At 46.2% G+C, this 57,671-nt stretch carries 51 protein-coding genes (2 of these 51 only partly in view); 36 read left to right on the plus strand and 15 right to left on the minus strand.

Translation table 11 applies throughout. The annotated features are described in order from the left end of the window. From FG11_RS12360 to FG11_RS12390, 7 genes are all read left to right on the plus strand, one after another. Positions 1 to 188, plus strand: partial view of a type II and III secretion system protein family protein gene (locus FG11_RS12360; protein WP_052185042.1) — the end only. The gene continues 1,342 nt to the left of window position 1, outside the view; the window shows 188 of its 1,530 coding nt (coding positions 1,343-1,530); its start codon lies beyond the left edge, outside the window; it ends in the stop codon at positions 186 to 188. A 10-nt stretch (positions 189 to 198) separates the two neighbouring features. Then, on the plus strand, positions 199 to 1,965 hold the full coding sequence (locus tag FG11_RS12365; RefSeq protein WP_052185043.1) for an ATPase, T2SS/T4P/T4SS family: 1,767 nt from the start codon (positions 199 to 201) through the stop codon (positions 1,963 to 1,965). Beyond that, positions 1,962 to 2,804 carry a type II secretion system F family protein gene (locus tag FG11_RS12370; RefSeq protein ID WP_025223485.1) on the plus strand — a complete coding sequence of 281 codons (843 nt, stop codon included), beginning with the start codon at positions 1,962 to 1,964 and terminating at the stop codon, positions 2,802 to 2,804. Before FG11_RS12365 ends, FG11_RS12370 begins: the two co-directional genes overlap by 4 nt. Before the next feature lie 46 nt (positions 2,805 to 2,850). Continuing rightward, entirely contained in the window at positions 2,851 to 3,348 is a 498-nt protein-coding gene (locus FG11_RS12375) for a YccF domain-containing protein (protein WP_235276386.1), read from the plus strand. Positions 3,349 to 3,376: 28 nt separating this feature from the next. Continuing rightward, a complete protein-coding gene (locus FG11_RS12380) occupies positions 3,377 to 3,670 on the plus strand; it encodes a hypothetical protein (RefSeq protein ID WP_025223487.1) in 294 nt (97 codons plus the stop codon). A 71-nt stretch (positions 3,671 to 3,741) separates the two neighbouring features. After that, a complete protein-coding gene (locus FG11_RS12385) occupies positions 3,742 to 4,623 on the plus strand; it encodes a type II secretion system F family protein (protein WP_047535403.1) in 882 nt (293 codons plus the stop codon). A 5-nt stretch (positions 4,624 to 4,628) separates the two neighbouring features. Next, positions 4,629 to 4,970: a DUF192 domain-containing protein gene (locus FG11_RS12390; protein ID WP_025223489.1), complete on the plus strand. Its 342-nt coding sequence runs from the start codon at positions 4,629 to 4,631 to the stop codon at positions 4,968 to 4,970. Positions 4,971 to 5,020: 50 nt separating this feature from the next. Here the strand turns inward: FG11_RS12390 and FG11_RS12395 are convergent, their stop codons facing one another. Both FG11_RS12395 and FG11_RS12400 read right to left on the minus strand, forming a co-directional pair. Continuing rightward, positions 5,021 to 6,280, minus strand: a complete 1,260-nt coding sequence (locus tag FG11_RS12395; protein WP_047535406.1) for a type II toxin-antitoxin system HipA family toxin — start codon at positions 6,278 to 6,280, stop codon at positions 5,021 to 5,023. Further along, a complete protein-coding gene (locus tag FG11_RS12400) occupies positions 6,280 to 6,531 on the minus strand; it encodes a helix-turn-helix transcriptional regulator (protein ID WP_235276387.1) in 252 nt (83 codons plus the stop codon). The genes FG11_RS12395 and FG11_RS12400 overlap by 1 nt, the downstream gene beginning before the upstream one ends. 294 nt (positions 6,532 to 6,825) lie before the next feature. Between FG11_RS12400 and FG11_RS13330 the strand changes: the two genes are divergently transcribed. The 17 genes from FG11_RS13330 (at position 6,826) to FG11_RS12485 (ending at position 32,246) form a co-directional block, all read left to right on the plus strand. Continuing rightward, complete coding sequence (locus FG11_RS13330; RefSeq protein ID WP_052185044.1) at positions 6,826 to 8,160, plus strand: OmpA family protein; 1,335 nt, start codon at positions 6,826 to 6,828, stop codon at positions 8,158 to 8,160. Positions 8,161 to 8,209: 49 nt separating this feature from the next. Continuing rightward, on the plus strand, positions 8,210 to 13,828 hold the full coding sequence (locus tag FG11_RS12410) for a DUF6765 family protein (RefSeq protein ID WP_047535409.1): 5,619 nt from the start codon (positions 8,210 to 8,212) through the stop codon (positions 13,826 to 13,828). A gap of 10 nt (positions 13,829 to 13,838) precedes the next feature. Then, the gene (locus tag FG11_RS12415) at positions 13,839 to 14,816 is read left to right on the plus strand and encodes a right-handed parallel beta-helix repeat-containing protein (RefSeq protein ID WP_081978218.1); all 978 of its coding nucleotides are present in this window, start codon (positions 13,839 to 13,841) and stop codon (positions 14,814 to 14,816) included. 701 nt (positions 14,817 to 15,517) lie between these two features. Further along, positions 15,518 to 16,291, plus strand: coding sequence for a TetR/AcrR family transcriptional regulator (locus FG11_RS12420; protein ID WP_047535414.1), 774 nt, complete (start codon positions 15,518 to 15,520; stop codon positions 16,289 to 16,291). Positions 16,292 to 16,538: 247 nt separating this feature from the next. After that, on the plus strand, positions 16,539 to 17,552 hold the full coding sequence (locus tag FG11_RS12425) for a GGDEF domain-containing protein (protein WP_051436879.1): 1,014 nt from the start codon (positions 16,539 to 16,541) through the stop codon (positions 17,550 to 17,552). 198 nt (positions 17,553 to 17,750) lie between these two features. After that, on the plus strand, positions 17,751 to 19,178 hold the full coding sequence (locus FG11_RS12430) for a sigma-54-dependent transcriptional regulator (RefSeq protein WP_020183430.1): 1,428 nt from the start codon (positions 17,751 to 17,753) through the stop codon (positions 19,176 to 19,178). An 18-nt stretch (positions 19,179 to 19,196) separates the two neighbouring features. Further along, the gene (locus tag FG11_RS12435) at positions 19,197 to 20,651 is read left to right on the plus strand and encodes an AAA family ATPase (RefSeq protein ID WP_047535417.1); all 1,455 of its coding nucleotides are present in this window, start codon (positions 19,197 to 19,199) and stop codon (positions 20,649 to 20,651) included. 169 nt (positions 20,652 to 20,820) lie between these two features. Beyond that, positions 20,821 to 22,710, plus strand: a complete 1,890-nt coding sequence (mshL, locus tag FG11_RS12440; RefSeq protein WP_047535422.1) for a pilus (MSHA type) biogenesis protein MshL — start codon at positions 20,821 to 20,823, stop codon at positions 22,708 to 22,710. Positions 22,711 to 22,732: 22 nt separating this feature from the next. Beyond that, positions 22,733 to 24,067, plus strand: a complete 1,335-nt coding sequence (locus tag FG11_RS13335) for a tetratricopeptide repeat protein (protein ID WP_052185045.1) — start codon at positions 22,733 to 22,735, stop codon at positions 24,065 to 24,067. Positions 24,068 to 24,073: 6 nt separating this feature from the next. Next, positions 24,074 to 25,780 (plus strand): GspE/PulE family protein, encoded by a 1,707-nt coding sequence (locus tag FG11_RS12450; protein ID WP_020183434.1) that lies wholly within the window; start codon positions 24,074 to 24,076, stop codon positions 25,778 to 25,780. Positions 25,781 to 25,793: 13 nt separating this feature from the next. Then, positions 25,794 to 26,999 carry a type II secretion system F family protein gene (locus tag FG11_RS12455; protein ID WP_047535425.1) on the plus strand — a complete coding sequence of 402 codons (1,206 nt, stop codon included), beginning with the start codon at positions 25,794 to 25,796 and terminating at the stop codon, positions 26,997 to 26,999. After that, positions 27,000 to 28,580, plus strand: coding sequence for a hypothetical protein (locus FG11_RS12460; protein WP_020183436.1), 1,581 nt, complete (start codon positions 27,000 to 27,002; stop codon positions 28,578 to 28,580). Then, positions 28,577 to 29,194 carry a hypothetical protein gene (locus tag FG11_RS12465; RefSeq protein WP_020183437.1) on the plus strand — a complete coding sequence of 206 codons (618 nt, stop codon included), beginning with the start codon at positions 28,577 to 28,579 and terminating at the stop codon, positions 29,192 to 29,194. The genes FG11_RS12460 and FG11_RS12465 overlap by 4 nt, the downstream gene beginning before the upstream one ends. Beyond that, positions 29,191 to 29,664: a hypothetical protein gene (locus FG11_RS12470; protein ID WP_047535427.1), complete on the plus strand. Its 474-nt coding sequence runs from the start codon at positions 29,191 to 29,193 to the stop codon at positions 29,662 to 29,664. Before FG11_RS12465 ends, FG11_RS12470 begins: the two co-directional genes overlap by 4 nt. A 16-nt stretch (positions 29,665 to 29,680) precedes the next feature. Further along, positions 29,681 to 30,838 (plus strand): hypothetical protein, encoded by a 1,158-nt coding sequence (locus FG11_RS12475; protein WP_152604071.1) that lies wholly within the window; start codon positions 29,681 to 29,683, stop codon positions 30,836 to 30,838. Further along, positions 30,835 to 31,500, plus strand: a complete 666-nt coding sequence (locus tag FG11_RS12480; protein WP_047535432.1) for a prepilin-type N-terminal cleavage/methylation domain-containing protein — start codon at positions 30,835 to 30,837, stop codon at positions 31,498 to 31,500. The genes FG11_RS12475 and FG11_RS12480 overlap by 4 nt, the downstream gene beginning before the upstream one ends. A 2-nt stretch (positions 31,501 to 31,502) precedes the next feature. Next, positions 31,503 to 32,246, plus strand: a complete 744-nt coding sequence (locus FG11_RS12485; protein WP_047535434.1) for a HesA/MoeB/ThiF family protein — start codon at positions 31,503 to 31,505, stop codon at positions 32,244 to 32,246. Between the two features lie 32 nt (positions 32,247 to 32,278). Here FG11_RS12485 and FG11_RS12490 read toward each other — a convergent pair whose 3' ends face one another. Next, complete coding sequence (locus FG11_RS12490; protein WP_020183442.1) at positions 32,279 to 33,124, minus strand: SPFH domain-containing protein; 846 nt, start codon at positions 33,122 to 33,124, stop codon at positions 32,279 to 32,281. Positions 33,125 to 33,157: 33 nt separating this feature from the next. Next, the gene (locus FG11_RS12495) at positions 33,158 to 33,601 is read right to left on the minus strand and encodes an NfeD family protein (protein ID WP_020183443.1); all 444 of its coding nucleotides are present in this window, start codon (positions 33,599 to 33,601) and stop codon (positions 33,158 to 33,160) included. A 178-nt stretch (positions 33,602 to 33,779) separates the two neighbouring features. Between FG11_RS12495 and FG11_RS12500 the strand changes: the two genes are divergently transcribed. Genes FG11_RS12500 through FG11_RS12525 form a run of 6 tightly spaced genes read left to right on the plus strand, consistent with a single transcriptional unit; the run spans position 33,780 to position 40,096 of the window. Further along, complete coding sequence (locus tag FG11_RS12500) at positions 33,780 to 35,009, plus strand: FAD-binding domain-containing protein (RefSeq protein WP_047535436.1); 1,230 nt, start codon at positions 33,780 to 33,782, stop codon at positions 35,007 to 35,009. Positions 35,010 to 35,033: 24 nt separating this feature from the next. Beyond that, positions 35,034 to 35,600 (plus strand): LemA family protein, encoded by a 567-nt coding sequence (locus FG11_RS12505; RefSeq protein ID WP_047535438.1) that lies wholly within the window; start codon positions 35,034 to 35,036, stop codon positions 35,598 to 35,600. A 19-nt stretch (positions 35,601 to 35,619) separates the two neighbouring features. Continuing rightward, entirely contained in the window at positions 35,620 to 36,522 is a 903-nt protein-coding gene (locus FG11_RS12510; RefSeq protein WP_047535440.1) for a hypothetical protein, read from the plus strand. Between the two features lie 25 nt (positions 36,523 to 36,547). Then, the gene (locus tag FG11_RS12515) at positions 36,548 to 39,442 is read left to right on the plus strand and encodes a valine--tRNA ligase (RefSeq protein WP_047535442.1); all 2,895 of its coding nucleotides are present in this window, start codon (positions 36,548 to 36,550) and stop codon (positions 39,440 to 39,442) included. Between the two features lie 39 nt (positions 39,443 to 39,481). After that, entirely contained in the window at positions 39,482 to 39,892 is a 411-nt protein-coding gene (locus tag FG11_RS12520) for a DUF1398 family protein (protein WP_020183448.1), read from the plus strand. Positions 39,893 to 39,895: 3 nt separating this feature from the next. Further along, positions 39,896 to 40,096 carry a (2Fe-2S)-binding protein gene (locus tag FG11_RS12525; protein WP_047535445.1) on the plus strand — a complete coding sequence of 67 codons (201 nt, stop codon included), beginning with the start codon at positions 39,896 to 39,898 and terminating at the stop codon, positions 40,094 to 40,096. Between the two features lie 65 nt (positions 40,097 to 40,161). Here FG11_RS12525 and FG11_RS12530 read toward each other — a convergent pair whose 3' ends face one another. From FG11_RS12530 to FG11_RS12545, 4 genes are read right to left on the minus strand one after another with little or no spacing between them, the layout of a single operon-like run. Next, entirely contained in the window at positions 40,162 to 41,214 is a 1,053-nt protein-coding gene (locus tag FG11_RS12530) for a serine endopeptidase (RefSeq protein ID WP_047535448.1), read from the minus strand. A 9-nt stretch (positions 41,215 to 41,223) separates the two neighbouring features. Then, the gene (gene dsrE2 / locus FG11_RS12535; RefSeq protein WP_020183451.1) at positions 41,224 to 41,691 is read right to left on the minus strand and encodes a sulfur carrier protein DsrE2; all 468 of its coding nucleotides are present in this window, start codon (positions 41,689 to 41,691) and stop codon (positions 41,224 to 41,226) included. Positions 41,692 to 41,694: 3 nt separating this feature from the next. Next, positions 41,695 to 41,934, minus strand: a complete 240-nt coding sequence (locus FG11_RS12540) for a sulfurtransferase TusA family protein (RefSeq protein WP_020183452.1) — start codon at positions 41,932 to 41,934, stop codon at positions 41,695 to 41,697. A gap of 17 nt (positions 41,935 to 41,951) precedes the next feature. Continuing rightward, complete coding sequence (locus tag FG11_RS12545) at positions 41,952 to 42,272, minus strand: rhodanese-like domain-containing protein (protein ID WP_047536204.1); 321 nt, start codon at positions 42,270 to 42,272, stop codon at positions 41,952 to 41,954. Positions 42,273 to 42,615: 343 nt separating this feature from the next. Here FG11_RS12545 and FG11_RS12550 point away from each other — a divergent pair, with 343 nt between their 5' ends. The 3 genes from FG11_RS12550 to FG11_RS12560 all read left to right on the plus strand — a co-directional run bounded on the left by FG11_RS12550 (position 42,616) and on the right by FG11_RS12560 (position 47,230). Beyond that, positions 42,616 to 45,405, plus strand: a complete 2,790-nt coding sequence (locus FG11_RS12550; RefSeq protein WP_047535451.1) for a diguanylate cyclase domain-containing protein — start codon at positions 42,616 to 42,618, stop codon at positions 45,403 to 45,405. A 167-nt stretch (positions 45,406 to 45,572) separates the two neighbouring features. Continuing rightward, positions 45,573 to 46,709: a cyclopropane fatty acyl phospholipid synthase gene (cfa, locus tag FG11_RS12555; RefSeq protein WP_052185100.1), complete on the plus strand. Its 1,137-nt coding sequence runs from the start codon at positions 45,573 to 45,575 to the stop codon at positions 46,707 to 46,709. 14 nt (positions 46,710 to 46,723) lie between these two features. After that, positions 46,724 to 47,230 carry a DNA-deoxyinosine glycosylase gene (locus tag FG11_RS12560; protein WP_200884583.1) on the plus strand — a complete coding sequence of 169 codons (507 nt, stop codon included), beginning with the start codon at positions 46,724 to 46,726 and terminating at the stop codon, positions 47,228 to 47,230. Here the strand turns inward: FG11_RS12560 and FG11_RS12565 are convergent. Next, complete coding sequence (locus FG11_RS12565; RefSeq protein ID WP_047535454.1) at positions 47,220 to 47,582, minus strand: hypothetical protein; 363 nt, start codon at positions 47,580 to 47,582, stop codon at positions 47,220 to 47,222. The two genes, FG11_RS12560 and FG11_RS12565, sit on opposite strands and share 11 nt — an antisense overlap. 3 nt (positions 47,583 to 47,585) lie before the next feature. Next, positions 47,586 to 47,957 (minus strand): nucleoside diphosphate kinase regulator, encoded by a 372-nt coding sequence (gene rnk, locus FG11_RS12570; RefSeq protein ID WP_020183458.1) that lies wholly within the window; start codon positions 47,955 to 47,957, stop codon positions 47,586 to 47,588. Between the two features lie 133 nt (positions 47,958 to 48,090). On the opposite strand from rnk, the gene FG11_RS12575 reads away from it, so the two are divergent. Both FG11_RS12575 and FG11_RS12580 read left to right on the plus strand, forming a co-directional pair. Next, the gene (locus tag FG11_RS12575; RefSeq protein WP_025223523.1) at positions 48,091 to 48,996 is read left to right on the plus strand and encodes a LysR family transcriptional regulator; all 906 of its coding nucleotides are present in this window, start codon (positions 48,091 to 48,093) and stop codon (positions 48,994 to 48,996) included. 113 nt (positions 48,997 to 49,109) lie between these two features. Continuing rightward, on the plus strand, positions 49,110 to 49,430 hold the full coding sequence (locus FG11_RS12580) for a PepSY domain-containing protein (protein WP_047535464.1): 321 nt from the start codon (positions 49,110 to 49,112) through the stop codon (positions 49,428 to 49,430). Positions 49,431 to 49,446: 16 nt separating this feature from the next. On the opposite strand, the gene FG11_RS12585 is transcribed toward FG11_RS12580, so the two are convergent. From FG11_RS12585 to FG11_RS12595, 3 genes are read right to left on the minus strand one after another with little or no spacing between them, the layout of a single operon-like run. Beyond that, positions 49,447 to 50,778: an ATP-binding protein gene (locus tag FG11_RS12585; protein ID WP_047535466.1), complete on the minus strand. Its 1,332-nt coding sequence runs from the start codon at positions 50,776 to 50,778 to the stop codon at positions 49,447 to 49,449. Further along, positions 50,775 to 51,443 carry a response regulator transcription factor gene (locus FG11_RS12590; protein WP_020183462.1) on the minus strand — a complete coding sequence of 223 codons (669 nt, stop codon included), beginning with the start codon at positions 51,441 to 51,443 and terminating at the stop codon, positions 50,775 to 50,777. The genes FG11_RS12585 and FG11_RS12590 overlap by 4 nt, the downstream gene beginning before the upstream one ends. A gap of 2 nt (positions 51,444 to 51,445) precedes the next feature. Further along, positions 51,446 to 51,814 carry a PepSY domain-containing protein gene (locus tag FG11_RS12595; RefSeq protein ID WP_047535468.1) on the minus strand — a complete coding sequence of 123 codons (369 nt, stop codon included), beginning with the start codon at positions 51,812 to 51,814 and terminating at the stop codon, positions 51,446 to 51,448. A gap of 219 nt (positions 51,815 to 52,033) precedes the next feature. Here FG11_RS12595 and FG11_RS12600 point away from each other — a divergent pair, with 219 nt between their 5' ends. Next, a complete protein-coding gene (locus tag FG11_RS12600; RefSeq protein WP_020183464.1) occupies positions 52,034 to 52,636 on the plus strand; it encodes an alternative oxidase in 603 nt (200 codons plus the stop codon). A gap of 10 nt (positions 52,637 to 52,646) precedes the next feature. On the opposite strand, the gene FG11_RS12605 is transcribed toward FG11_RS12600, so the two are convergent. Beyond that, a complete protein-coding gene (locus tag FG11_RS12605) occupies positions 52,647 to 55,358 on the minus strand; it encodes an EAL domain-containing protein (protein WP_235276388.1) in 2,712 nt (903 codons plus the stop codon). Positions 55,359 to 55,561: 203 nt separating this feature from the next. Continuing rightward, positions 55,562 to 57,671: the 3' portion of a putative bifunctional diguanylate cyclase/phosphodiesterase gene (locus FG11_RS12610; RefSeq protein ID WP_047535474.1), read on the minus strand. 77 nt of this gene lie beyond the right edge of the window; only the last 2,110 of its 2,187 coding nucleotides appear in the window; its start codon lies off the right edge, out of view; the stop codon is at positions 55,562 to 55,564.

The raw sequence follows: 57,671 nt of genomic DNA on the forward strand, positions 1-57,671 counted from the left end.
GTGAGAAACACACACACAACCAACAAGAAGAAATGGATAAAGCAACACAGCGTTTGCAAGCGGATAGCATCGCATTAGGAAATCAATCACAAAAACAAATCAAGAAACAAGCCAATCAACCCACTTCAACAAATGGGCCAGACGCTAGCCCAGCGACGAGCTTATTGGCAAGTCCTCATCCCTATTAAGAGTTAACGCATGCTAAAAATAACGGTAGTGGATTCGAATAAAAGTACGCAGATAGTCAATGTGCTTGAGCGGGCAATGGTGATTGGTAAAGATAGACAGTGCCAATTAAAGCTGGATGGCTGGCGCGTCAATAAAGAGCACGCGCGCGTTTTTACAACGGATAGCGGTTTGTTCATACAGGACTTGGGTCAGTTTCATGCCACCTATGTCAACGGAAGCCGTATACAGCAGCATGGCCCTCTAATGAGTACCGATGAAATTGGCATAGGGGCTTATACCATTAAAGTAGAGCAAGTACATGCATCGCAAACCGCTCAACTGCCAGAGGTGCAAGTGCCAAGCTTGCATGTACAGCCCACATCAATGCCAACGACTAACGCGATGATAGCTACCGCGCTCCCTGCATTAACGGTGTTTCATGGTTGGCGTAGACGTATCCATGAACAACTGCTTGAGACAATTGATTTGCGTCGCCGCGATATATTAAGCATGGAGGATGCCGAGCTACGTGTAGAGACTGAAAAACTTATTCGAGAAATTATAGAAAAAGACAAAGCCAAGTCTCAACAGGATAAGCCATCTAGCGTAAACAAAGAACGACGTAAGCATGTACGCGTCATTAATCAGCGCGATTATGAAAAATTAGTGAATGATGTGCTGAGCGAAGCGGTTGGGTTGGGGCCTTTAGAGGCGTTATTAAAAGATGACACCATCACGGAAATAATGGTGAATCGCTTCGATGAGATTTTTTTAGAGCGTAAGGGACGATTAGAACAACACGAAACGACGTTTACCAGTGACAGAGCTGTGTTAGGAGTAATTGAGCGCATTGTTGCACCGCTAGGGCGCCGTATTGATGAGTCATCTCCGATGGTAGACGCACGTTTAAAAGATGGTTCTCGTGTGAATGCGGTGATTCCACCTTTGGCCATTAAAGGGCCAACTTTGACCATACGTAAGTTTTCACAAAAAACACTCACGACTCAAAACTTAATAGCATATGGCTCTATCTCGGAAGCGATGGGGACGTTCATGCAAATATGTGTCTTGCACCGCAAAAATGTGATTATTTCCGGCGGTACGGGTTCAGGTAAAACCACATTGCTTAACGTACTTTCAAATTTTATTCCGGACAACGAGCGCATTATTACCATCGAAGATGCGGCGGAATTAAAGCTCACGCATCCTAATTTGGTGAGCCTAGAAGCAAGGCCCGCCAATGCCGAGGGGCGTGGACAAATTGCGATTCGTGACTTAGTTAAGAATGCTTTGCGTATGCGCCCTGACCGCATTGTGGTCGGGGAATGCCGTGGTGGCGAGGCCTTGGATATGCTGCAAGCCATGAACACTGGGCATGAAGGCTCGCTCACCACGTTACATGCCAATAATGCACGCGATGCGCTGGCTCGATTAGAAACACTGGTATTGATGGCTGGCATGGACTTGCCGCTGACAGCGATTCGCGAGCAAATCGCATCGGCTGTGGATATTATCATTCAACAAGCACGCCTAACGGATGGACAGCGTGTAGTGACCAGTATTTCTGAGATTACCGGCATGGAGTCTGGCAAAATCCAACTGCAAGAATTGCTCCGCTTTGAGCCGCTGAAACGTAACGAACAAGGACGTATTCAAGGTCGATTTACTGGCTGTGATGTTATCCCGCATTTTTATGAGGCTTTGCGTGAAGCAGGGCTGCCACAAGATCACGCTATATTTCATAAGTCAGCGCATGAGTCGCAAAGCAACATGGCTGACATCAAAGGTGCTGCATGACTTTATTGCTCATCTTAAGTGTCAGCACTGCCATGCTACTGGTATGGGCGGGATTTACTTTAGGTAGTCAGCTGTTAGTCGATTACCGTCAGCGCTTTACTGCCGATACCACATTTAACTTGCGCGAATTATATATGGTGGCAGACCCGGTAAAGCTCTACGCGCTGAATTTGGTATTGTTATTACTAGCCACGATGATGGTATGGTTAATGACTGGCAGTGCTATTTTGGGGGTGGTCTCTGCAGTAGCGTTAGGCTTTTTACCTTGGTTTGCATTTAATCTGCTAAAAAAACGGCGCATGGAGTTGATTGAGCAGCAGCTACCAGACACACTTCAATTATTCGCAGGCGCAGTACGGGCGGGTTTGTCGCTGGTAGGAGCGATTCGGCAAATTACTTCGGAGCTACCCCTTCCTATCTCACAAGAGTTTCAGCTAATGTTGCGTGAGCAACGGCTAGGGGTGAGCTTGGACGATTCATTAGAAAATCTGACGCACCGCGTGCCTATACAAGCAATCAATCTAATGGCGTCAGCCATGCGCATTGCCAACGAAACCGGCGGTAGTCTAGCTGAATCTTTAGAGCGTGCCGCGCATACACTGCGCAGCCAACATGCAATGGAACGTAAAATTCGTGCATTGACAGCGCAAGGCAAAATGCAGGCATGGGTAGTGGGTCTACTGCCGCTTGGTTTGCTTGTGATATTAAGCAAAATGGAGCCACAGGCAATGGGGATGCTCTGGACCACCCGTATAGGCTGGGGTGCGATTGCACTAGTACTCATGCTAGAGTTTTTTGGTATTTGGTTTATACGAAAAATTGTAGCGATAGATGTCTAAATATGTATGTGTAAACTGTGCTGCGGATGGATACTGTTAAACGCAGTTGGCAGTTGGCAGTTGGCAGTTGGCAGTTGGCAGTTGGCAGTTGGCAGTTGTGGCTTGGCGTTATATTTTAATTGCCGTAAATAAGGAGACGTATATGCGCGTAATAGGTAACATTTTCTGGTTTATTTTAGGCGGCTTTCTGATGGGTGTGGGCTGGTGGTTAGTTGGAACAATCGCCTTTATCACCATCGTTGGTATCCCATGGGGCAGGGCTTGTTTCGTGATAGGTAAGTTTGCATTTTTTCCTTTTGGAAAAGAGGCTGTGAGTAGAAAAGAGATCACTCAACATGATGATATTGGTACAAGCAGCCTAGGCACAGTGGGTAACGTTATTTGGTTTATTTTTGCAGGTCTTTGGCTAGCTATTGGTCATATGATTTCGGCAATACTTTGCTTTATCACTATATTGGGCATTCCATTTGGCATTCAACACTATAAGTTAGCACTTATCTCGTTAGCACCCATTGGAAAAACTATTGTGCCTATTGATCGTTAAGGCTTCTATCAACAATAAGGAAAAAATAATGCTTTTGCTCACCACACCCACTCTGCCACAAGGTTTAATTGTAAAAGAAGCTTTCTCATTAGTGCTCATCAATCAGGCGATTGAAGTCTCCAACAAAGGCATCATCAGGGGGCTTCTACAGAGAAAACGCAACGAATATCAAGAGGCCTTAGATTTTTTAGAAGCCCAAGCCCCTAAAGAGGCTAATGCAATTATTGGCATCCAAATTTCCACATCCACACAACAATTTTCTAATGGTACATTTTTGTACCTCACGGCGGTTGGTACGCCAGTTATTTACAGTGAAGCCTAACTCAGCTGCTCAGTTTACTTACTCGGCATATTACAAACTGGCTACTTAATATAGCTCTTTAACTCAAGCGAATGATGGAAAACTTTATTATTTTTTTAATTGCCGCCAGCGTAGCGCTGAGTGTGTGGCTTTTGTTTTGGCTGAGCTCTCGTTTGGTAAGCGCAGTGCCAGAGCAAGACCGCACTTGGAGCGACCCGCCGCCATTGGGGTTTAAAATAGTATGGTGGCCAATACAGTGGTTAGCCCATTACCTTGCGCCGTTTATCACACAAAAGCGATACGATGCTAGGCTCGCGCAATTGCGTCAAGCCGGGTTGGACTATGCCATCAACCCTAGCCAGTTTTTAAGTGGACGCATTGTCTGGGGTCTGCTGTTCTCAGCCATTATCTATTGGATTGCTGCTAGCTTTAAATTTTATAGCCTACTACTCATCTTAGGGGGCTTCATCCTTGGCTATTATTACCCGGCTATTTGGTTGACTGATTTAATCAAATTACGCCGGATACAAATGCTAAAAGCGCTGCCATTTTACTTAGACATCATTACCTTGTGTGTAGAGTCTGGATTGAACATTAATGGGGCGCTTCAACAAGCAGTAGCAAAAGGGCCTAAGGGTGTATTGCAAGCAGAGTTTCAGCGCGTGCTACGAGATGTGCGCGCTGGCAGTAGCCGTAGCGATGCGCTAAGAAGTATGGCGCAGCGCTTAAACCACACCGCTGTCACCAACTTTACCAGCACGCTCATTCAAGCTGAAGCAACCGGTATGAGCTTAGGCCCTATTTTGCGTGCGCAGTCCGAACAAAGAAGAAATGAGCGTTTTACGCGTGCCGAAAAAATTGCGATGGAAGCGCCTGTTAAGTTGTTGTTTCCGCTGATTGTATTTATTTTTCCTTGTGTATTTATTATCTTGCTCTTCCCTATTGCCATGAAAATAATGGCACAAGGCTTTTAGGCGCCATGACAACCACAAAAACAATACATTTCAACAGCGTGATACTAGAAGTCACAATTGCGAACCAATTTTTTACGCGGTTACGTGGCTTATTGTTCAAGACTCCACTCAAGCAGCAGGAGGCGCTGTTAATCAGCCCATGTAAAAGCGTGCATACAATAGGGATGTATTACGCGATTGATGTGGTATTTTTAAGTGCTGATTATCGGGTACTAAAAATAGTAGAGCGTTGCGTACCCAGACGCATGGCAAGCTGTAAACAAGCAAAGCATACGTTAGAGCTACTTGCTGGTGAGGCACATCGGCTAGGGGTTGTAGAGGGCATGCAACTTCCATTTATCATTTAGGCATGATCGGTTAAAATGAAAATTTGTCCGTCACCCATCACTATGGGGGCTTAGCTTGTAAACAAGCGTTTTTGAAAGCTCTTTGTGTTGCTGGAGATGTGTTGGATTAATCGATCAACCATTGTTTGTTCAGTACCTACGGATGCCATCACATTAACCTCCTCTGAAGTCGCATGTAGTTTAGCCAGCAAATCGTTAGAAATTTCTTCTGCAATAGTGAGTACATACTTGGGTTTAAAGCCAAGTAACGCAGACATTGCAATCACTTGGTCTCTATGGATGTTTGATGGTTTGTTTTCCCCGCCAATCTTGAAAGCAAATTTGCGTGACAAACCTGAATACAACGATGTGGAGAGCAGGTCATAAAATGGTGTTAACCTTACGCCGTGCTTAGGCAAAAAATAGATGGAAAGATTTTTTGCATGGCTATCATGATTGCCAACGTAAAGATTAAAAAATACCCATTGAATAAAACGCTTAGTATCGGCTGCCACCACGCCGTTTTGGCTAAGCAGCTCTCGACATCTTAACAACGTTGGTCCGCCATCGGATTCATATTTAATAGTGGATGGCTTGCCGTCTATCTGACATAAATCGAGTTGATGCAGCTTTTGAATCTGTCCATTAGTATCTAGTAGCCTGTCATATCGTTTAATCACGCATGCTTTGGCAATGGAATGGTAACTGACATCCGCTACATCCAGCCCTAGCATGGCTGCCAGCCTCATGGTAAAGGTTTCATTGATTGAAGAAGCCCAAACACCTTCAATGCCTTTAATATCAGGTTTGACGATATGCGTGGATGGAGAACTTCCCAGAGGTATTAGCGGATTTCCATTGCTGTCGATGCAAATGCTGAGTTTTCTCTGCGCGCCTGCTAAGGATATTCTTAACCCACCTTCTTCTTGAATATCGCGGATAATCCCTTGTGGCTGTGTAAACGCATCGGCGATATCTTGCCAAGTAATGGCTTGATATTGTGGCGGTTGCGGAACTTCGCCTTCCGGTAGAATGGTGAGATCGCTAGCAGTGTCGCCACCAATGATACTCAGCAATCCAAATATGGAAGTGACTTGATGCTTGCGTGTTAATAAGTCACGAATCGTTGCTTCTGGCAGAAGATTTTCAAAGTAAGATTCGACGGCTTGCCCTGAATGCTCAGCCTGAGATATTGGCATGTTTGGTGATACAGGCGCTTGATGCTTTTGTCGCCAACTTGTTTCATATACAAACCGGATGGGTGTTTCATCCAATAACATACCTACAAGTTCCGCACCTCTAAATACTGCTAATCTTTTTACGGCGCGCATTAGAAGTTAGCCTTTTTTTGGATCACTATCTCTAGGCCAAGTGTGTCTAATACATCCAGTACTTTTTGAAACTGCACAGTTGGTTTGCCATTCTCTAGCTCTACAATAAAACGATTACCAGTATTGGCCATGCCCAAAATATCGGCTTGTGTCATTTTTTGTGCGACTCTAAACTCCCGCACAAAACTCCCCAATTCTTTGGTGGATTTTATTTTCACATATTGGTTTGGCTTGTTTTGTTCATTCATCATGACGCATCCTATATATTACCTATCGGTAATATGGTACATGATTTATTTGATTTGGCAACAAAAAATTACCGGAAGGTAATTTTTAATGTTCACATGGGGGTAAATGGGCAGTTTATTACCGTAGGGTAATAAATATATTGATGTATCTACTGCTAAGCGCTCATTGCTGCTTAACTTCTATCTGACTATATGCAGAATATTTTATGCATAAGTTTACTTTGACTAGACATTATTATACACATGTATAATAATGTACTACTGTATAGAGTGTATCTCTAGAAGTGAGACTTTTGCATGCTGTCTATTAAGCTTAGTAATAATTCCCAACATCACCTGCATCAAAAAGGCGCCTCGCTGGTCGAGTTCGTTGTCGTTGCACCCACTTTGCTGTTCATGATGCTTGGCATTGTGCAAGCGGGTATGGTGTTTCATGCCAAAAGCAACCTCAATTATGCCACCTTTGAAGCCGCACGTGCAGGCAGTGTGGGGCATGGCAATGTCAACACCATCCGTGCAACCTTTACACGGGCAATGGTCGGTTATTACGGCGGTGGTCGTAATGCAGAAGAGATCGCTGAAGCCACTGCCCGCGCCACAGCTGATATCACCCCCACAAGTCTACAGATCGAATTACTCTCGCCTACCAAAGAAAGCTTTGACGACTACGCAAGCCCTAAACTCGCTGCCAAATACAGCACCAAGGCACGTGTGATTCCCAATAACAACTTGAGTGCCATCACTTGCCCGGTAGACAAAACTAGTTGTAACAATAACCCCAAGACTAACGCTTCCGGACAAACCCTCAGTGATGCGAATTTGTTGCGCATTAAGATGACTTACGGCATCCCAGCCGCTAAACAAGTGCCCTTGGTCGGGCGCTTCTACGTCATGGTATTACAAGGCCTTACCAATCTTGGTGTTACAGCCGAAACCGATCCTTTTAAAGTTGCACTCCTCGCACAAGGCCGTATTCCTATGGTTGTGCACACCACCATGCGTATGCAAAGTGACCCGATAGAAAATGGCAACGTCAGTAATCCCGGACCGGGGAACAATGGTGTGCCGACAGACCCTCCGCCTGTTGACCCTGGCACAGATCCCGGAGACCCGGGAGATGGTAGTGACAATGGCGACGGAACGGATGATATTGATGACACCCCTTGTGACCCCACAGTAGATATTGAGTGTGCGCCAACACCAGACCCTTGTGGTACAGGCGTGGTATCAGAAGATTTAGCTTCAGATGTGTTGTTTGATTTTGACTCGGCCACATTAACGGCAGCAGGTAAGGTCGCGCTAGATAAAATGATTAGCACACTCAATGCGGAAAAAGCCAACACGTATCGTACCGATGAAATTTTTATCACAGGATATGCGGACAAAATTGGTGATGATGCCTATAACTTAAATTTATCCCAAGCGCGTGCAGAAGCGGTGCAAGAGTATCTACAACAACATCTTGACGATGATGTAGAGGTAGCGATTAAAGCTGAAGGGAAAGGCGAGCTAGACCCAAAAACATCAGATGGTGTGTGTACAGAAGAAAAGACAGAAAGTAACAAAGCTAACTGCGCCCCAGATAGACGCGTCAACATTACCCGTAAGCTAGCAACTTTTGAGGCACCATAGCCAGCCAAAAACCTAGTGAATTAAACAATTAATTGCGACTAAAAATACCATGCAAAATATTCCCCGTATCAGCAACGTCTTGCCACTCAACGTTGGTTTAGGTACTCAATCATTCTTCACCACACTCTTACGTTGTACTTGCCTATGCGTCAGCCTGCTGGTATTGGTTGTAGCGTGGCCAGTCAATGCTGACACAGCCACCAATGCCAGCACAGACCCTACCCAGCCAAACTTAGGTGAAGTGTTGGGGACCACCACCGGACAAGGCACGACACCAGGCAGTCAGGCGGGTTGCAGTGACCCCGCCGGTCCGGCATGTGATGCCGGTGCAGGCAACCCCATTAATGTCATGACCGGCAATAAATACCAGCGGGAAGAAGACTTGCCGGCATTGCCCGGCAATATGGGCATTGAAATCGTGCGTCACTACAACAGCTTGCACATGGGGCTAGGCCAAATCGGTTATGGTTGGCGCTTGGGTTACGAGATAGATTTATATCCCAGTAAGCACAGCATTCGTATTATCCAAGCCGATGGTAGTCAAACCATTTTTAATCGTAGTGTGTTCAACCCCAGTGATTGCGCCTGCCAAGACCCGGCACAGGGCCATGTGATGATCTATCACACAGCGCAAGGGGATGAATACACTTGGTTTATGAACAATGGCAAACAGCTGCACTTTAATCACTTGGGCAAGCTAGAGCGCATCACCGCCGCCACCGGCGAGAGCACACATCTGCTGCGCGGCCCAAAAGGCGAACTGTTAAAAGTCACTGATCCGCAAGGGCGCAGCCTTGTGATGCACTATGCAGATAAACAAAAGCCAGGCTTTAAAGGGATTGTGGCCATTGATACCCCAGTAGGTCGATTTGAATACCTGCACAATAACGATCTGCAAAGTGCCGGCATCAGCAACCTTATTCAGGTGACCTATCCACAAGACAACGCATCTCAGACCACAAGTACACAAGACGACAGTGCACACCACACAGTACGCTCTAAAATCTATCATTATGGTGAAGTTGCCTACGTAGATGCGCACATGGCGCCCGCCAACGCACAACGTCCGCAGATTCCGCATGCTGCGCATCTACTCACGGGCATTAGCTTGTCTTGGATAGATAGCAACAGCCAAGCACAACACCATACCAACCAACGCAGCACAGAACGTCAACGTACTTGGGTCTATGATCAATATGGTCGTGGTATTTTAAGTGTACACGGCACACCCAATAGCAAAAACGCTACACAATCGGTCAAAGTGAGCTATCACGTTGTGCCTTTAAAGCCTGTTACAACACAAAGCAAACAACGTAAACCAAGCAATGCCACACAGCCTTACCCGCGTATTACCCATAACGGCCAAATTGGCCAAACGACGATTACTAATAGCACTGGCCTGACCACCATCTACAACTACACGTTAATTGCAGGTGAATACCGTTTGCTACAAATACTGGGGGCCGGCTGCAGCGAGTGTGCAGCGCCTAATGTGGTGTATGGGTATGACAAGCTCGGCCGACAGACCGATGTGACCAAAGTGCGCCTCGTCAAAGTCAGCCATAGCGATAAAACAAATCAACCAAGCAAACCACATCAACCAAGCAAACCACATCAAAAAGCCAAGCCGGTTTACCAAGCCATCAGCACTATACACACCGACTATGACCTAAGCGGACGTGTAGTAAAAATAAGTAATATTGCCTACCGCAACGGCCAAGCCCAAGCACCACAAATGCAGGTGCGCTACGCTTATGCCAATACCCCCGTGTTTCCACAACTCACACAAGCCAACCGTGCCGCACAAGAATCGGTGCAAGTATTTAACCAACCCAGCATAATCGCTAAGCCCAGCGTCATTGCCGGTAAGGAACACCAATGGCAGATTCGCTATAACCAATATGGCCAACCCACACAAATGACAGAAACTGGCTACCGCCCGGTGTTAGCCACTGACAGTAGCAAAACGCCCTCTGAGATTACCCGTACTACTACTTACACCTATGCCAACGTCAATGGTAGAAGCTTGCTCAGCCAAACCGATGGGCCTTTGCCTAATGGTAAGACCAACACGCCTAAAGACAGTGACATTACGCAATACCAATATGACAAACTGGGGCAATATCTTACCCAAATCACTGCACCTAACAACTTCACTACACAGATTACGTATGACACCTCAGGTGCAGCAATAGCGGGGAGTGCTGCAATGGGGGGTACAGGTAGGGTGATGCAGACAGTAGCAAGTAATGGTGTAGTCACGCAATTTACCTACAATGCCGTGGGTAAAATACTCAGTACTCAGCGATATCCGGCAACATTAAGCTTAGGCTCCGCCAAAACCGCTGGTTTATTACAAGCTACTGCCATGCAATATGATGTGTTTGGCAATACCACCTTGATGCAACGTGCTGACCGTCAAACGGTACATTTGCAATATGGCACTGATGGCAGACTTACGCAGCTACGTGATGGTTTAGGTAATCGCGCGGAATTGAATGTCTGGGGCAAAGACAACATACAAGATGCTAGCCACACGGTGAGTACTCAGCAATGGTTTACTGCCGATGCTCCGGATACCGTGGCGCGTGCTTGGTACTTCTGGCATGACAATCAGCAGCGCCTGACACAAAGACTAAGCCCTGATGGAAGTGTCGATACTTGGCGCTATAGTGATGCACAAGGTAGTGCTGCCCACGAACCTCAAGCGGATGAGTCAGGTTCAACTGCCACATTGCCAATGTCAACACAGTGGGTACAGCACATAGACCCACTCAACCGCATGACGCTAAGTGCTGTGAACGGCCAAGGCACAGCACAAATCCGCATGACATCTGCTGGCTATGTGGATGTCAGTATCCAATCTAGTAGTGCAAACAATACAAATGCACAGGGCAATGCTAAGCAAACAATGGGCACCTCGTCATCGCAACCTAGTCAGATCAAAGATGACTTTGGCCGCATCATTCAATTTAGCAGCCCGCAACATGGGACCAGTACGGCCACTTATAATTCTGCTAATCGCATCACACACATGACCCAAGCTGATGGCACGCAGATTGACTACCTCTATGACGTAAGCGGGCGCCTACTCAACAAAACCGCCAAGCCTATTAGTTTAGTCAAAGTCACATTAAATCAAGCACAACACTTAAACAAATCTGCCAACGGTAGTCAAACCGCCGACACCATCCACTACGCTTACAACGCCTTTGGCCTACAGCAAATACAAAACGCACACCAAACCATCCGCTACACCCAAGATTTATTAGGCCGTGAAATAGACAAAGCCACCACGCTGACAATACAAAACGAGCCAGCAACAGACAATAGCCAAACCAACAAAACCAACACGCCCATCTCTAAGACTTACCATATCCGCACTCGCTACGATCCTCTGGGCCACGTCAAAGCCAAACAACTCATCGACGGCAACTGGCTAGTCTTCACGCAGGATAGCAAAACCGGTCTTACCGAAACCATGCACCTGCACAAAACACTATGGCCTAGCCTCACTAACAAACTAGCGGATTGGCTTAACCTGCCCGATTTGCCATTACAGATTGCGACTAGACAAAGCATCGTCACCGGCATTACAGCGCACCCATTTAACGGCATTACCCATCTAACTCACGGTAACGGTATGAACGATGATTACACTTTTGACTTGGCAGGGCGCTTAACTAGAGTAAGCCATGGCATAGGCAATGGTACGCAACTGCATCCATCTAATAAGACTGGTAATCTCCACATTCAAGCCAGCTATACCTATGATGCTGGCAGACGCCTGACCTCAGAAACTTGGACTGATGCTATCAAACGTCGCCAAGTCAACCAATACGCCTACCAAGGCTGGAACCAGTTGGACACCAAGCCACAGGCAGGATTAACTAAGACAGTAGCTACTACTACCACTGCTAGCATTACAGTGACTAGTGAAGGGAGCCATTACAAATCTGTAGAATCTCAAAATGCAACATTAGACCGAGCTGGCCGTACAGTCGCCAATCCTGACTATCGCTACAGTTACAATGCTTGGGGTAAACTAAGCGCTGTCCAAACCAATACCAACAATAAAACTATTGCTACTTACCAACACAACGCCTTGGGTGAACGCATCATGGCCAGCTACCCAGAGTCAGGCAATAGCAAAGCCCCACAAACGCATTATTACCTCTACGACCATCAACAACGCATTGCCGAATTGGATGAAAAAGGTAACGTATTACAACAATATCTCTACATTAACCAAATGCCTGTAGCGGTAATTAATACGCCACTCGCAGGTCAAGAAGAGATCATTGCTATCCATACAGATAGACGCCATGCGCCGATTGCCGCCACCGATGAGCAAGGCAAAGTGATATGGCAAGTAGCATATGATGCTTGGGGTAAAGCAAACTCAATGAAAAAGGTAAGTTATACCTCAGAACATGCCGTTCGTGCTGAGCTAGTCGAAGCACAACAACAAGACAATAACTTCAATTTAAGCCTACGCCTACCTGGCCAATGGCAAGACCAAGTCACAGGTTTGCACTACAACTACCAACGCGATTACAACCCGGATACTGGTCGATACTTAACCCCAGACCCACTTGGTTTCCCTGATGGTGCAGACCCGTATGCGTATGTCAATAACGATCCGCTGAACAAGATAGACCCATTGGGCTTGTATCAAAGTGATATTCACTACTATATGACCTTTTTCTTGGCGGTAGTAGCTGGCGTGCCTGCGGAGGATGCGAGGATTATTGCACTGGCTACGCAATATGTGGATGATAATTCACTAACACAGCCGTTGCCTGAATCTATGACTCAAGCCGCAATCAATATTGCATTGCAAAATGATGCTGTTATGAACAGACTGTTAAGCTATCACTTTACTGCAACACCATCAGATATTAATTCTGATGGGTTTGCAACTCCACATTTAGTTTACGTACAAGATGGGACAGGCGGACATTATGTACGCGACAAGGCTTCTACTGATTCGGCTTACGTCAATATCCAAGAAAACCCTCAGTTAATAAGGTTATATGATGCTGTGAGCACAGCAAAGTGCAATGCCTTGGGTAGAAATACTCAGTTGCAGTTTTTTGGGGAATATTTACATGCATTCGAAGATACGTTTGGGCATCGGGACTCTAATAATGTACCGATAGACGCCAATGATGGGATTGGCCATGCCACGTATGGACATAACCCTGATTTTACCTATGACCATCTTGCGGCAAATCCAATACCCGGACACTTCAATTGGAACAACAATGAGGTACGCACGCTACAAATGGAGCAAGAGGTATTTGCCAAGATGTTCCAATTTGCGACAGGACAAGATGTGATTAGTTCTGGCAAGGTCACTGCTACAGAGTTTCAGCAATTATTAAAAGAGTTTAATGCACTTAATGAAAATGAGGAGAATGGATATGTGAAGGGTGATGTGACTGATCCTAATAAACCTACACCCTCAGGTAAAAAGATTGATTTACTACAAAAAGCTCTTAACGAGTGGTTTGGAACAGATGTGATTAACTTGAAAGATTTTAATAACGCTGCTTACAACGAAACTGAAGCGGCTAACAATCGTAACAATTTCTTGTGCGTAAATGGTAAGCCATTAAACCAAAAAGACTACCCTGGCACCATCTTACCAACAAGCTGCGACTAGAGGGCAAAACATGCAGATAATCACAGTTTTTTGGATATTAGTTTTGCTAGCAAAAGTTTCACCTATATACGCTGACGAATGTATTCAACTTGGTGTAAAAGATCAGGATAAAAAATATCAAGGCATTGGTATTCGCTCATCTGGAAATTATTGCATTATAGAAATCATTAAAGTTAATGAAGTTAGAACATTCGATGGACATTCGTGGACTTATCGATATCAACCATCTACCGCAATTGGAATACATGCATCAAATGTAAGTATCGATTTTAGGCAAAATCCTGCTATTAGTGCCTCATCTTCAGTAAATAATCAGCATGGGGTTGTGATTAGTGAGCAACATAATACATATCTTAAAAATGGCACTCTGCGTGTGATTGGTAAACAGGCGGTGGGGGTGATTCATAGGGCATTAAGTTCGAAGTATATTTATTTACCAAGTAAAGTTAAATATTTGAAAAGAGATAGTTGCGACGCGCGTGATTGGCAATGTGAAGATCTTTCATATCTGGATGGGCTAGAAAAAGCTCCGTTGCAATACCAAGACGCCAACATCACCATAGACAACATGAACATCTTCGCCACTTACCGTGGTGTACAACTAGCAGACAACCACAACACAATACGCAACAGCACAATCGAAGTGGATGACAACACTGCCATTTATCTGATGGGTCAATACCCTGTGATAGAAAACAACACCATTATCATTCACAGTAATAAAAACAACGACACCGAAACGCAAAAGAAATACAACATTCAAATTAAAGACGGTGCAATTAAACTACGTGATGCTAAAGGCGGTATCATTCGCAACAACCGCATTATTTACAAAGGCGGCCTGTTTAGTGGCAAAGCCCCAGTAGCTATTAACCTGCTCGATTCTAAAGGTGTGCTCATCGAGGGCAACACAGTTGAAGGCTTTGAAAAGTTACTACGAGAAAATGGCGATACCAGTTTTACGGAAAACAACAACACCATTAAATGAAGGGTTTGGCTATGACGCGTTAGGCCACGTGAAAGCTGAGCAATTAATAGATGGCAACTGGTTAGTCTTCACTCTGGATGGCAAAACAGGACTCACCTACCCCACCCCGAAGAGACACTTAGAGAAGACGTATTGCCTGCACTGGGTTTGAGTGTAACTGAAGTTGCTGAACAGCTAGGTGTTGCTCGCCCATCGTTATCAAGAGTGTTTTAGGGTTGTTTACTGAATGTGCTATTGGACTGCTCAAATCTTCCTATAATTTTCATTTGTTGGTTTAACGCCGAGTGATGGATGACTAAGTATGTATAAGTCCTAAGACTTGATGAAACTACGACTTGGTCGGTTGAGAATAATTGCTCACATTATAGATTCTCAAATTAGCAACACGCCATAAGCGATAAACATTATTGCCAGCGTACTTCTCACGCCAATACGGCGCCGCCAGATGTGCACACTCAAATTGTATTACCTACTCTAAGCCTCCCTAAGAGCGCTACGAATATTTCACAAGACATCCATCAATGTGCTCAAACATGTCCCTTGTGGTGGGATTCCAAACTTCTTATTTCTTAACACAAGCTAAAATGTTACTATAGACCGTACTGTATACTTATGCAGTTTCGTTGGTACCAATAATAATAATATTGCTAAAACTCCCTTGAGTAAGATTGTTCAATTGTTATTATTTAAGTTGGAATACCGTGAAAGAAAAAAGATCAAGAGCGCGTTTATCTGATGATAAACGTATCAAAGAAGTTACCCTAATTGCTGAGCTTATTATTGTTAAGCGTGGTTTTAAGGAGCTAACACTGCAAGAGATAATTGCGCAGAGCAGCATATCTAGAGGTACGTTTTTTAAGCTGATTCCCAATAAAGAGACACTGATTACGCATTTGGGTATTAAGGGTATTAACTATTGGTTGGAGCTTATCAATAAGGCCAGTGATTTTGAGGGCTTGGCGAGAGAGAAGATGCTGGTGCTGCATGCATCACAAGTGATTGCTAATAAGCTCAATCGTATTATTTACCAGAGCATATTTATGGCGAATGCTGCGCTTAATAGATTAGCCGTTACGCCAGAGTTAAACTTGATATTGGATGACCGCATTAATGAGCTGATTCAGTTTTACAATAGCTGTATACAACTTGGTCTGAAAGAGGGTAGCTTTTCTGCAAAAAATTACGCCATGAACACGGAGGAGTTGGCTTATTTTATGTGGGCTAATCGATATGGCGCCACAGTGAGCAGTATTAATTATATGCCTTACAACAATATCAGTGATTTGACGGAGAAGTATAAAAAGTTTGTGGATGTTCATTTGGATTGTATGGGATGGAGGCCGTTGTCTAGTGAGCTAAACTACAGCCGTGTGCTGCTGGATATTTATACAAAGTACTATAAAAAAGAAATTGCACAGATTAAGAAAAGTGATTGGCGCGATGATCAGCCGTCGATTACTGAGCAAGAATTTTAGGGTAAATCTTATAGTATTATCACTATTAGTTACCTCGTTTCTCCCACGCTTTTTTCTGTAATTGATACGCGGTGCAAGCTGCGCCGTTGCGTTGTGTCCATTAGAATTAGCGCCATTTCTCCACGTTGTTTCTCACATCAAAAGTGATGCATTCCCGTTATGATTGATCTTAAATAGGGTTTAAGGCTTTGTTGGTTTAAGTCTTGAATAATCATCATGTGATATCGGTTCGGTGTGTGCCAATACTTTGCCAAATGCCTTAGTCAATCCGTTTTTGGAGTCTCTCATTGCGCTTACTAAAGAGCGCGATGCGTTTACGCTTGAGCAGATGCTGAAGCAAGCCATTGTGAATTTGATTGATATGTTTGTGCAGCAAAAAACGCAGTCTATTCATGTTTATCGCTTAAAAGATATTTCCAAGCTATTTCTCTCTGCAATTTCGTTAGAGCACATTGCTGGTGGTGATGATATTCCAGAGGTGTTGTGTCAAAAGCTGCTGGATTGCTACAACGGCGGTGAGCGAGACGTACTCACTTTGGATGATGGCCGCATCTTTCATTTTTTTCCGTTAAAGCAAGCGGTGGCTTATCGCAACTCGGTCATTGTGATTGAGGCGCAATATACCAATGCTGACCTTACGCAAGCCATTATTAATTTGCTGGATATTTATCAAAACTATAACGGTTTACTCAATGACAATGAGCGTGACACGTTGACGGGATTGCTGAACCGTAAAACATTTGATCAGAAAATTAATAAAGTATTGTCTACCGTGCACTCTAAAGCCATGCGCCAGGATGACCATGGGCATCTGCATTATTTTATTGCGATTTTTGATATTGATCACTTTAAGCGAGTCAATGATGAGTTTGGGCATTTGATTGGTGATGAGGTGTTGTTGTTAATGTCTCAGTTGATGGGAAAATCGTTTAGAGAGTCAGACCCGCTGTTCCGCTTTGGTGGTGAAGAGTTTGTGGGTATTTTTGGCTGTGCACAAGAAGAGGATATTCAGCTGGTGCTCCATCGTTTTGCAGAAAAATTACACGCGTATCAATTTCCGCAAGTAGGTAAAGTCACGGTGAGCGTGGGCTATGCCAAATTAACCATAGACAGTACACCGACACAGTTGGTGGACCGTGCTGACCTTGCTTTATATTACGCAAAAAACCATGGGCGCAATCAAATATGTAGCTACGAGCTTTTGAAAGCGGCAGGCTTGTTGACCGAAGACATCAAAGAAGGCGAAATCGAATTGTTCTAAAAAGCTGCGCGCAATACATCCATGACATTTAGCACATAAAACCGATATATTTCAGCTATTTATTTTCTTTTACAGATTCCCTGTAGCTCTCTGCGCCAACCTGAGTTTTTTCCGTTAAACATTGATGGCTAAGCCATGTCAGGCTATAGTATCTTTAATCAATTAACATTAAGAATAAAATCGATTAAGGGTGCAAGTATGGCTGAAACACGTCCAATATTAATGATCATCGACGATGATCCTTTGATCACCGATACACTCCATTTTGTATTGAGCAAGCATTTTGAAGTGTGCGTGGCCGACTCACGTGCGCAAGCCAAAAGTTTGTTGAGACAATTGGATGAGCCTCCGGCACTGGCCTTGGTTGACTTAGGGTTGCCGCCATCCCAGCATAAACCGGATGAGGGTTTTAAAATGATTGGCGAGCTGCTTGCGCATTCACCGACCATGAAAATCCATGTGCTTTCCGGGCAAAGTGATGATGTGAATGTGAAGCATGCGCTAGCTTTAGGCGCGCTAGATTTTATTCCCAAGCCATGTGATGTAGAGCGCCTAAAAGACCTGCTGATTAGCTCATTAAAAGTACAAAGTGTTGAGTTAACCGAGCAATCTGAAGATAAAAATGGCGGTATGCTGGGGCAAAGCTTGCCTATGCAGACACTCATTATGCAAATTCGTCAATTTGCCGATTCGCCTTTCCCTGTGCTGATTGAGGGCGAGTCTGGTGCTGGTAAAGAACGTGTGGCCAGCAATTTCCATCGCTTTAGTAAACGTAGTAAGCAAGAGTATCTGTCGGTCAACTGTGCTGCTATTTCGCCTATGTTGGCAGAATCTATTTTGTTTGGGCATGCCAAGGGCGCATTTACTGGTGCAGCGGGGTCGCACACCGGCTATTTTGAAGATGTGGGCGATGGCACTTTATTTCTGGATGAAATTGGTGAGCTGCCATTGGAAATGCAAGCCAAATTACTGCGTGTGTTAGAGAATGGCGAATACGCGCGCGTGGGTGAGACGCAGATTCGCAAGAGTAAGGCGCGTATCGTTGCCGCTACCAATCGAGATTTACGTGCAGAAGTGCGAGCTGGTCATTTCCGTTCTGATCTATACCATCGTTTAAGCGTGTTTGCTGTCAAAGTGCCGCCATTGCGCGAGCTAGGCGAAGATAGCATTGTGCTGCTAGAACACTTTAATCAGTTCTACGCGCGTGAGACCGAGCAACAACCCTTTAAGCTGGATGACCGCGCAAAAACACGCTGGCTCAGCTATCACTTTCCGGGCAACGTCCGCGAGTTGCGTAATATCATCATCCGCCTGATTGCAAAATATGCAGGCCAAACCGTGACTGAGCAACAATTGTCTGCCGAGTTAGATCTATCGCGTCAAAATGAGCTGAGCGAAGGTCCAGTGGTTTCCAATAATGGCGATTTGTCTGGCTATGCCATGCAACATCTACAAACAGAGGCCAATGTGAGTTTGGACCAAGTGCTGAAATCGTGGGAGAAAGCGTATATTGATGCCGCCATGAAAATCACACATGGCAATTTGAGCCAAGCGGCCAAGTTGCTAGGCGTCAATCGCACCACCTTGTATAGCCGTATTCAACTACAAGAGCAGGGCAGCGCATAATGATGTGGGTGCTTTAACATGTATTACGCACACTTTGGGCTAAAAGAGCCCCCGTTTAAAATCACCCCCAATACCGAGTACTTTTACAACGGCAGCAATCGTGGTGCCGTATTGGATGCTTTGCTATATGCCATTACCAGTGGCGAGGGCATTGTAAAAGTGGTGGGCGAGGTGGGTAGTGGTAAAACCATGTTGTGCCGCATGCTGCAGAACATGCTGCCGGAACAGGTAGAATGTATCTATTTGGCTAACCCAAGCGTGGCGCCAGAAGATATCTTGCACGCCATTGCGTTTGAGTTGGGCGTCAAGCTCCCCAAAAATGCCGATAAATTAAAGGTGATGCAGGCACTGCAATCCTATTTGCTGTCGCGGCACGAGGCCGGTAAGCAAGTGGTGATTTTTGTAGAAGAAGCACAAGGCATGCCGCTGGCCACGCTGGAAGAAATCAGGTTGCTTTCTAACTTGGAAACCAAGCATCACAAATTGCTGCAAATGGTATTGTTTGGTCAGCCAGAATTAGATGTGAATTTAAATCAAACGCACATTCGCCAGCTTAGAGAGCGCATTACCCACAGTTTTAACCTCACGCCGTTACGGCCAAAAGAAGTAGGTGAGTACCTGATTTTTCGCTTACGCGCGGCGGGCTATTTTGGCCCGCATTTGTTCAGTGATAAATCCATTGCAAAAATCTCTGCTGCGGCAGAGGGCTTGATTCGGCGCGTGAATATTCTGGCGGATAAAGCGTTATTGGCCGCTTTTGCCGATAACGTATACTTGGTGACGCCTAAGCATGTAAAAGCCGCCATTGCCGATAGTGAATTTGGTGCAGAAAAAGCCAAAAAAGCCAACCGCAGATTTTTGCTGCTGGGCTTGCTGGGTGTGTTGCTCTTGGGCTTGGCGTTGGGCTATTTAGCACACAGGCTGTATCAGGCACAATTTGCCCGGTCATCCAGCCATGCCGCGGCACTGGCGGTTACTCCGCCAGTTGCACAGCCGAAAGTGCCAGTCGCCCCAACTGCTGAGTCTGTGCCGCCAGCTGCAATTATTGCAACTGCACCGCAAGCTGTGAATACACAGGCCGCTACAGATACGCAGGCGATTACGGCCGAAGTGGCTGCTGTGCCTGCATCTGATGTCACCACTGACCTTTTACAAGCACGGTTGCAAGCCACGCAGCAGTGGATGCGCATGCAGTCCAAGGATACGGTCACCATTCAAATACTGGGGGCATCAGATGAGTCGCAATTAAAAAATCAATTGACGCTATTGGCCCAAACCATTGAGCGGGATAAGATTTATGTGTACCAAACCAAAGTGAATCAGCAAACGTTTTATACGGTGTTGTATGGTGGCTTTGTGGACAGGTTTTCAGCGAACGAGGCGCTGAAACAATTGCCTGTGAGTTTGCAAAAAAACCGGCCACAGTTACGCACGATTGGTGGGATATTGGAAGAAACCAACAAAAGTGCTTAGTAAATTAATTGCAAAGCAATTTAGTAAAGATAACAAAGTAGCTGGCAAAAGGGATGCATAAGGAAAATTAACAGAACTTTCAATAAGTTAGTATTGCAATTTAACCCCCATTGTGCGATAAACTCCAAGAGAAATTATTAGTTAAATTAAGTGATGGGGTTAGTCAAACGTGTTTAATAATAATCACCCGTTTAAATATTTTATTTGCTTGCTGGTGACCATGCTATCGGCATGTGCGCATCAGACCAAAGTTACGCCGTCTACCGGGCATATTGAATCTTCCAACGCGCCAAAATCCACGTCAGAAGTTGCACAGGCGCCTATTCCCAAGCCGGTAAGAAGCCAAACACAGCTGCCACCGCCTAAAGCCATTCTCAAATCACAAACCTACAGCGTGGTGGTGAATGAGGTGCCGGTGAAAGAGATTTTGTTTGCGCTGGCGCGCGAAAGCAAAATCAATATTGATATTCATCCTGCAATACAAGGCCGCGCAACACTCAATGCGGTCGATCAAACGTTGCCTTCCATATTGGAGCGCTTAGCCAAGCAAGTCGATTTGACGTATCGCATGGATGGTAATGTGCTTTACATTGCACCGGATCAGCCAGTGCTTAGAACCTACAAGGTGGATTACGTGAACATGAACCGTGATACCAAAGGTTTTATTGGCGCGGCGGCAGAGATTTCTAGCACGGGCCAAAGTGCGAGCACCGGTGCAAATGGCAGCACGACCACCACCAATACCAGCGGTAACGGTAGCAAAAACAGCTCAAGTACAGCAGTAGACAGTACTTCAAAAAATCATTTGTGGGAGTCGCTGATTCAAAACCTGAAAGAGCTGTTGGCAGAAACAGACAAAGAGGTCATTGTGACGCGCTATGGTAGCGTTGGCGATAAAGAGACAGACACTTCCAAATTGAAGACAGAAGATATCAAATCACAAGCAGATAGCAGTAAAGCGGAATCCGATCAGCGCAAAGAACAGCGTTCTGAATATAAAACCTTGTTTGCCGCCAATGTGATTGCCAATGCGGAAACAGGTGTGATTAGTGTGCGTGCCACCAATAAACAGCATGAAAAAGTGCAGGAATTCATTGATAGGGTAATGGGTAGCGCAAGGCGTCAAGTGCTGATTGAGGCCACGATTGTGGAGGTGCGCTTGAGTGATAGCTTTCAGGCCGGCATAGATTGGAGTCGTCTGAATAACGGTGCAAATAATAGCGGGTTTATCTTTGGTCAAACACTAGGATCCAAAGGTGTGATCTTTAACCCGAACGTCAACTTTAACCCGAATACGGGTACAGGAGTGAATGCACAGTTCTCAGCTGGAGGTACGAATCAACTGAATGTACGTAATACGGCAGGGTTTGTCGCTGGGTATCTAAACCCGACCAGTGCAATCGGCAATATTGCGGCATCGATTACCTTACTTAAACAGTTTGGCGATACTAAAGTACTGTCTAGCCCAAAACTCATGGTGCTCAATAATCAGACAGCTGTACTCAAGGTGGTAGATAACTTGGTGTACTTTACGGTGCAAGCGCAACAGTCTACTGTAGGCGGTAGTGTTGGTGGTACATTAAATAGTATCACCACGACACCCAACACCGTACCTGTGGGGGTGGTCATGAGCGTCACTCCGCAAATTAATGATACGGACAATGTGAATATCAATGTGCGCCCCACTATATCTAGAGTATTGAGCTTTGTGCAAGACCCTAATCCTGTACTCACGGTACAGAGTTTAATCCCGCAGATTCAGGTACGGGAAATGGAATCATTATTGCAAATTGGCAGTGGTAACACGGCGGTGCTAGGTGGGTTAATGCAAGATGAAATTTACAGAAATACCGATAAAGTCCCCGGTTTATCTGATGTGCCTGGCGTGGGTGCTGTATTTAAGGGTAAAAACGATGCCACGCGCAAAACCGAGTTGGTGATTTTCTTGCGTCCAACCGTCATTCCATTTGCCAGTCTAGAGTCAGATGAATTGCAAACATTTAAACAGTATTTACCTGCCCAACAATTAGAAAAAGTGCTTGAAGAAGCGAATCAGTAATTGATGCATTACCACTATTGCGATGAGTTTATTAATTAAAGCATTGGATAAAGCCGAAAAAGCGCAAGTTGAAAAAGCGCAGGCTGAACAGCAAAAAGTTGAGCAGCAGAAGCTTGCGCAAGAAGCCGCCACTTCGCCGCAAAATACAAGCAGAAGAAGTGCAGGTAATATTGCCAATGAGCAAACGGAAAGCACGATTGATGCGCCATTTATTCTGGAGCTGACTGAGCCAGAGCAGGCACAAGCTCAAGCCACACAAGCATTTGCACGTACCAATTACTCAGAGGAACACACGTCAGAACGTGCAAATAATGTATTTGCATCTAAAGCTGCGCCCACAACAGAGATCAAGCCGATTGTTTGGATTGTGTTATTTGGGTTGTTTGCAATGCTATCCATTGCTGGTTATTTTTATTACCAGCTCAACCAAATGCAAGCCCCTATTGCTTCGCCTGTGGTGAGTCAACAAAATACAACGGTCAGCCCAACACAGTCAGCGGCTGCTCAACCGCATACTGCAAATGCGCCGCCTGTTGCGGAAACCCCTCCTGCGGATGTCCCAGCTTTAACTGAACAAGAAAAAACAGTGGAACTGTCACCAGCACAATCTGTAGCAAGCAAGACGCATGTTGCAACTGCTACACAGCAGCCGGAGGCACAGTCTGCAGAGCCGCGCGCAATCAATGTAGTGAGCAGTGATATCAAGATTAGGCGTTCTACAGTGCCACAGTCGGTGCCGACAATTGCTTCAGAAAGTGCTTCGATTAGAGTCTCTCGGAGTGCTTCTGCACCCGCCGTGAACCCTGTGTTGATGAATGCTTATAACGCTTATGTTGCCGGCAATGATAGTGAGGCACAGGCTTTGTACAAACGTGTATTACAACGTGAAACCCACAATGTAGATGCGCTACTTGGCATGGCGGCCATTGCAGAGCGTCAAAATCGTATGGACGATGCGCTGGGCTGGTACCAAAAAGTATTAGAGGCGGACCCTAAAAATACAATTGCGCTGACGGCTACTGCAGGCAATACGGCGGATCGTCAAACGCAAGCATTGCAACTCAAGAACCTAATTGCACAGCACCCTAACGACGCGAATGCTTATGCTAACTTAGGTGCCTATTTTTCAGAACAATCACAATGGCCAGAGGCGCAACAAGCATATTTTGAAGCATTTAGATTGAATGCCAGCGCAGAAAATGCATTGAATTTGGCAGTGAGTTTAGATCAAATGGGCAAGCCAATGCTTGCGCTCCCTTATTATCAACAAGCACTGGCGTTAGTGGCCTCTTCTCAGTCAAGCACGATTGATGTTGCAGCATTACAAGCACGCATGGCTGCAATTCAAGCGCAATAAATAACTATGGCAGAACAAAGACGTAAATTAAGACTAGGCGATTTAATGGTGCAGCAAGGCCTGATTACTCAGGATCAGTTGCGCATTGCCTTGATTGAGCAAGACCAAAATAATTTGCCGCTGGGTAAGCAATTGGTACGCTTGGGTTTTGTGTCTGAATCCATGGTACGTGATTTGGTGGCACATACCATCGGGCAAGAAAGTATTGATCTGAGTGCAGTGGTGGCCGATATCGATGCACTCAGCATGGTGCCGGAAGACTTCTCCAGACGTTATCACGTATTGCCCGTCTCTTATGACGACGCCAGCAAGATCATGGTGGTGGCCATGGCGGACATGTTTAACGTGGTAGCGCTAGATCAGCTCAGAGCGATGCTTGGTGGGCAAATTCAGCTCAAACCGGTATTGGCAGCAGAAGCGCAACTGGAAGAGTTTATAGACCAGTTCTATGGCTACGAACTTTCGGTAGATGGCATTCTGCGGGAAATTGAAACTGGCGAGATTGACTATCAAAGCTTGTCTGAAAATGGCAACGAGTACACACAGCCAGTGGTGCGTTTAGTGGGTGCCTTGCTTATGGATGCCGTGAAGCGTGGCGCATCGGATATTCACTTTGAGCCCGAGTATGCGTTTTTACGTATTCGCTACCGCGTGGATGGCGTGCTGCAACAAGTCCGTAGTTTGCATAAAACCTATTGGCCGGGGGTGGCGGTGCGCTTAAAAGTGGTGTCCGGTATGGACATTGCTGAGACGCGCTCACCGCAAGATGGCCGATTAAATATGAATTTATGCGGCCGTCCGATTGATTTCAGGGTGTCCACACACCCCACCATCAATGGCGAGAATATTGTATTAAGGGTGCTCGACCGCGAAAAATCCATCATTCCGCTAGAACGCATGGGACTGAGAACCAATACGCTGGATGAGCTCAAATTCATGATGACGCGCCCGGAAGGCATCGTCATTGTCACAGGGCCGACCGGTAGTGGTAAGACCACTACCCTATATTCATTGCTCTCACATTTGAATACCGAAGCTGTGAATATCATGACCCTGGAAGACCCGGTGGAGTATCCGGTCACCATGATGCGTCAAACCTCGGTGGCGGAAGTGAATAAAGTAGATTTTGCCAACGGCATTCGCTCTATTATGCGGCAAGACCCGGATATTATTTTGGTGGGTGAGATTCGTGACGAGGATACGGCCACCATGGCGTTTCGTGCCGCCATGACTGGTCACCAAGTGTTCAGTACCTTGCATACCAACTCTGCCTTAGGCACCTTCCCGCGCTTGCTGGATATTGGTATTTCGCCGGAGATCATGGCAGGCAATATCATTGGTGTAGTGGCGCAACGTTTGGTACGTGTGCTCTGTCCGCATTGTAAAGAGGCAGTAAAGCCCAGTGATGATGAGCGCAAAATTTTGGGCGTAAGCCAGTCTGAGGCAGTACAGATTTTTAGGCACAAAGGCTGTAAACGCTGTGGGTTTACTGGCTTTAGAGGCCGCATGGCCATTATTGAGTTATTGCGTGTAGACAGCGATATGGATGCGCTGATCGCGCGACGCGCACATTTGGATGAGTTGCGTAAACTTGCGCTGCAAAAAGGGTTTGTCACATTAGCGGATGATGGCGTGCGTCGTATTTTAGAGGGCTACACCAGCATCGACGAAGTGATGCGTGTGATTGACTTAACTTCAAGAATTAAGCATTAACTGCTAACGCACTGTGGCTACCTACAATTACAAAGCAATTGATAAGTCTGGTCGCTACGCACGTGGTCAAATGGATGCGGTCAATGAGGTGGATTTGGAAATCCGCCTTGAACGGATGGGTTTGGATCTCATCACGTTTAAGTCTTCCGGTAAATCAAGCCAAGTGTTGTCTGGCAATCGTGTCAGTAATCGCGATTTGGTGATGTTTTGTTTTCAGCTAGAACAACTCACCAGTTCCGGCGTGCCACTGTTAGAAGGTTTGAATGACCTGCGTGAAAGTACCACTAACCCTTATTTTCAAAAAGTCATCGGCGGTTTAGTTGCAGATGTAGAAGGCGGTAAAGTGCTATCGCAAGCGCTGGCAGATTACCCCAATGTGTTTAGCGAGGTGTTTGTTAACTTAGTGGCGGCGGGTGAGCAAACTGGGCAGTTGCCTTTGGTATTCAATAACTTAAGCGATACCTTAAAGTGGCAGGATGAGCTGTTTGCGCAAACCAAGCGTTTATTGATGTACCCATTGATTTTGCTGGTGGTAGTATCGGCAGCGGTGATTATACTGATGGTGTATTTGGTGCCGGAAATGGTGAAATTTCTTAACAGCTTGGGGCAAGAGCTACCCTGGAATACTAAGCTATTAATCGCCATATCCAACGCATTTGTGCATTATTGGTGGCTGATATTGCTGCTCATAGCCGCCGCAGTCGTTGGCGTGTTCTCTTTGTTAAAATCTAGTGAGAGTGCGCGCTATCAATTTGATTACCTGAAATTGAAATTGCCGTTAACGGGTGAGATTTTGCATAAGATTGTAATGGCCAGATTCTCGCGTTATTTTGCATTGATGTATCAAACCGGCATTCCGGTATTGGATGCCATTAAAACCTGCGAAAAAATTGTAGGCAATCGTGTCATTGCAGATTCGTTGAATCGTGTGCATGGGCAAATCAATGCGGGCGATAGCATGAGTGAAAGCTTTCAGAATGCAGGCTTATTCTCACCGCTGGTGGTGCGTATGATTAAAATTGGCGAAAACACGGGCGCTCTGGATAAATCGCTCATGAACGTGAGCTATTTTTATGACCGTGACGTCAATGACATGATGCAAAAAATGCTCAAATTGCTGGAGCCTGCATTGACCATTATTCTGGGCTTAGTATTATTATTCATCATGGCATCCGTACTGTTGCCGGTGTATGACTCATTTAGTGCGATGAAGATATAAATGGCTATTTCTAAATTGATTTTATGCGCATCTAACCACCACCTGACAGCAGGGGTATGGTTTGGCACGCGTCTGCACTACTACGAGACCTTTGCCAACACCGAAGATGGCTATCAAGCATTTGATGCGTTTATCAAAAAAAATGCAAAAATGAATGTGTATTTGATCGCGGATGCCATTGAAGAGGAGTATCGCCTAGAGAGTCTGCCGCATACCACCGGTGGCGCTAGAGCCGAGCTACTTGAGCGCAAGCTGAATCAGTTTAATCGTAATAACCTGTTTAGAACTGCCCACTTTATCAGCCAAGATAAAGACAAGCGACGCGATGATAACTTCCTATTTGTTGCACTGAATAACGCCGACTTTTTACAAGGTTGGATGGGTGTGATTCAAGGGAATCAAGTGCCGCTGGTGGGCCTGTATTTACTGCCGATGATTAGCCAATACACTGTGCAGCAAATGAAGTTAATGGCGCCCAATATTTTGCTATGCGAGCGATTGTCTTCTGGCCTGCGCCAAACCTATTTACACAATGGGCATTTGCGCATGAGCCGTTTGGCGCCCATTGTGGATGTGAAGCCTAATCAAATGGCTTATTTCTACTTAGTGGAGATAGAAAAAACACGTTTGTATTTGCTTAGCCAGCGTTTTATCACCGATCACACCGAGCTACAGTTGGTCATGCCTTCTTCGGATAATCAGAGTGAGGTAATCGGTAGAAGCATTAGCCAAGAGCAGGGCATGGAATGCAAAATTGTGGATTCTTTGGCTTATGCCAAACATATCAATATTGCGCCAGATCTCGTACTTAAACACCCAGAGCTGCTGCACATGCAGCTGTTGGCCAATGGCAACATTCCCGCCAATTTAGCACCAGATCAATTAACCAAGGCCTATCATCTTAACAAGTTACGGCAGGCGATTTATATTGCTGCCGCTGCAGTGGCGCTGATTGGCATAGGCATTGCCAGCTATAGTTTTCTGCAAGCCAATTGGGATGCGCGTGAAACTGAACAGCTTGCACTACAGACACATGCGCAACAGCAGCGCTACGAGGAAGTGGCGAGTAATTTCCCCACCACGCCTATCCCTAGTGCCGAGCTAAAAACGGCGGTGGATTTGGCTGCAAGCGTGAAGCAATACAACATTACGCCGGAAGAAATGATGCGTGTGTTGAGTGGGGCGCTAGAAACGTCGCCAGAAATTGCCATCGAACGTCTGCGTTGGATGCAAACCGACAACGTGGAGGTGCAGGATGCAGAGAAAGCGCGTGAGCCTAACGCCAACAATGCGACTTCTCAGGCCGCAACGTTACGTCAAATTGCATTTGTCAGTGCATCGCTCAGTAACTTTAACGGGGACTACCGTGGTGCGCTCAACAGTGTGAATCAATTTGTTGCGCAGATTAAAAATAACCCCAAAGTAGAGCAGGTAATGGTGTTGCAAGAACCAGTCAATGCCAGTTCATTTGCCAGTTTGCAAGGGAGCACGCTGGATGAAAATACATCCGAACAAGTGCCCGCCATGTTTAAGTTGAAAGTGGTATTAAAGCCAATGGTGGAAACAGGGGTGGCCAGATGATGCTCAATCAACAAGATTGGAAACGCTTACAAGCTCCAATATTATGGCTAGGGGTTGCGTTAGTCGTTGTAGGCTTACTGGCGTTTTATGCCAAGAATTATCATGATGAAAAAAGAGTTGCACTTGAGCAGCAACGCACTCAACTAAATCAAGCACGCCAAAAATACTTATCATCTGGGCAAGAGCGGGAAATGATTGTGCAGTATCTTCCGCTGTATCAGCAGTTGATCGCTACAGGATTTATTGGAGAAGAGCGGCGAATTGAATGGATAGAAGCGTTAAGGCAGATTCATCTGCAACACAAACTGTTTAGCATTGATTACAACATCAGCCAGCAAGCAACAACGCACCCCAGCTATTTGTCTAACCTGGGTAGTTTTATCTTGCATAGTTCCACCATGCGTTTAAATTTTGGCTTGCTGCACGAAGGTGATTTACTGACCTTGCTGGACAACTTACGCGCGCAATCCACCGGCTTTATCGTACGCGAATGTACCGTGACGAAACTCTCAAGGGCAAAAATCAATCCCACCATGCTCACCGATTACTTGGATGCAAGTTGTGATATTGATTGGATTACGTTGCGAGACCCACAGCTAAGGACGCCGCTATGAGGCTACTTATTCTCTTAATGTTGCTGTTTAGCTGGCATGTACAGGCCGCAGATGCTGGGCTAGGGCGTTTATTCAGCACGCCAAGTGATCGTATAAATTTAGATCGTTTACGTCAAACCAAAAAAGAAATTGTGCCGCAAAAAGTGGAAACACCGACCACGCAAACAATGCTGCCTGCGGCTGCGCCAAACGCGGTAGAGGTGCAAGGGTATGTCAAACGTAGCGATGGAAAAAAAGGCACGGTATGGGTAAACCGTCAGGCAGTGCAAGAAGGCACGAAAAATGATGAGGTGACGGTTGGGCATTTACCAACGCAGCAGAATCGCATTCCTATCCAAATCAATGCCACAGGCAAAGTGCTGTCGTTAAAGGCCGGGCAAACTTATGATCCTGAATCTAATCGCGTGAGAGAAATACGCAGAGGCGTGCAGGGCGAGAGTGGAAGTATAGGCAATGAGAGTACGCCCTAATCAACAAGGCTTGGCCATGTTGATTATGGTCTTTATGATTGCGCTGGCATTCACTGGGTTTTTATTAAACTTGCTGAACCCGACTACAATCAAAATCGAACGTGATAAACAGAGTGCAAGAGCCTTAGCTGAGGCAAAAGATGGGCTGATAGGATTTACGATACAAGCAAATGTTGTGGATTCCGCTTATTTGCCTAATCCTGATCTAAAGCTTTCAGCAGCGATTTCTGAAGGTAGTCAGAGTGGGATGGCTGGCGGTGTGGATATCTCATTATTAGGCAAGCTGCCTTGGCGGAGCTTGGGGATGCCTGCACTGAAAGATGGATGGGGGGAGTGTCTTTGGTATGCTGTCTCAGGGCGTTTTAAAACCAGTCCACAAACTACAGTTCTGAACTGGGATACGCTAGGCCAGATAGATGTTATACAAGAGGATGGAAGTTTATTAGCAATTAATTTAGCGGCCGTGATTATTGCACCCAATGTTTTACTATCAGGCCAAAATAGATTGCTGACGAATGTTGATACACCTCAGTGCGGCGGAAATTATGATGCGAGAAACTATCTTGATACATACAATGCTGTAAATTCAGTATTTGGAGAAGTGAATTATTTTCTGGGTAGCGTCAATAATAGAGCTGCTTTAAACACAAATAATAAGCGATTTGTTGTTGCCAAAAACGATTTCTATAATGATGGTTTTGTTTTCATTACGACGGCAGATATTTTTCGTCCTTTAATCTTAAGAGTAGATTTCTCCAATCAAATTAGCGCGTTGCTAGATGATGTAAGTTTTCAAGCGCATCTTCAAACAGTTGCCATATCAGGCAATAAAGGAACTGCCAATATCGATTGTAATACCACCAGCAATGCGACTAATCGAATATTTTGTCAGAATTGGAGTGAAATGTTGTTGCTTACTGCCCTTCCAGCACCTGCGCCTATTCTGATAGATGGGGTTGCAACGCCAGCGTGTACAAGAGTGGTTGCTTTTGGCGGGCAAAGAGCTGCAATACAGTCAAGAGCTACAGTAGTAGATAAGAATACCGTGGCTAATTACCTTGAGGGGTCAAACTTGGCAGCTTTTGCAACCCCGGTAGCCAATAATAGTAGCTTTGTGGGTAATGCAACTTTTAATGCAGCAATTAGCAATGCAGATGTATTGAGATGTATATGATAACAAGTCAAAAAAGCATTTCTTTTTCTTCAAGAGGATTTACGCTTGTTGAGTTAGCCATAGTATTAGTAATTGTGGGGTTTCTGGTATCGGCCTTCCTTACGCCATTATCTGCTCAGTTAGATCAAAGTAGAAACGCAGAGGCGCGCAGAGATTTGGACGAAATTAAAGATGTTTTGTTAGGTTTTGTTGTGATTAATGGACGATTGCCTTGCCCAGATGTTACTGGGGATGGCATTCAAGACCCCTGTGCAAATGCGAGCAATGCAGCTTCTACAGGAGGCAACTTACCATGGGTTACACTGGGGCTAAAATCAACTGACCCTTGGAATAGAGCATACCAATACAGAGTCAATAATGCTTTTACAACTAACTTTACATTAAATACTGCAGGCACTGGTGCGGGTATCATCAGGGTATGCACTGATAACACTTGTGCGGTGACTGAGTCAGCCAATGTCCCGACACTGGTTTTTTCTCGTGGAAAAAATGGTGCAATTTTGCCACCTGTAAGTTTAGATGAGCAGGAAAACTCAAATGGCGATGGTACATTTGTGAACCATGGTTTTGCTGATGGAGTAAACGCTTATGATGATTTGGTCAGCTGGCTATCCACAGGCTCAATTATGAATCGTATGGTGGCCGCAGGAAGATTGCCTTAATCATGAATGATCTTCAACTACTACGTTACAGCCGTCACATTCTATTGCCGCAAATTGAATATGATGGCCAAGACAAGCTCACGCAAAGTCATGTGTTGATTGTGGGAGCCGGCGGGTTAGGCTCGCCAGTGGCCATGTATTTGGCAGCCAGTGGGGTGGGTACACTCACCATTTGTGATTTTGATGCGGTGGATTTAACCAATTTGCAGCGGCAGATTATTCACACCACGCAGTCTGTGGGTACCAATAAGGCAGTGTCTGCGCAACAAGCGATATTTGAAATAAATCCGGATGTGCTGGTGCACACTGTCCAGCAAAAATCCACGGAATCTGAAATGGCGGCACTAGTTGTAAAAGCCGATGTTGTTGTTGATTGTTCAGACAATTTTGCTACGCGTTACGCACTCAATCGTCTATGTTTTCAGCACAAAACACCTTTGGTATCTGGTGCAGCCATTCGGTTTGAAGGGCAGATTACTGTGTTTGATTTCCGTCATGCTGCAAGCCCGTGTTATCACTGTTTGTATCCGGATACCGGTAGCGATCAGGAAATGCGTTGTGCCGATAACGGTGTATTTGCGCCGCTGGTGGGTATGATAGGTACCGCGCAAGCGGCAGAAGCATTAAAGTTGTTGCTGAATATTGGTGAATCGCTGCAAGGACGTTTGTTGCTATTGGATGCGCTGACGGCGGAATGGCGTACGATTAAACTAGCACGTGATGCTGCTTGTACAGTGTGTGGCTAAATCTAGATGCTTAGCCACACCTTATAGCGCTACTACTTACCGCCACCCACTAGATTTTTCACTGCACTGATGATATCTCCGGGGACAACAACCAGTTTACTATTGTTGGATTCTGCCATTTTCTGCATGGTCTGAATATAGCGGTCGCCCAATAGAAAAGTCGCCGAAGTATTGTTTTCTTTGACAGCGTCAGTAATCAGTCGGATTGCCTCAGAGGACGCTTTAGCTGCCACTAGTTGTGCTTCCGCATCTTTACGCGCTGCTTCTAAGCGCGCTTCTGCATTTAAAATCAGCGATTGTTTTGCGCCTTCGGCTTCTGTCACGACTGCCACACGCTCACGCTCTGCCGCTGCTTGTCTTTCCATGGCTTCTTGCATGTTGGGGGAGGGTTTAATGTCTTGAATCTCGACAGATTTTACTGTGAGTCCCCAGTCCAATGCTTCATCTGCAATCGCCGTTTTTAATTCAGCTTTAATGCGATCACGCGAGGTGAGGGCTTGGTTTAAATCCATGCCACCAATAATAGAGCGCAAAGAGGTTTGCACCATATTGCGCATGGCTTCGCGAAAGTTCTCAATGCCATAGACTGCGCGTTCAATGCTCGATACTTTAATAAACGCCACGGCATTGGCCAGAATCACAGCGTTGTCGCGCGTAATCACTTCCTGCTGTGGCACATCTAAAATGATGTCTTTGGTGGTGACTTTGTAGCTTACCTTGCTGAATAACGGATTGATGACGTGTAAGCCTGGGCTGAGTACCCCGGCAAATTTACCTAAGCGCTCTACTACCCACTCTTCACCTTGGGGCACAATGCGTACGCCTTTGATGATGGCAACAATCACTAGAAGTATAAGAATAATACTAAATTCTGGCATGACGAGATTCCTTATAAGAGATGCAGTAATGGGTTACGAATGTGCGATGACTCTGAGCATATTGCCTTCAACCGCAGTGACTTGCGCTTGCTGGCCGACTTCTAATGACACAGTGCTAATGGCGGTCCATTCACGGCTGCCCATCACACCTTGTGTAAACTGAATCACCCCATTTTGGGTTGGGCCACATGCTTGTGTAATCGTACCAATTCGTCCGATTTCTTCGCCCTGAGATTGTCCCACACGTGAGTGTGTTTCGGTTTTTTTATAATAGCGCTTCCAAATGACCAACGCGGTGACGGAAAGCAGTGCGTACATGGCAAATTGAATACCATAATGCAAGTTAGGGTATGCCCAAACTGCAACGGCCATACATAAGGCGGAAATGCCAAACCATAATAAATAGATAGTGCCTGTAGCCATTTCTGCGGCAAGTAGTGCAAGGCCCAGTGCTCCCCATATCCACATTGTTTCCATTGCTACATTCCTTTTCAGCAGTAAAAGCACATGAATCTTAGCATTATTTTAAATGGGCTTGCCGAGATGCAGGTTTATTTAATGAATTAATTTGAAATGGTTGCAAATTACGAACGATATGTGGACAATGGATAAGATTCTCGATATAACTCACTCATTTATAACGAATAAAAAATTAATGGCGACTTCTTTCAAGCTTATATTGCCCGACGATAGAATTGAGCGTCTACAGTACATTCGACGCATGTTTCCACAAGCCAAAGGTAGGAACTTGATTGATGCATGGCAAGGCGGTAGAAAGCAAGCTTTCACGCGCCTGCAAGCAGTGAATGCCAGTGCTTACGGGCGTAACCGCAATTTTATCAATGGTGCCGTCACCCGTTTATCCCCTTATTTACGCCATGGCTGTTTGACGGTAAAAGAAACCGTGGATCACATTCAACAACATTTTGGTAAGCAGGGTGCCAAGCTGGTGGAGGAGTTGGCCTACCGGGATTTCTGGCGTCAAAACTGGTACCGACATGGCAATGCCATCATGAGCGATATGGAAGAGCCGAAAGTTGCGCTTGGAAATAATATGCTGCCCGCGTTTATTCCACAGGGGATCACCGGCTTGCCCTGTATGGATGAAGTGGTCCGTGAACTGCTCAACGAAGGCTATGTGCATAACCACGGGCGTATGTGGTTTGCCGCATATATTATTCACTGGTTAAAGGTAGATTGGCGTAGAGCTGCCGATTGGTTTGAAGCACAATTACTGGATGGTGATAAGGCTTCGAATCACTTGTCTTGGCAATGGGTAGCCAGCACGTTTAGCTCAAAACCTTATTATTTTAATAAAGAAAACCTAGCGCGATTTACTGGTGAAAAATACTGCGCTACTTGCAAAATAGAGTGTCCATTTGATGATAGTTACGAAAATCTTCATCAAAGGATTTTTAGCGATGATGGGCCTATCGTCACCAAAACTTATCCGGTCAACATGCCAGAGAAGGCGCCTATTTCTAAACACTCCTCGGTGAGTGTTTATGTGCACGATGAAATGCTTTCGTCCACTAATCCGCTGACCAAATTGGCCATGCCTAAAGTCTTTGTTTTTGATGAGGCGCTGTATGATCATTGGCCCCTCAAGCGCATTCAATTTATGGCAGATTGCCTGAGTGAAATGCCCAATGTGGATGTTTGGCTGGGCGATACGCGCACGGTGCTGCAAGAGTTGGGCGTAGGGCAGGTGATTTCACAAAATACGCCCAACTTGCAGGTCAAAGCGTTATTGGCGCCGTTTAATCCTATCTGGCAAGAAGAGGAAAAGCTCACGCATGTAGAGCTCAGTTTAAAACGCCTAGCCAGATTTACCCGCTATTGGGAAAAAGTGCAGCCGGATATCTTGGGCGAGCAGACTGCTTAATCGTTAACATAAAGGGGATTCGGGATGCCGATTGTATTGCTGGTGATTGGTGTGATGGTGCTGCTGTATATTATTACGGTGTACAACAGTTTGATTACCATTCGCCACAATGTGGAAAAAGCATGGTCGAATATTGATGTCCTATTAAAGCAGCGTAACGAAGAGCTGCCTAAGTTGATTGATACCTGTAAAGCCTATATGGCGCATGAATCTCAAACGCTAGAAAAAGTGGTGCAAGCGCGTATGGGTGTGACTCAAGCGCTCAAATCACACTCGGCAGTGGAGTTGAGTCAGGCAGAATCGTCTTTACTTTCTAGCATTGGTGGGCTGTATGCAGTGGCCGAAAACTATCCAGATTTAAAATCCAATCAAACATTTCTCAATCTACAACAGCGCATTACAGGTCTAGAAAATCAAATTGCAGACAGACGCGAGTTTTACAATGACTCTGTGAATGTCAATAACGTGCGTATCGCACAGTTTCCAGATTTAATCGTGGCAAGATTGTTTAACTTCCAGCGTGCTGATTTATTGCAGTTTGCGGCAGATGAGCTGAAAGATGTCGATGTCAGTGCACGTTTTAATGCCTAACATCAGGCGTTAATTTGTAGTGTTTCAGCGTTTTAAAACCCAACGATTCAACTTGATTTGCCTAGGGTTGATGATCGCCGTGGCAATGCTAGGCTATATCAACCATGTGCCGCGTATCTATTGGCTGTATATCGCGCTCTTTGGCATATTGGTTTGTATGTTGGCCAGTGTGTTTCACTATTGGCGCTTTCTTAAGATGAGCGAAGCGCCAATTTCAAGTATCGCCAGTGCCGCACAAGGCTATGTTGAGCTATACGGTCAAGCCCGTACAGAAAAACCATTAAAGACGCCGTATCATGGCATTCCCTGTGTCTGGTTTCGTGCTTGGGTATTTTCAAATCAGCAGGGCAACCATCAATCCCATCAACTGCTGGATAATCGCCTGCTTGATTATCAAGAAAGCCGCTCTCCTTTTGTATTAGAGGATGAGAGTGGTCAATGTGTAGTAAACCCTGATGGTGCTGAGGTCATTTATTACGAGGCGCGCACGTGGCGTAAAAATAATCACCGCTATGTGGAAGAGTACTTGCCCGCCCACCAGTCTATTTATGTGATCGGTGTGTTAGACACACGAAAAGACACGCTAGATTCAGCCAAGCTAAATAAGGAAGTAAGCGCACACTTAAAGGCGCTAAAACAGCAGCCATCACGCCTGCTGAACCTATACGACCATGATTTAAATGGTGAGATCGATCTGCACGAGTGGGAGCTGGCGCGGCAAGATGCGATCCGGCAAGTGCAGTCAACGCATGCCATGCAAGCGCATACCGCTGGTTTTGAATTGGCCAAGCCAGCAGGCCAGCAATTGTTTTTAATTTCTGCAAAATCTCCATTACAGCTACGTAAAAACCATCTGCAATGGTTGGGCGTGTTTATCTCGCTGCTTACATTTTTTGTTGCGGCCTACATGAAGCTTGCATAAAAGACTTTAGCGCGCCTATGTTAAAATGGCGGCTATGAATACAACCACACCACCCCCCGAACTCGCTAAGTCATTTGATCCCAAAACCATTGAAAGTAAATGGTATGCATTTTGGGAGGGCAAAGGCTACTACGCTGCTGGTTTAAACCCAGAAGTGAGCGATAATTTCTGTATTTTGCTGCCACCCCCCAATGTCACAGGCACGCTGCACATGGGGCATGGCTTTAACCAAACATTGATGGATGCGCTCACGCGTTACCACCGCATGCGTGGTGACAATACGTTATGGCAGCCAGGCACAGACCATGCCGGTATTGCCACGCAGATTGTGGTAGAGCGTCAGTTAGATGCACAAGGTGTGTCGCGTCATGATTTGGGTCGTGAGAAATTCCTAGAAAAAGTGTGGGAATGGAAAGAATACTCCGGCGGCACCATTACCAAACAAATGCGCCGTTTAGGCACCTCGCCAGATTGGTCACGCGAGCGTTTCACCATGGATGCAGGGTTGAACAAAGTGGTGACAGAAACCTTTGTGCGTTTGTATAACGAAGGCTTGATTTACCGCGGCAAACGTTTGGTGAATTGGGATGTGAAACTGGGTACGGCGGTCTCTGATTTGGAAGTAGTGCAGGAAGAAGAAGACGGCTTTATGTGGCATATCAACTATCCGCTTGCGGATGGTTCTGCTAGCTTAACCGTTGCGACAACGCGCCCGGAAACTATGCTGGGTGACGTGGCCGTGATGGTACATCCTGAAGATGAGCGCTATGCACACTTAATCGGTCAACAGGTCAGTTTGCCATTATGCAACCGTGAAATCCCGATTATTGCTGATGATTATGTGGATAAAGAATTTGGTACGGGTGTAGTAAAAGTGACGCCGGCACATGATTTTAACGACAATATGGTCGGTCAGCGTCAAGGCTTGGATAAGATTGTGATCCTCAATCTGCAAGGGTTTGTGCCAGCAGCAGCGGAAGTTTGGGGCGCAGATGGTGCAGGCAAGCAGTCTATCGACTTGCCACAAAATGTAATTGGCTTAGAGCGTTTTGCTGCGCGTAAACAAGTGGTGGCTGACTTGGAAGCTCAAGGCTATTTAGTCAAAGCCGAGAAACATAAGCTCAAAGTACCCCGTGGTGACCGTACCAATGTGGTGATTGAGCCTATGCTCACGGATCAATGGTTTGTAGCCATGAGTAAGCCTGCTGCCGATGGAAGATCCATCACACAAAAAGCTTTGGATGTGGTGGCGAGTGGTGAGATTAAGTTTTACCCAGAAAACTGGGTGAACACTTACAACCAATGGCTAAACAATATTCAAGATTGGTGTATTTCACGCCAACTATGGTGGGGACATCAAATCCCTGCTTGGTATAGCGATAGCGGTAAGACGTATGTAGCGCATGATGAAGCAGAAGCCAAAGCCTTAGCAGCTAGAGATGGCTACACCGGCAATTTAAAGCGTGACGTCGACGTATTAGATACTTGGTACTCCTCTGCCTTATGGCCTTTCTCCACACTGGATTGGACCGGTGACGAGGCAGTTGATGCACAGAATCAAGCATTGAAACAATTTTTGCCATCTAGCGTATTAGTCACGGGCTTTGACATCATCTTCTTTTGGGTGGCGCGTATGGTGATGATGACCAAGCACATCACTGGTCAGATTCCGTTTAAGCATGTCTATGTGCATGGCTTGATTCGTGATGCCGAAGGCCAAAAAATGTCTAAATCTAAGGGCAATGTGCTGGATCCCATTGATTTGATTGATGGCATTGGCTTGGACGATTTAATCAAAAAACGCACGACGGGGTTGATGAACCCGAAAGATGCGGAAAAGATTGAGAAACGCACGCGTAAAGAGTTTCCGGAAGGCATTTCTGCATATGGTACAGATGCGTTGCGCTTTACCTTTGCAGCTTTGGCCAGCCCTGGCCGTGATATTAAGTTTGATTTGCAGCGCTGTGATGGTTATCGTAATTTCTGCAATAAATTGTGGAACGCCACACGTTTTGTGTTGATGAATACAGAAGGCCAAGACAACGGTTTTGGGCCAGAAAGTTGTGAGGCGGGTGGGCGTAAGTTTAGTCAGGCAGATCGCTGGATTGTGAGCGCACTGCAACGCACAGAGGCAGAGGTGGAGCGTGCCTTTACAGACTACCGTTTTGATTTAGCCGCGAAAGCTATTTACGAGTTTGTGTGGGACCAATATTGCGATTGGTATTTGGAAATTGCCAAAGTGCAAATTCAAACAGGCGATGAAGCTGAACAGCGTGCTACACGTCGCACCTTGTTACGTGTGTTAGAAACTATCTTGCGTTTGGCACACCCGATTATTCCGTTTATTACCGAAGAGATTTGGCAAACGATTGCCCCGATGACTGAGCTTAAAGACAAGTCGCGCGGAACTGAAAGTATTATGTTGCAGGCTTATCCAAAAGCGGATTTAGAAAAAGTGGATGAGCAAGCAGAAGCGTGGGTAGCAACACTTAAAATAGCGGTGGAAGCTTGTAGAAGTCTGCGTGGTGAAATGGGAATTTCTCCAGCATCTAAAGTACCGTTGATTGCGGCGGGTGATGCTAAGCAATTAATTGCTTATGCCCCGTATCTCAAATCGCTTGCTAAGTTAGAGAGCGTAGATGTAGTGGCAGACTTACCAGAGGCGGATGCGCCAGTGATGTTGGCGGGTGATTTTAGGTTGATGCTGAAAGTAGAAATTGATGTCGCTGCTGAAAAAGAGCGTTTAGGTAAAGAGATTGCGCGTTTGCAAAGCGAAATCGCCAAAGCCAACGGTAAGTTGAATAACGAAAGCTTTGTGGCAAGGGCGCCTGCCGCAGTGGTGGAGCAAGAAAAAGCACGTGTGGCTGAGTTCAGTGCAAGTTTGCAAAAGCTTGAGACACAGCTGGTTAAACTGAAGTAGCTGGCAGCGCAACGCAGGCGTAAGCAAAAGGAGGGTTGCATGAACACAGAAATCGTAGCTGATGTAGCGCGTGCAACGCTAGCTGGTGAAATTGCTTTCCCTGAGGTGGTGCGCCAGTTGATGGAAACAGGCGTTGAGTATTATCACGTGGACTACGTTAGCCGGAGCAAGTCTTTTTACAGCGCTAGTGGAGATGTAGTCACCACACCGATTAGTTATGAGCATCTACCGGCTGTTGCCGCCAATTTTGATTTGGCAGGGCTAAAAGCAGCCATTTTTGATAGTCAGCACAATCATCAGCATTATCGCGACTTTACCCGACGTGCCATGGAAGCTGGCGTACAAGGTTATATGGCTTTCTTACGTGGTCAGCGCGTCACCTATTGGGGGCGTGATGGCGAGCAGCATACCGAATGGTTTCCTGGAGCAGCACCAGCCCGTGCTGACTAGCGTATGAGTACAGACGACGATATCACGAATGAGGTGATGTGCGCCTGTAGTGGCACCACCCGTGGTCAAATCTATGACTTGTTTATGCAAGGCCTCGATCAAGAGGCTATCTCAAGGCGGACAGGCGCACTTTCTGGATGTGCCGGATGTGAGTGGGATGTCGCACAGTTTTTGAAAGCCCTTACCGAGCAACAAAAAACATAATCAGTGACTTCATGAAGTCACTTTCATTACTTTCAAGTGAAGCGAATCGCTTGAAAATGCGCTATCTAATTATTTGCCTGTGAAAGATTAGCGCTTGCACCACAGCCTTGGCAAAACTTGCTAAATGCACTTTTGCGTGTGCCACAGCTACTGCATTTATTGTGCAGGCCAATACCGCAGTGCTGGCAGAAATCATTTCTAGCATCTTTTAAATCAATGCCGCGTTCGCACCCCGGGCATACACCTTTATTCAGCAAAGTCAGCGCGGTATCGTAATTCAACTCTTCACGGCGCACTAATTGTGGCTGCGCTTCTGCCAACCGTTGTTTTTCCAAATATTTCTGTAGGGCAGAAATCGCGTACTTGCCTCCCAGCACCGTCATGATAATGCCGACTAAATAGCGGACATAACCACCGTAATCGGGCAAATAGGGCACAAGCTCAACAAAAAAAGTAATCAGCGCAAAAATAATAAAGCCCCATACAAATGGCCAGTAAGGCGTTTTACGTTTTTTGGCAAAGAGCCATGCGGCAAGCGCAAGCAGCGGCAAAGCAAGCAATAGGCGATAGAGAAATACGCGCGTCGCTTGTTTTTGGTTGGCGTCATACAGTTGTTGATAGGCGGTGTCTTCAAGTGCTTTTACTTGATCCCGCACTTTTGATTCGGATTGGTTCTGGTCTAGCTGTGTTTTGGAGAGTGCTTCTACGGCTTTTTCAGCATCACGTTCCAGTGCTTTGAGTTGGTCGAGTGCTGCAGTGCGTTTGACTAACTCGTCATCTTGCTGGTTTTGCTGGGTGACATCACGCGTGGCTAGCCAGTTTTCAAAGGTACGTCTGGTCGATTGGTAATCATTGCGACGCGTATTCAGCGTGAGCTGCGCTTGGTCTAATTTGTCGCTGGTTTCTCTGTGCTGCGGTTGGAGCGCCTCTAACTGCGCGCGCAGTGGATCAATTGTCGCGTGGTCGACAAAATCCTCTATTGAATATGTGTGCTCTACATGTGGTAAATCGTGGATAACGGCTGAGCCTAAACCCAGCAAAAACCAAGCAAATACGAACGCGACTAGCCATAATGCACGGTTAAACCATTTTTCTGAAAGTCTTGCACCTTTGCCCATGGATTACTCCTATATAAACAAACTGACATCCGAATTGCCGGCAAACTCAAAGAACGTTGCGGCGCCTCCGATTTCAATGCCTTCAATAAAGTCACTGCGTTTAAAATCAAATAAATCGACTGTCATTTGACAGGCAATCAGCTTGACACCACTTTCTAAACAAGCGCGGCGTAAGTCTTCAATCGAGGCCACGCCTTTGTCTGCAATCTGTTGCTTCATCATCTTGGTGGCCATGCTCTCCATCCCCGGTAGCATTTGCACAAAATTGGGCATGGGTACAGGCATAGGCATAGCTGGGTTACCAAGGGGCGAGACTTTTAAATCTGAAATGTCTTTTTTAAGTAGGGTAAGCCCATAAAAAGTGAAGAAAATACAGACTTCATAATCAAGGGCTGCTGCGGTAGAGGCTAAAATAAACGGTGGGTAAGCCCAGTCGAGTGTACCTTTGGAGGCGATGAGGGCAAGTTTCTTTGCCATGATTTAAAGCGCGTCGTTGCGCTTTTTAATATAAAAAGTAAACACTTTGTCGGTTTGGTCCAGCTGCAATAGTGTGTGACCGGTTTGCTTACAGAAAGCTTCGAAGTCTTTGACTGAGCCTGGGTCAGTCGCCATGATTTTGAGCACTTGATTCGCCTGTAGCTCGTTGAGCCCTTTTTTACATCGCAAAATAGGGAGCGGGCAATTTAAGTTTTTCGCGTCTACTTCTTTATCAAAGTCCATATTTTGTGCCTGTTATTTTATTGGTTGACGAAATCATAGCCCGCTTTTGCCCATGCAATCACACCACCAGTTAAATTGTACACATGCGCAGACCCTTTGCTTGCGGCAAAATCTGCTGCCAGCGCTGAGCGTACACCGCTATGACAGTAAAACACTACATGGCTTGCATCTTCTAGTTGTTGATATTGCACCGGTAACATCGACAACGGAATATGAATGGCGTGAGGAATTCGCCCACGCATCACCTCATCCTCATTGCGTACATCGACCAACAGCACACGGTGCTGCGTCATAAGTGTTGGTAATTCTGTGGCTTCAATGTGTTGGAATTGGCTCAAAATGATGTCCCCTGGATGCATTAGATTGTACACAGGATTTTAAATTGATGCGATGGCATCGCAAGCCACAATGTGCGAATTTGCACAACGCGTGAATACGCGGCCAAACCTGCACGCTGGGCGTTACAACATGTAAGAAAAAGAGCGGTATAAGTGATCTACATTGCACCATGCCTGTCAAATAAAGTATGTATTAATGATATATACGTGAATAACTGCCTAAGTGAATAGGTAATAGGGTGAATAGATTGCATTTTTTGAGTAGAATTAAATCGTGTAGCGATCGTTTAAGATGAAATTTTGTGTTGACCTGATATTACGTTGAATAGAAGGCTAGATAAGATTGCAATCAGCTCCCATCCCGCATAACGAGCAAGCGCGCATTGAGGCGCTACGCCAGTACCGTATTCTAGATACGTTGCCTGAGCCTTTGTTTGACGATATCACCCTGCTTGCCTCACAAATATGCGAAACACCTATTGCCTCTATCACGCTGGTAGATGCGCATCGGCAATGGTTCAAGAGCATACGCGGTATTGATGCCACAGAAACATCGCGAGATATTTCTTTTTGTGGCCATGCCATTCTTGGCCATGAAATATTTGAAGTCCCAAACGCGACAGAGGATATTCGTTTTTTTGATAATCCACTCGTTACAGGCGACCCTAATATTCGTTTTTATGCTGGTACGCCGCTAATCACTGGGCTTGGATTTAGCTTGGGTACTTTATGTGTGATTGATTCGGTTCCGAAAGCCCTCACGGAAAGTCAGCGCAATGCACTCAAAGCCTTAGGGCGTCAGGTGGTCTCGCTGATTGAGAGCCGTCTTATTGCACAAGAAGCACTACAAGCATCCGAATTGCTAGAGCGCACCGGTGAAATAGCCAAAATTGGTGGGTGGCAAATGGATGTCAACGGTACGCATGTTGAGTGGACAAAAGAGGTGTTCCATATTCATGAATTGACACCACCACATTTACCTACGTTGGAGGAGGCTATTCACTTTTATGCACCAGAAGCGCGGTCTGTGGTTCAAGCAGCTGTGGAGCGTGCAATCGCCGATGGCACTGGTTGGGATTTGGAGTTACCGTTTATTACCGCAACAGGCCGTTCTATTTGGGTGCGCGCCGTGGGCATGACGACAATGGTGGGTGGAAAAGTCGAGCGCCTATTCGGCACGTTTCAAGACATCAGTGAGCGCAAACTAGCGCAGCTGGATCTGGCTTGGCTGAATCGTGCACTGATGATGTTGGGCAAGTGCAACGAGACCTTGATTCATGTGGCTGACGAATCGAGATTAATTGTCGAGATTTGTCGTATTGCGGTCGATGTTGGGGGTTATCGCATGGCGTGGGTGGGCTATGCTAACGATGATGAGAAAAAATCGATTACGCCTAGAGCTTACTTTGGTAAAACACACGATGCACTGAAAGGCGTAGCGCTCAGTTGGTCTGAAGAAACGCAAGCAGGCAGAGGCCCTGCCGGCAAAACCATCCGCAGCGGCGAGCCGATTACCGTAGAAGATATGGCAACATTGGATTTGGATCCTGCATTAAAAGCCTTATTGGCAGATTTGGGCTATCGTGGCCTGGTGTCTTTGCCACTTAAATATAAAGGTAAAACCATTGGTTTGTTAGCGATGTATTCAGGGGAGATGCGTACATTTGCTGCCGATGAAGTCAGGTTGCTACAAGAAATCGCAGATAACCTTGCGTCAGGGGTTATTAAAATCCGTGCAGAAATAGAGCGGCAACGGCTACATAACTCTATGCTAGCGGTGGCAACCGCAGTGAGTTTGCATAGCAGCGAGACGTTTTTCCCCGAGCTGTTGCGTAAGATGATTCAAGCTATTGGTGGGCAAGCTGGTTATATCGGTCAATTTACCAGTCAAAAACCTTGGTCTGCAAAAACCATCGCGGTACAGGTGAATCAGCAGATCATCGAAAATTTTGACTTTGCCATTCTAAGTACGATTGCAGATACTTTATTTTCGAGTGCAGAGGTGCGGATAGTGCCAGCCTTTGCTGCGCGAGATTACCCTGAGCTTGTCATGATGCGCTACCACCCGTACCAGGCATTTGCCGCGTTGCGTTTGATAGACTCTAATCACCACCCGATAGGCTTGCTGTTTGTACTATTTGAAGACACGATTGCAAAAGATGCGATCGCGCTGATTTCTTCTATATTAACAATTTTTGCAGCCCGCACCGCAAATGAGCTGGAGCGGTTAAAGGCCTTGTCGCTCATTTCTGAGCAAGCCTCTCTGTTAGATAAAACGCGTGACGCGATTGTCGTCCGAGATATGCATCGTCGCATCACTTATTGGAACAAGGCAGCAGAGACCTTATATGGATGGACCGCCGCAGAAGCGCTAGGCAAGGATATTCACAAGCTCCTCAAACATGTGGCGTCCGATGTTCGTCAGACCGAAAAGAACGTGCTCAAACATGGTGAGTGGTCGGGTGAAATGACCAAACGACACAAGGATGGCAGCCCGCTGATGATTGAAAGTCGACTGACCTTGGTGCGCGACAAAGAAGGTCATCCGGTTTCTGTATTCTCGATTCATTCTGATATTGCGGATCGTAAGCTGGCAGAAGCCGAGATTAGGCGACTAGCGTTTTATGATCCGCTTACCAATCTTGCTAACCGTCGTTTGTTGATCGAGCATCTGGAGAAAGCGCTTAAAGTTGTCCGTCGTAAAAAGAATGCGGGCGCGGTGCTATTTATTGATTTGGATAATTTTAAATCGCTCAATGATACCTTGGGCCATGATAAGGGTGATTTGTTACTGAAAGTAGTGGCAGAGCGTTTGCAGCGATGTGTGAGAGACTGCGATACAGTTTCACGCTTGGGTGGAGATGAGTTTGTGATTTTGCTGGAAGGGCTGCCTGGTGTGCAAGCGCAGGCAGTGCATATTGCACGTATGGTGGCAGAAAAAATCCTAACTGAATTGAATCAGCCGGCAGATTTAGCAGGTCACATGCACAAGATCACGCCTAGCGTCGGGATTGCGCTGTTTGATCATCAGGCCAAAGATGTCTCCAGTGTGCTTGCGCAGGCCGATGCTGCTATGTATCGGTCTAAAATGGGTGGGCGTAATCAATATCAATTTTCGGCAGACTTGGACTAGCGAGGTGCACAGACAAAACGCACCTCCGGCTTGGTGAACGGTCTAATGAGGGTGCACAGTGGATAGTACATAGTATCAAGTGCGAACAAATCGTCACTAAGCAGCAGTGGCAGTAGCTAAGCTTAACTTTTTAAATTTATTAGATTTTTAAATTGATTGGTTTTGCAATGAAGCTCACTCAATTAGAAAAATGGTTTAATCAATTATTGAATGAAGCAGGGATTAGCCTCAACGGCCCTAACCCTTGGGATATTCAAATCCATCATCCCGCAGCCATTCAGCGGATTGTGGCAGAGGGCAGCCTTGGTTTGGGCGAATCCTACATGCAGGGAGATTGGGACGCAGCGCAGCTGGATGCGTTCTTCTATCGCCTGCTGCGTGCACAACTGCATGAGAAAGTGAAGCCGATAGGCTTATGGTTTCATACCCTTCAACACACGCTGATGAATAAGCAAAATAGTCGGCGTGCTTGGAGAGTGGGGGAATATCACTATAACCTCGGTAATGCGTTTTATCAGGCCATGTTAGATAAGCGCATGACATATACCTGTGCGTATTGGCAGGACGCACTGGATCTTGATCAGGCGCAGGAAAATAAGCTAGAGATGATTTGCCAGAAATTAAGACTACAACCTGGCATGCGCTTGCTTGATATTGGTTGCGGCTGGGGTAGCTTAATGGGGTATGCCGCAGAAAAATATGGTGTGGAATGCGTAGGTATCACCGTGTCATCAGAGCAAATGAAGTTTGGTCAGCAACGCTACGCACATTTGCCGGTAGCGTTTAGATTGCAAGATTATCGTGAAATGGATGAGCCATTTGATGCGGTCGCCAGCGTGGGTATGTTCGAACATGTGGGTAGAAAGAATTACCGCACATTTATGCAGGTGGCGCATCGTTGCCTAAAAAGTGATGGATTGTTTTTATTGCATACCATTGGTAAAAACCTCACCCATTTAATGCCAGACCCCTGGCTGGATCGCTACATTTTTCCTAATGGCGATTTGCCCTCTATTCAGCAGATTGCCCATGCAGTGGAAGGCCAGTTTGTGGTGGAAGATTTACATAATTTTGGCGCAGATTATGATCGGACATTGATGGCTTGGTTTGACAATTTTAATCACCATTGGCCGGAGTTCAACACCGAGTATGGGGGTGAGTTTTATAGAAAGTGGAGCTACTACTTGTTATCTTGTGCAGGCGCTTTCCGCGCGCGTGATATTCAGTTATGGCAGTGGGTATTGTCTAAACAGGGTATTGTGGGTGGGTACCAACGCCCTGTTTTGCCAAATATTGAGACATAAAAGCCAGCAATTCAATGCACACGATCACTGGTTTTCAGCCAATAGCAGTGCAGTCTGCACATACTCTTGTTTTGGGGAGCATGCCCGGCGTGCTTTCCCTCAAGGCCAATCAATATTATGCCCATCCGCGTAACGCATTCTGGCCCATCATGGCCAGTATTTGCGGATTCAGCCCTGAGCTGCCATACCTGCACCGGGTAGAGCAGCTGCAAGCCGCGGATATTGCGCTGTGGGATGTACTGCATACTTGCGTGCGCCCCGGCAGCCTTGATAGTGCGATTGAAGAGGGGTCGCGCGTACCGAATGACTTTGCGGCATTTTTCCAACAGCACCCACATATCAGGCTGGTGGGGTTTAACGGTGCAGAGGCAGAAAAAAGTTTTAACGTGTATATATTGCCTCAATTAAACGTCAGCGGTATCCATTTTGTCCGCCTTCCTTCATCAAGCCCAGCCCATGCCGCACTGACTTTAGCGCAAAAAATCACGGCGTGGCGAGAAGCGCTTTGCATCAAGCCTTAGTCAATGCGGACTGTGGCCTTGCAATCACAGGAAATGCGATGCCAATGATGATGGCGAGTAGATGGTAGCTGGAAGATACGTATGGGATCGCGCTTAACCTAGGGATGAATTCAAAAGCGATAGCAACCGCAGGTAACGCTACCAGCCACTGCTTGCCGATCAGTGCGCCTCTTATTACGCATATCCAACACAGCGCTAGCAATGCGCACAGCACCACCATCCACTGTATATGCAATATATTGGGTGAGTGTGAGGCAGATGCTGCGCTGGCCAGCGGTAAATAATAGGTAGGTAACATCAACAAAATGTATGACACGACAAATGTTGTATTGTTGGCGAATGCTTTATTCATGGTTTACGCTTCCTTTTGATTGGGTATGGCAACACTTAACACTCTTAAACTTCTGGATCGATTATTTGGGAATGACCAATCGATGGATTGGCCTTCCCTTAAGCCCAATAGCGCAAGACCGACTGGTGAAAGTACAGAGATTTTTCCATGCTCCACATTGGCATCTTCTGGAAACACCAGTTCCACCTCTCTCCTAAGGCCGTTGCTTTCATCCAAGTAGGTCACGCGCGCATTCATGCTAACAACGTTGGTGGGGACTTGATCCGCTGGCACTACATAGGCGCGGCTGAGTTCATAGGCCAATAGCGCACTATTTTCTAGCCTAGCCAGGCGGATATAGTCTTTATCTGAAATGATTAAATCTTCTGGTTCCATTGTCATCTCTATCGTTGTGTTACAAGCAGTTTCCCGTATGGGTTGGTGATGGCTGAATCATAATGCGTTTACATCAATATAATTAGCCCTTGCAATCGCACATAATTGTTTCCTATGGCGCTACAATAGCGCTATGTATGATTTAAATTTAATGATTATTTTTGCGCAGGTTGTGAACGAGCAAAGCTTCTCTGCGGCCGCCAGAAAGCTGGGTGTTTCCAGATCGTCCGTCAGCAAAGCAGTTGCAAAGTTAGAACATGCACTGGGCGCAAGTTTGCTTAACCGAAGCACGCGTCACTTGAGTTTGACCGAGGTGGGCACAGCCTTTTTTGATTACTGCACACGCATTAACTATGAGGCGGATCAAGCCCATAAAATGATAGAAAGCCTGAATGCGCAGCCACGCGGAGTGCTGAAAGTGGCCGCTTCAGTTGCTTTTGGCACGCTACATATCGCGCCGGCAGTCGGGGATTTTATGCGGCGCTATCCGGAGCTGACCATTGATATGACGATTACCGATAGAGTCGTCGACTTGGCAGAAGAGGGATATGACGTGGTGATTTGCGTGACGCGCGATTTGCCTTTGGCCTTAGTGGCGAGAAAGCTAGCGCCAATCCGCCGCAAAATTTGCGCAACACCTACTTACTTTGATGAGTTTGGTGTGCCTACTTTCCCGCAAGATTTAGTGCATCACAACTGTCTGGATTATATTCACTCTGGTGATAGGGGGCTGTGGCGCTTACGTGGCCCTGAAGGCGATGTGTCTGTGCCCGTCTCAGGCAGGTTACGCATCAACGATGATGAAGCCTTATCGCAAGTCGTGTTAGGAGGGTTCGGCTTGGCGTTACTGCCTACATACATTATTGGTAAAGATATTCAGGCCAAGCGCCTCAAGTCGGTGTTGTCCGAATATATTCCGGTGGAGCAGCATGTCTATGCGATGTATCTGCCCAAGCGTAATTTACCGTTGAAAATTCGTGTGTTGATTGATTTTTTAATAGAGCGCTTTGGCGCGGAGCCATATTGGGATAAAGAGTAATGCTTACGCACTGAGTCGGCTAGCAATAGATTCTCAGCCTGCTGCCAATTTTAAGCTTGTATTCAGGTTGGGGGCGTAGAGTGGGTCTCACATTCACTCAATGGAGAACTAGTATGAAAAAATCAGTGCAAACCCTTTTGATGGCAACCGCCATCTCTTTTGCCATGTTTGGCCCCGCCCATGCGGATGACGATGATTTGCAAGAGATGGAGTCTATTTCAAAATCATTTGGCTTGATCCCTTTGGAACAAGCCAAAGCGACTGCATTACAAGCCAAGCCAGGTGTGATTAAAGATGCTGAACTTGAGAACCGCACCTTTGAAAAAGGCTGGGATTATGAGTTTGAAGTGGTCGATGCCGATGGCAAGGAGTGGGAAGTCAATGTGGATGCAAAAACCGGTAAAGTGCGCAACATCAAACGCGATTGGTTCTAGCCGAACATTTTAACGCTCAACCTTCATGCGCGTTAAATCTAATTTCCACCCGTAGGCCGCCTAGTGCGGCCGATCTGCCAAAGCTCAAGTGCGCACCATAGCTATCGACAATATCGTGTGCGATGGCCAATCCAAGGCCGCTGCCTGGTATGGATTCATCTGCACGAAAACCACGGCGCGTCAGTAAATTGAGCTCATGCTCGGCACATCCCGGCCCATCATCTTCAATGACAAAAATCGTGGTATTGCTCCCGCTGATGGTCAGCGATACGCTGCTGCGGCACCATTTGCATGCATTGTCGAGCAGGTTCCCCAATATTTCTAACAGGTCTTCCCGGTCACCATGAAAACGTGCATCCGGTGTGATTTCCCACATGATATTGACCGCTTTGGCCTGATAAATTTGCCGTAGGGTGTGCACCAGCTGTGCAATTTCTGCTTTCAAATCTACTCTGCGTGCAGGGTGCGTATCGCCTAGTAAACGTGCACGTTTAAGTTCATGCTCGATAGTGTGGCTAATGGATGTGGTTGTACGATAAATGTCGTTGCGTATTTCCGGGAGCATTTCCATCTCCGGTCGTTCCGCCGCCTGATTTAGCAGTGTCAGCTTGGTTTTAAGCGCATGTGCAAGATTGCCTAACGATTCTCTGGAACGTCTGGATTTATGTTGCACGGCGATCAAAAGGCGATTCATCTCTTCAATCAGCGGGGCTACTTCTTGTGGGCCATTATTGTTAATCTGACTTTCTTCGCCACTGGTCAGCTTGGCTATGTTGTCCTTGATTTGCTGCAAAGGTCGCAATGCATTCAGTACCACCAACCGTTGTATGGCCAGCAAAGCAAATAACCCTAATAAAGAAACGACGGCATACAGTAATTGAAAACGCATCACGCCAGCTTTGAGTGATGCCAGATTTTCTGCCACCGCAATGGTGATGACCCCTTGTTGTTTTTGGTAACCGTGCACGACAACGAGCAAAGGTTGTTGCTCAGGGCCATTGATATAGCGCTTGGTATGGGCGCCGGTGGTTAACGGTTGGATAGGCAAATCGACATCCCATAATGAGCGAGAGGTATGGCGCTGCTTGCCAGAAAATATCACATAGTAATGACCAGAAAAAGGCCGCTGATACACCGCACTGACATGTTTTGCATCCAGCAATAACTGTCCTGAAGCATCGAATTCTGTGCCCGCCAGCAAGCTTTCGCCCTCTCGCTGTAAGCGCTCGACCAGCTGGTCCTCTGTAAGCTTATTGATGGCATAAGTCACAATGGCCCACTGCAAAGTCAGCAACGCAACCAGGCTGATAATCAGCCCCCAAGAGAGGTGGCGCTTGAGAGAAATCATGTGCGTTTGGCCCCAAATACATAACCTTGGCCACGCTTGGTTTGAATTAAATCATTGCCGATTTTTTGGCGTAAACGATTCACGTACACTTCAATCACGTTGCTGTCTTTGTCTTCGTCATATTCATACACATGGGCGGTGAGTGCCGTTTTGGAGAGCACGTGACCGGGGTGCAGCATAAAGTAGCGTAATAATCTGAATTCGGTGCCTGTGAGGTCGTGACGCTCACCATTCTCCAGTACGACTGCTTGCGATTGTTCATCCAAGCTAAAGTGATCATGTTGCAACTCTCCGCTGACCACACCAGCACTGCGCTTCAACACGGCACTGATACGGGCTAATAGTTCTTCAATCTGAAAAGGCTTGCTAATGTAATCATCTGCGCCTGCATTAAAGCCCGCCACTTTTTCCTGCCAACTGCCGCGCGCGGTCAAAATAATGACCGGTATGCGGCAATCACCGTTGCGCCAGTTTCCAAGGACTTCTAGCCCTGAACGCTTTGGCAAACCTAGGTCCAACACAATCAAGTCATAGGGCTCTAATGTCCCCTGTATTTCTGCCTCTACGCCATCGGTGGTTATATCCACAGCATAGCCGGCTCTTTGCAACGCAGCCTGTAGCTGTGGGCCCAGCGTAGGGTCATCTTCCGCTAAGAGTAAACGCATAATCAGTCGTCTTGCTCCATCTTGATCAGCTTGCCGGTTTTGGCATCAAGTTTCAGCTCCCACACCAGCCCTTTGTCATCGAGTATTTCTACCTCGTACACATATGCGCCATGTTTGCGTTCAAGCTCGGTTTCCAAAATCTCCCCGGGCTTGAGTGCTTTGGCTGCTTTGGTGATTTTTTCAAGCGAAAGAATTTGCCCGGAGGCTGACAACTTACGAGCAGTCGCCGGGCTTTCTCCAGCGCTGATGGGCTGACCGGTAAACCATACTAACGCGATAGCTAGCGGTGCTATCACGAGTAACACGCGCACTGATAGCGCGTTGGCGCATGCAGATACGCATTTGTTAAAGTAATAATTGTCAGTATTCATAACGCCATTTTAGACCGTTGTTCACAACGCGAGAAGGTTTAGGGATGATGCTTAATGTTAACGCCAGAAACTTAATTCAAGCTGAATATTGGGACTTGGTGTTTTAAGCGGACATCTCTATATGTTGTGATCGAATAGAGGATGAATTAATTCTAAAAGTATATGCCTAAGTTGTATCTGATTCATCTACACTGACTTATATAGCTAGGATATTGATTGATGGAACTGCAAAAGCACCGAACACCTGAAGATCTACGTGACCATATCGCGCTTAGTTTCACTAAGTTTTTACGCTATTTTGCAGACACGTTTTTTAGTGGACGCTATGGTCACCGTGCCGTTGTACTAGAAACTGTAGCCGCCGTGCCAGGTATGGTAGGGGGTGCGCTGCAACATTTAAAATCTTTACGCACCATGCAGCCGGATCGTGGCTGGATAAAAACATTGTTAGATGAAGCTGAAAATGAACGTATGCACTTGATGACGTTTATTGAGATTGCCAAGCCCAATGGATTTGAGCGTTTTTTAGTGATATTGGCGCAAGGTGTTTTTTACAATTTCTTCTTTGTGCTGTATGTGTTTTCGCCTAAAACCGCACATCGCGTCGTCGGGTATTTTGAAGAAGAAGCAGTGATCAGCTATACCGAGTATTTGGCGGGTATTGAAAATGGCACTTACGAAAATGTACCGGCACCACAAATTGCTATTGATTATTGGAAGCTTGCGCCAGATGCGCGCTTGAAGGATGTAGTGATAGTTGTCCGCAATGATGAAGCCGGACATCGCGATGTGAACCACGATTTTGCCAATCAGCTCAGTTAAAACGATTGTGTTACTTAGTCTTTTTAGGTGGCTTTTTAGTATTAATCCAACGCAAAAACGTATCAACAGGCATCGGCTTGGCAATCCAATACCCTTGCGCGATATCACAGCCTAACTCGACGAGTCTGTCCCACTGTTCCTGTGTTTCCACGCCCTCTGCAACTACTTTTTTATCCAGCGCGTGCGCTAAATCAATAGTGGAACGCACAATCATCAAAGACTCTTTGCTCAACAGCATATTGTTCACAAACGATTGATCAATTTTAATGAACTGCACCGGGAGTCGTTGCAGGTAGCTGAGCGATGAATAGCCCGTTCCAAAATCATCAATACTCAGGGGAATGTCTTGCTCACGTAATAGGTGCAATATCTCCAAGGCATGCTGCGCGTCATCCATGACGGAAGTTTCCGTGACTTCAATCTCCAAAAGATTTGCGCCTATGTTCCACTTGGTTTTTAAGTCGCGGATTCTCTCTACTAGATCTTCCTCGTGTAAGTTGCGTGCTGAGAGATTGATGGCGATTGGCATCACAAAACCAGCGCTTTCCCAAGTATGCATCAATTGCATCGCCGTACCGATGACCCATTGAGTGATGGGCTTAATCAACCCGATTTGCTCAGCCAGTGGAATAAATTCACTGGGCGAGATCAACCCACGTTCAGGGTGGTTCCAACGTATGAGTCCTTCAACACCACACGTCTTACCCGTGTTGAATTCCACTTTGGGTTGCAGGTAAAGCGCGAGTTGGTTTTGATCGATGCCACGCCTAAGTTCTGCTGCCAGTGCTAAACGATGCGGCTTGTCTGAATCCTGTGTGTGATCAAACATTTGGTAGCGGACACCTTTTTTCTTAGCTTGGCGTACTGCAAAATCGGTATGTCGATATAAATCATGAGGTGTTGACCCGTGTGCTGGAAACATGGCGATGCCGATTTTTGCAGAGATATCGAGTGCAATGTCCGAGATCACAATCGGCTGCGCTAATAAAGATTCAAGCTGATTCACCAATCTCACTGCATCGTCGGCGCTGCTATTGTGCAATAAAATCCCAAACTCATCACCGCGTAGTCTGGCTATGTTGCTTGTAGCAGGTGCTACTTGCTTTAATCGCTCTGCAAATTCTTGGAGTACTTGGTCGCCTTTACTAAACCCTAGCGCATCGTTGATTTCACTTAATTTTTCGATATTGATCTGCACGAGCGGAAAAGACTGATTCGTGCGTTTTCCTGATTCGATGGCTTCAATGAGCAGGTCGGTAAACTGAGTTTCATTGGGTAAGCCAGTCAGGGCATCAAAATGCGTCAGTTTGTAAAACGCTAATTCAGCTAATTTTCTATCGGTGATATCAGCAATGAGCACATAATAGCCGCCAATCACGCCATCCATATTGGTGGTGGGTACATAGTTAACCATCTGCCAAACATTCGGGAACGGCTCCCAATCATAGTGAATAGATTTACCTAGTAGCGCCTGAGCTATATGCGGGGCCGCCTTTTGGTAACGCTCATCGCCAAGCGCTTCTTTTACACTTAACCCTTGAATGTTACTCGTGTCTGGTGTAAAAAACCGATCAATATATCTTTGGTTGGCATAGACATATCGCTGCTGCGCATCCACGTAAGCAATCAGCGCAGGCACATTGTCCGTCACTTTACGTAGGTTTTCTGCGCTAGCTTGCAACTCAGCTGTGCGTGCTTCAACCTCTTTCTCAAGCCGATTGTTTTGCGTTTGAATATCACGCTCGGCCTCACGCTCTATGCTGACATCTCTGAACACAAGTACAACGCCAACCACCACTCCAGAGGAATCTAGTATGGGCGCCGCACTGTCGGCAATTGGACGCGTAATACCATGACGGTCAACTAGTACGGTGTTCTTTTCTAAGCCTTGCACCGCTCTAGTTTCAATGGCGGTTTGGATAGGGATAGAAGAAGGACGGCCAGTGAGCTCGCTAAATATTTTAAACACCTCTTCAATCGGGCGGCCTTCTGCGGCAGAAAAATGCCAGCCAGTTAATTGCTCTGCAATGGGATTCATGCGGGTGATACATCCATTGGTATCTGTCGCGATTACACCGTCTCCAATAGAGTGGAGCGTTGTGGACAGTCTATTTTCATTTTCGGCTAATGCTTTACGGCTTGAATAGAGATCTTTTAGCTGTTTTAAAATGAGGAAAAATGTAGAAAAAAGCAGCGCTAAAAGCAATGTGCCGGAAAATAAAAGGGCAGCGATACTCAACTGCCGGGTTCTATCCTGTTCAATCAAGCGTTGTTTTAATAACTGCCGCTCTTCGTTCTCCATGTCTCGCCACAAATGGTAGATACGATCGCGTGTCTCTTGCAAGGGAGTTCTCGCGATATAGGCATTAGCAGCTTCCAAGCCTTGGCTTTTTCTCAGATACACCATGTGCCTGGCAATTGTTAGGCGCTCATCGATCACCTCCCGGATTTGTTGCCAGCGAAGTTGCTGAATGGGGTTATCAACAGTTGCTTGCTTGATGAGGTGTAGGGATTTTTCTCTTGATTGGATGACTTGATCGCGCTCGGCAATGCGCTTTTCATCGCCGGTAATTCTGTAGGTTTGCGTGCTTAACTCTATTTGAATCGTGTCAGACTTGGCTTGCACAACATTATTGAGCACTTCGTGTGTGTGTTGCACCCACACCATTGCATCTGCAGCGTTTTTGGATAAGTGCAATGCCGCGGCTATAATTGCAAGCACGATAAAACAAGCTACACCGAACACTGATAGCAATTTCTCATGAAATGCGTAATAAGCCTTCAATATAGTTCCAAATTAACAATGGTTATTATTTTGTTTTATTGTAAATGAACTTTTACAAATATTGAAAATTGTCCATTAAAATTAATTGCTTAGTTTAGGTCGGGCCTTTTTCTGATGTTGTTGTAAGGATTTCCCATTTTTTACGCAACGGCCCGCGCGTATTGTTTGATGCCTAGTATTGCTGAAAATTTAATCGCTGACATGGGTTTGCCAAATAAGTAGCCTTGGCCCTCACTGCATTTCTTTTGCATCAGGTGCTTACGTTGCGCTTCAGTTTCAATCCCTTCAGCAATCGCTTCAAGATGGAAGCTGTGCGCCATGTCCAACGTTGCGCGGATCACAGAGGCATCCTGCTCATGTTCCAACATGCCGTGAACGAACGATTGATCGATTTTGATACGGGTCAACGGATAAGTCTTGAGTAGGCTTAAAGATGCATACCCTGTACCAAAATCATCAAAAGCAATACCAACACCATGTTCACGCAAGTGATGCAATGAGCGGAGTACCACGTCATCATGATTCAGCGCAATATTCTCAGTAATCTCCAGCTCTAGTGCTTCAGGGGGTAAGCCATGCCTGTCTAATGTTTCCATGACTTCTGAGACTAGATCGCCCACTCTGAATTGTGCTCCAAACAGATTAACGCCCATACGCAGATTGGCTGCACCGTTACGTCGCCAGTATGCGGCTTGCGCACATGCTTCATCTAAAACCCAAGCGCCAACCGTTGCCGCAAGTGTGCCGCCCTCTAGCGCAGGGAGAAATGAAGCAGGCGTCAATATGCCTCTTTGTGGGTGGTTCCAGCGGATGAGTGCTTCTGCGCCGGTAATTTCGCCAGTCAATAAATTCACCTGTGGCTGATAGAAAAGCAGAAACTCTCCCTCATCGACAGCGCGATGCAGTTCAAGCGCATACAAGCGCCTAGCGTCTGCCTCCATGCGTAAAGCCGTGACAAATAGAAAAACACGTCCACGCCCTAGGCTTTTAGCTTTGAATAAGGCAAGGTCAGCGTTGCTGACCAATTCCAACGCTTCATGTGCCTGAAGTGGGGCGAGTGCTGCGCCACAACTTGCTGCGATCCTGACTTCCTGACCATCCATCACAATCGGTAATGCAATGTGTTGAATCACTGATTCGGCGACTTCTTTCACCAATGCTGTGTCCGTCATAAAAGGCAATAAAATCGCAAATTCATCCCCGCCAATTCTGGCTGCAACCCCAATATGTTCCACCAATTTAGCAATGCGAACCGAGACTTCTTTGAGTATCGTATCACCAACGATATGTCCCAAGGTATCGTTGATGTCCTTGAAGCCGTCCAGATCGATCATTAACACAGATGCTGGCTTAGCGGCGATGAGTGTGTCTTCTACACTGCGATAAAAGCTTGCTCTATTGGCAAGACCCGTGAGCGGATCAATGTTGGCTTGATGGCGTAACTCCATTTCTTCCAGACGTTGTGCGGTGATGTCTTTAAGCACTGCTTCAAACTTCATTTGGCCGGCTTCTTTCCAACCAAATAGTGAGAATCCGAGCAGAAACTCGGTGCCATCTTTACGCAAGCCTCGTACTTCCGAAGGGATGCTGAGCTGATCCAGAGAGGCTGTAGCAATTGCATGGGCGACAGAGGCTTGGAACTGTAAATGATGGCGTTCTGGAATCAGCATTTCAACCGGTTTACCAACGCCTTCTTCAAGGGTATAGCCATGAGATTGTGCGGCTGCTGCGTTCCATGCAGTAATACGACGGGTCTCGTCAAACCACACTACAGGCGTATTTGAACTGCCTGCATATTCTTCAAAGTTAGGTCTGGTGCGGTTAGCCGCTACTTCAATGCGTCTTAGCTCAAGACGGTCTGACACCATCTTGGCAAGCTCTTGTAACCGCAAATGATCATCTGCAGAAAAATCCAAGTGTGGCTTATTATCAATGACGCACAACGCCCCCAGTGCGAGACCTTCCGGAGTGCGCAATGGAACCCCAGCATAAAAACGAAGATTTGCCACGCCGGTGACTAAAGGATTATCGTGGAATCGATCATCCAGCGTGGCATCTGGAATCACCATGCCATTGACTTCATTGATGGCATGCGCACAAAAAGAGACATCGCGACTCATGTCCACCGTACCAACGCCCACACTCGCGGCAAAGAACACATGATCACTACCAATCATGTTGACTGCAGCAACAGGCATATTGAACATGCGCGCTGCAATCTGAACTGCTGGTTCAAGGCTAGGGATTAAC

Origin of the sequence: Methylotenera sp. N17, from assembly GCF_000799155.1 — a bacterium.
Lineage (GTDB): Bacteria > Pseudomonadota > Gammaproteobacteria > Burkholderiales > Methylophilaceae > Methylophilus.

Coding starts and splice junctions, on each gene's coding strand:
- FG11_RS12365 (WP_052185043.1), top strand. CDS start 199: ATGCTAAAAATAACGGTAGTGGATTCGAATAAAAGTACGCAGATAGTC.
- FG11_RS12370 (WP_025223485.1), top strand. CDS start 1,962: ATGACTTTATTGCTCATCTTAAGTGTCAGCACTGCCATGCTACTGGTA.
- FG11_RS12380 (WP_025223487.1), top strand. CDS start 3,377: ATGCTTTTGCTCACCACACCCACTCTGCCACAAGGTTTAATTGTAAAA.
- FG11_RS12385 (WP_047535403.1), top strand. CDS start 3,742: ATGATGGAAAACTTTATTATTTTTTTAATTGCCGCCAGCGTAGCGCTG.
- FG11_RS12390 (WP_025223489.1), top strand. CDS start 4,629: ATGACAACCACAAAAACAATACATTTCAACAGCGTGATACTAGAAGTC.
- FG11_RS12395 (WP_047535406.1), bottom strand. CDS start 6,280: ATGCGCGCCGTAAAAAGATTAGCAGTATTTAGAGGTGCGGAACTTGTA.
- FG11_RS12400 (WP_235276387.1), bottom strand. CDS start 6,531: ATGATGAATGAACAAAACAAGCCAAACCAATATGTGAAAATAAAATCC.
- FG11_RS13330 (WP_052185044.1), top strand. CDS start 6,826: ATGCTGTCTATTAAGCTTAGTAATAATTCCCAACATCACCTGCATCAA.
- FG11_RS12410 (WP_047535409.1), top strand. CDS start 8,210: ATGCAAAATATTCCCCGTATCAGCAACGTCTTGCCACTCAACGTTGGT.
- FG11_RS12415 (WP_081978218.1), top strand. CDS start 13,839: ATGCAGATAATCACAGTTTTTTGGATATTAGTTTTGCTAGCAAAAGTT.
- FG11_RS12430 (WP_020183430.1), top strand. CDS start 17,751: ATGGCTGAAACACGTCCAATATTAATGATCATCGACGATGATCCTTTG.
- FG11_RS12435 (WP_047535417.1), top strand. CDS start 19,197: ATGTATTACGCACACTTTGGGCTAAAAGAGCCCCCGTTTAAAATCACC.
- FG11_RS13335 (WP_052185045.1), top strand. CDS start 22,733: ATGAGTTTATTAATTAAAGCATTGGATAAAGCCGAAAAAGCGCAAGTT.
- FG11_RS12450 (WP_020183434.1), top strand. CDS start 24,074: ATGGCAGAACAAAGACGTAAATTAAGACTAGGCGATTTAATGGTGCAG.
- FG11_RS12460 (WP_020183436.1), top strand. CDS start 27,000: ATGGCTATTTCTAAATTGATTTTATGCGCATCTAACCACCACCTGACA.
- FG11_RS12465 (WP_020183437.1), top strand. CDS start 28,577: ATGATGCTCAATCAACAAGATTGGAAACGCTTACAAGCTCCAATATTA.
- FG11_RS12470 (WP_047535427.1), top strand. CDS start 29,191: ATGAGGCTACTTATTCTCTTAATGTTGCTGTTTAGCTGGCATGTACAG.
- FG11_RS12475 (WP_152604071.1), top strand. CDS start 29,681: ATGTTGATTATGGTCTTTATGATTGCGCTGGCATTCACTGGGTTTTTA.
- FG11_RS12480 (WP_047535432.1), top strand. CDS start 30,835: ATGATAACAAGTCAAAAAAGCATTTCTTTTTCTTCAAGAGGATTTACG.
- FG11_RS12485 (WP_047535434.1), top strand. CDS start 31,503: ATGAATGATCTTCAACTACTACGTTACAGCCGTCACATTCTATTGCCG.
- FG11_RS12490 (WP_020183442.1), bottom strand. CDS start 33,124: ATGCCAGAATTTAGTATTATTCTTATACTTCTAGTGATTGTTGCCATC.
- FG11_RS12495 (WP_020183443.1), bottom strand. CDS start 33,601: ATGGAAACAATGTGGATATGGGGAGCACTGGGCCTTGCACTACTTGCC.
- FG11_RS12500 (WP_047535436.1), top strand. CDS start 33,780: ATGGCGACTTCTTTCAAGCTTATATTGCCCGACGATAGAATTGAGCGT.
- FG11_RS12505 (WP_047535438.1), top strand. CDS start 35,034: ATGCCGATTGTATTGCTGGTGATTGGTGTGATGGTGCTGCTGTATATT.
- FG11_RS12515 (WP_047535442.1), top strand. CDS start 36,548: ATGGCGGCTATGAATACAACCACACCACCCCCCGAACTCGCTAAGTCA.
- FG11_RS12520 (WP_020183448.1), top strand. CDS start 39,482: ATGAACACAGAAATCGTAGCTGATGTAGCGCGTGCAACGCTAGCTGGT.
- FG11_RS12525 (WP_047535445.1), top strand. CDS start 39,896: ATGAGTACAGACGACGATATCACGAATGAGGTGATGTGCGCCTGTAGT.
- FG11_RS12530 (WP_047535448.1), bottom strand. CDS start 41,214: ATGGGCAAAGGTGCAAGACTTTCAGAAAAATGGTTTAACCGTGCATTA.
- dsrE2 (WP_020183451.1), bottom strand. CDS start 41,691: ATGGCAAAGAAACTTGCCCTCATCGCCTCCAAAGGTACACTCGACTGG.
- FG11_RS12540 (WP_020183452.1), bottom strand. CDS start 41,934: ATGGACTTTGATAAAGAAGTAGACGCGAAAAACTTAAATTGCCCGCTC.
- cfa (WP_052185100.1), top strand. CDS start 45,573: ATGAAGCTCACTCAATTAGAAAAATGGTTTAATCAATTATTGAATGAA.
- FG11_RS12560 (WP_200884583.1), top strand. CDS start 46,724: ATGCACACGATCACTGGTTTTCAGCCAATAGCAGTGCAGTCTGCACAT.
- FG11_RS12565 (WP_047535454.1), bottom strand. CDS start 47,582: ATGAATAAAGCATTCGCCAACAATACAACATTTGTCGTGTCATACATT.
- rnk (WP_020183458.1), bottom strand. CDS start 47,957: ATGGAACCAGAAGATTTAATCATTTCAGATAAAGACTATATCCGCCTG.
- FG11_RS12575 (WP_025223523.1), top strand. CDS start 48,091: ATGTATGATTTAAATTTAATGATTATTTTTGCGCAGGTTGTGAACGAG.
- FG11_RS12580 (WP_047535464.1), top strand. CDS start 49,110: ATGAAAAAATCAGTGCAAACCCTTTTGATGGCAACCGCCATCTCTTTT.
- FG11_RS12585 (WP_047535466.1), bottom strand. CDS start 50,778: ATGATTTCTCTCAAGCGCCACCTCTCTTGGGGGCTGATTATCAGCCTG.
- FG11_RS12590 (WP_020183462.1), bottom strand. CDS start 51,443: ATGCGTTTACTCTTAGCGGAAGATGACCCTACGCTGGGCCCACAGCTA.
- FG11_RS12595 (WP_047535468.1), bottom strand. CDS start 51,814: ATGAATACTGACAATTATTACTTTAACAAATGCGTATCTGCATGCGCC.
- FG11_RS12600 (WP_020183464.1), top strand. CDS start 52,034: ATGGAACTGCAAAAGCACCGAACACCTGAAGATCTACGTGACCATATC.